The following is a 57,530-nucleotide window of genomic DNA, read 5'->3' on the forward strand; positions in this document are numbered from 1 at the left end:
ATTCCTCTGTAGTTCAGTCGGTAGAACGGCGGACTGTTAATCCGTATGTCACTGGTTCGAGTCCAGTCAGAGGAGCCATATTAGAGAAGCCCGCTCAGGGAAACCTGAGCGGGCTTTTTGCTTTTTGGCGTTTTTGACCGACGGTTATGGGCGAGGGGTGGACCTCAAAAGATTGAAATACGCCAGGCAAAGTCGCTACTTTTAGACGCATCAATAATTCAGGATTTCCTTTTGCCCTATCCCTGACATCTGAACTTAGCCTTACACCAGAACCCAGTAATTAGCCCAGCACACTCATACTGGTCAAACGCGCCTCATGGCTTCATAACGATGCGGCCAAGCGGTTTCGCTGTCTCGGCGAATTCGTGGGCCGCAGCAGCGTTGGCCAGGGGGAAGATGCGGTCAATGACAACCCTGATGCGCCCTGCCGCCACAGCCTGCAACATGTCGTCCACACTTGCCCGAACTCCAGGCCTTTCAAAAAGGGGCCCCATAAATACCCCCATGAGTGTCTGGTTAGACTGCATTGGCGGCCACAAGTCGACAGTCAGGCTACCACCGCCGGCATTACCGACGAAGACGAGACGTCCTTCCGGAGCGAGTGCAGAAAGCGAAGCAGGCAACGTCGTCCCCACCGGATCGATGACGAGGTCAACACCGGTGCCATCGGTGTACTGTCGGACACTGTCCACGACGTTATTCTCTGCACGATCCACGACATGATCGGCACCCAGTTCAAGCAACCGGCCTCTTCGCTGCGTTCCGCTTGCCACGGCGATGACCGTCGCGCCTGCTTGTGAGGCAAGCTGAACGGCTGCGAGCCCCACACCACCCGCTGCTGCCTGAATAAGGACGGTTTCTCCCTGCCGGAGCATGCCTCGTGTGAAAAGACAATGATGCGCGGTTCCAAAAGAAATCGGCAACACAGCCGCTTCTGCCATATCCACCCCATCGGGTATAAGCCAGGTTCGTTCCGCGGGCACAGCCCAACGTTCCGCATGTGATCCCTGCATGTTAAAAGCGGCGACTCTGTCCCCAACCGCACGGCTACGGACTTTCGATCCGACCGCAATAACTGTGCCCGCAGCCGCATAGCCGACGATCCATGAAGGAAGAGGCGGCGGAGTTGAACGGCGGTTGATCAGATCTCCACCCTCAATCGAGATAGCCTCGACAGAAATCAGGATGTCGTCAGGCCCTGTGACCGGATCTGGGATATCGACATATTTCAGGACGCCGGGAGCGCCTTCCACGTCATAAACCGCTGCTTTCATAAATTTTCCTTTGTCTCATCAGTCAATCCAGACCCGTCCGGCAAACCATCCCGATCCGGCATATAGCACGTCAGAAATCTCTCTGATGCCTCTACAGGCAGCGCGGGCTGCCCTGTTGAATTTTCGACGGGCGGAAAGACCCGTAACGCTTAGGGCAGCCTGGCAATCACCTTAATCTCAAACTTGAACCCGTAAAGCCACGTCACGCCGATCCCGGTCAACGTAGGGTAAGGCGCTTCCCCCCAATATTCTGGCAGGATACTCCAGATAGCATCGAGGTTTGACTCGGGATCGACGACAAAGAGGGTAACGTCAACCACGTCACCGAACGTGCAGCCCGCAGCCGTGAGAACAGCATTAAGGTTATCGAATGCCAGCCTGACCTGCGCTTTTAGATCGTGCTCAGGCGAACCATCCTCGCGGCTACCCACCTGCCCCGAAACGAACAAGAAACCGTTGGATTTGATCGCCGGTGAATAGCGATTGCGCTCATAGAGCGCCTGCCGACCGATAGGAAAAACTGCTTCGCGTGCTGTCATGTTTGTACCTTTGCAATGGGGCGAAATCTACCCGGTGAACATCAAGACACTTTACAGGTGCCAGATCGGGTGGATAAACAAGCGACTTTGTTCATCATTGTTTGTAAAATCCAAACAATCGGTGAAAAGAGAGGATAAGGAATGGATCGTTTCGATGCGATGCGCGCCTTTGCTCGCGTGGTGGAGGCCGGTAGCTTCACAAAGGCTGCCCAAACGCTTCATATAAGCAAAACTACGGTGACGCAACTCATTCAGCAATTGGAAGCGCGCCTGCGTGTCAAGTTGCTCCATCGCACCACCCGCAAGCTCGGTGTGACTCCCGATGGCGCGGTCTACTACGAACGCGTCATCCGCCTGCTGGCGGACATGGAAGATGCTGAAAACAGCCTGTCCAGTGCGGCGATTACGCCCAGGGGACGGCTACGGGTGGATGTGCCCAGTCCGCTGGCCCGCCTCATCCTGGTGCCGGCGCTACCGGCTTTCCACGCACGCTACCCTGATATCCAGTTCGACATGGGCGTGAGTGACCGGGTGGTGGATCTGATCGGCGACAACGTGGATTGCGTCCTGCGCGGTGGCGAAATCAACGACCTGTCCCTAATCGCACGCCATGTCGGCGATTTGCAAATCGGTGTCTACGTCGCCCCCAGTTATGTGGAACGCCTTGGAGCCCCTGCGCACCCGCGCGAGCTGGAAAACACCGACCATCGCATCGTGGGTTTTTTGTCCTCACGTACCGGCAAGGTTGATCCTCTGGTGCTGCGTAGTGAAAGTGAACATATTGAAATCACGGGCAACTATGTACTTGCCGTGGATGATGGCAATGCTTACCTCGAAGCTGGGTTAGCCGGGTTAGGCGTGATTGCGCTGCCAGTCTATATGGCGACAGCACATCAGGCTTGTGGCTCCTTGATTCCGCTATTTGAACATTGGCGTATTAATCCAATGCCCCTGTACCTGGCATTTCCGCCGAACCGCCATGTCAACGCCAAACTGCGAGTTTTTATTGATTGGATCGTTGAATTGATGCAGCAGCATGTCCCCCATTCCAACAATAAGTAACGACGTCCCGGCCATTCGCTCATCAGCGTCGATTGGTGGTCATTCTGGTGGTCTTGACAGCAAGGGAATTCAGATTCAGCTTACTTATTCGCCAGTTACTGGCAAAGGCGATCCCAGTCAGAGAAGCCATATTAGAGAAGCCCGCTTAGGAAACTAAGCGGACTTTTTGCTTTTTGGCGTTTTTGACCGACGGTTATGAGCGAGGAGCGGACATTGGCGAAGAACAGAATGGGAGAAGGGTATCACCCAGCAGTATCGTCTAAGACTTCATAGAAAAGCCACTTACGTGGCTTTGAGTTGAGTTCCTGGTTCTGGCTCCTTTATCTTGGAGGGCGCAAGCCTATCATTCGCTACCAGCATGAGCCGATTAAGATACTTGTCTATACAGTCGGGATGGTGCCGCCATCTATCACATATTCAGTGCCGGTGATGGTGGCTGCATAAGATGACGCGAGGAAGGCAATGAGATTCGCCACCTCAATGGGCTTTGACGGACGCCCCAGTGGAATGCCACCGAGGGCATTCATGATGATCTGCTTACCGCCTTCGTAATCCGTTCCCGCCTGCTGCGCCAGCCGTTCCGCCAGTGCCACCGAAGCTTCGGTTTCGATCCAGCCGGGCGCAACGCGCACCACCCGAACCCCCTTCGGCGATACCTCTTTCGACAGGCTTTTGCTGTACGCTGACAGCGCCGCTTTAGCTGCCGCATAGCCGGTGGTCGATTCCGGTAGCGGCAGTTCACGCTGGATAGAGGTGACGTGAATGATCACCCCGCTCCCCTGCGCCAGCATCCCTGGCAACAGCGCACGATCCAGGCGTACCGCAGGCAACAGATTGAGATTGAGTTCCTGTTGCCACTCCTCTTCGCCCAACGCCGCAAAGCCACCGCCGGGTGCGGTAGAACCGCCCGCCACATGGACGATGACGTCGACTCCTCCCAGATGCGCCTGAACGGCTTCCGCTACTGAGGTACAGCCTTTGACCGTGGTCAGGTCCGCCGCCACGAAGACGTCCGCAATACATTCCGTGGGCGCGTGGCGCGCAGTGGTTAACACCCTGGCGCCCTGCTGTTTTAACAGCCCGACGACCGCCTTACCGACGCCTTTGGTGCCTGCGGTAACCAGCACGCGTTTACCCTGGAAATCAAGATCCAATGGCATCAGAGAATCTCCAGGGTGTTGATCTTGTCGCCGACCAGGCCGAAAGCATGCTTAAGCTCTACCGGGCTGCCGGGAAAGTTACCGACGACATTCGAGGCGACCGTCACCCGCTCGCCTTCGGCAAGAACCTGAATCGGCTCAACGCTGTAGTCAAACGTGGCCTGCGCGGCACGTTGCCATGCTTCGATCGCCGCATGCCCCTGATGGGTTTTACCTTCGTCGATCACGACGGCATTGGCGGTAAAACACTGCTTAACGTTGGCGATATCGGCACCATTGCTGATCGAGAAGTAGGTAGAGATAGCGTACGGTAGTGATAATGACATGGCTCTGTACTCCCGTTATTTACAGTACGGATATCTTCAACATAGACTTTGAAATTGACAAGTACGCACGAAAAAGTGAGTTACTGCATTATGAGTAAGTTATATAGCCCGGAATCGGCCGCAAGCGGCGTGGAGCAGGTCCTGCGGCTGCTGGAAGGCCGCTGGAAATTAATCATTCTTTTTCATCTTTTCGACGGGAAAGTACAGCGCTATTCCGATTTTGAAAAACTGATCCCCGGCATTTCGCAGAAGATGCTGGCGCAGCAACTGCGACAGCTGGAAGCCGACGGGATCGTGTCGCGGACGGTGTACCCCCAGGTGCCGCCGAAAGTGGAATATCGACTCACTGAATGGGGGCAAGCGCTGTGCCCTGCTCTCGATGCAATGCTGAAATGGGCGGAAAAACGCGAGGTTTAACCGGCCCAAAGCTTAGTCGATTGAGACGTTACCTGATTGCGTTGATTCTCGGGACACAGAAATTGCCGAAGTAGCAAGAGTGGCCGGTTCCGGTTTACTGCTGCACCATAGACCTTATCGACGTCCGCTCCCGGCACCAAGCCGTTGGCCGGACCTGTACCGGCCGGCTCTGAGTGAGGAGCCGACTGAGGGGGCCATAGGGTAAATAGCCCAGTGAACAGGCAAAAGGTGGAATAATAAATTTAATGCCAGAGGGTTCACCTAAAACGCTCGGCAAGACAGGCATAGCACCCCTGTTTTGCATTATGTATCTGGATATAACTGATCGCCGGGTCATTGAAAAAACGGCCTATCAGATTTTCTGCAGACTTTCCTTCACAGAGATCCGCTTGTCTTAGAAAATGGTTTTCGTCGTAAGCCCGCAATGAAAGGATCCGACTTGTCATAACTTCAGGTAACTCATTGATGTAGATACCCTGCTCAGTACATCCCTCCCAGATGTATATTGCATGAGAGCCGAAATAAGGGGTATCGGCCGGTTGGTATATATGGTTAATCAGAAGCGCGTTTTCTCCAGCAGGGATATCACGCAACGAAATTCTGTCAGGGTAGCCAGGATAGCTATCCACTGTATTTCTTACTGCACCCTGTCTTTTTAGATAGGACTCGCTCTGCCCGAAAAGATGGGTAAACTGCCCGGCTTGCAGGCCTGAAATTTTGTATCCCATAACTTTCTCCCGCTGTTGTCATAAATACAGTAGCTTTCATTCTCGGGAGGTGCTCGCTGTTTTAGGACATGTAAACAGCGGTGATGCAGCTGTATAAAAGCGGACTCTATACAATTGAAAGTGATGCTTTTAAGAGGCGCTCCCCTCCTACTTACCCTAATGAAAGATACTGTAAGCTGTGCAGGGCGTACGCGAATATAGTGCATGTTCGACTGCCCATTTTGATGAGCCCCAAAGCCAGCAGTTCAAAAAACTGAGTATCGAAGACCAGGTAAAAGAGAGTGCCGGACAGAAATACTGGATTTTTATCTGTTCAGAACACTGAATGAAGCTCGGGAAATCACAGAGCGCTGGCTGGCAGAATATAACAGCGAACGGCCTCATGAATCCCTGAATAACCTGACGCCGGAAAGTACCGACTGATAGCTGAAAGCCCGGAAATCTCAAAAAGTGCATGGAATTAAAGCTGGGATACTTACACAACCATTGGCGGTCCTTCTGGTGGTCTTGACCGGAAGAGAGTTCAGGTTCGGTTTGTTTATCAGCCAATTACTGGCAAAAGCGATCCCAGTCAGAGGAGCCAAATTAGAAAAGCCCGCTCAGGTTTGCCTGAGCGGGCTTTTTGCTTTTCCGTTTGGGGGAAAAGTGACATGTTTTTCAGCTTAGCGTTTCGGCTCGAAAGCCTGATGACAGGCGCCCCATCGTCACTTTCACGTTGTTCGTTCTGCGCGTGACAGGGCACGCTTGCCGTCTTGCTCATTGCTTACCGGCGGGAAACATGCACCCGCCATTGCGAACCAGCGCCTTCACCTCTTCGCTCACTTCCACGGGGTTTCGGCTTAGTCGATCAACCCACTCCTTGCGGTGCAGCACGTACGACTTCGAATCGTGCTTCGCGCTCCAAAGGACGATGTTAAGCATGACAGGAATGAGGTCGAGGCCTTTCTCGGTCAGAGTGTATAAATCCTTGCGCCCGTCGTCGGGGCTGGGTGCCCTTGCAAGAATCCCCTGCTGCTCAAGAAAGGCAAGCCGGGAAGCCAGGACATTGGTCGCAATGCCCTCTTCCGATTTCATAAACTCGCCATAGGTCTTCTTGCCGGTAAAAACGATGTCGCGAATGATCAAGAGCGACCACCGGTCGCCGAAGATCTCCACGCCGTAATTTACCGCGCAATGGGACCGAATTTCTTTATTCGTCGTTTTCATGGCGAGATCTTACATCGCTTGTCTATCGCAAGCAAACCCCTCTCTTTTTCTCACTTGTTTTTTACAAGTTATTTTACTTGTTTATTGCAAGTGACAAGACTAGCATGACCTGTACGTTGAGTCCGGTTGCGGGATCGCCCCTGCAATCCATGAATGATTAACCCCCTATCCGTAAGGAAATTGCACATGAGCACTATCAGCATCATCGGCTCCGGCGGCATGGCGGCGGCGATCGGCGGTCTTGCCGCCAGGGTCGGACACCTCGTCGAGGTAATGAGTCGCGATGCGGCCAAGGCGCGGGCACTGGCCGAAAAGATCGGAACCGGTGCAACGACAGGAACCTTCGGCGCCACCCCGGCCGGGGACATCGTCATCCTGGCGGTTCCCTACTCCGCCGTTCTCGACGTGCTGAAGCAGTACGGCGAAAAGCTGGCGGGCAAGCTTCTTATCGACATCACCAACCCCATCAAACCCGACTTCTCGGGCTTCCTGACACCTGAAGACAGTTTCGGCGCGCTGGAGATCGCCAAGGCCGCCCCTGCCGATGCGGATATCGTCAAGGCATTCAACACCCAGTTTTCCCACGTGCTGGCCGTGGGTTCAGTCAAAGGTCAGCTGCTGGACGTGTTCATCGCCGGGGATAACGCGCAGGCGAAGGCACACGTCTCGGCGTTCATCGAAAGCCTCGGGCTGCGCCCGCTGGATACCGGGCCACTGTTCATGGCGCGGACGCTGGAGCACGCCTGCATGCTGTGTCTGGGCCTCATGACCCACTCCGTCAGGCACACCAACTTCTCGATCGGCGTCAGCCTTCTCGGTTGAGCGCACGACACCACTCATATCGCACCTAAAAGGAAAATATCATGCACGTTTTAGTCACTGGCGGGACCGGCCATATCGGCTCGTACATCATCCCCGAGCTTATCGCCGCCGGCCACGAGGTCACCGGCCTGGCCAGGTCGGATAAGTCCGCCGCTGTGGTGTCCGCACTCGGCGCCAAAGTGCGTCGCGGGGATATTTCCGATCTGGATGGGCTCAAGGCGGCTGCGGCTGCGTCCGATGGCGTCATCCACGTCGCGCACAGGCAAGACCTGCTTCCCGTCGGCGGTATTGACGCCGTGGCCGCAGCGGAACTCCAGATCATGCTCGCGTACGGCGAGGCATTGGCCGGAACCGGAAAACCGCTGGTCGTTTCGGGGAGCATTGGCTCGCCCACGAACCTGGGCTGGACGGCGCCCGGGGCCAGCTTCCTCGACCGACCGGCGACCGAAGAAGACCCGGCCCTTCCCGGTGGCGATACGTACAAGGGCTCCCTGCGGGTTCGTAACGTCGTGGAACTCGCGGTAATCGGCCTTGCGGAGCGCGGCGTGCGATCCTCGATCGTGCGGATCCCGACTATCGCGCACAGCATGACCGACAATACCGGGTTCCTCCCGCTGCTGATTGGCCTCGCCAAGGAGAAGGGTGTCATCGGCTACCCTGGAGACGGCGCAAACCTGTGGCCGGCGGTGCATGCCCGCGACCTCGCCGCGCTGTTCCGCCTGGCGCTGGAGAAGGGGCCGGCCGGCAAAACCTGGCATGGGCTCGAGAGCGAGGGCATCCCATTCCGCGAGATCGCCGAGGCCATTGGCAGCCGTCTGGGCCTGCCTGCGGTGAGCATTCCCACCGACGAACTAATGCTACCGGGATACTTTGGGTTCCTCGCGAATCTGGTCACGCTGAACCTCCCGGCGTCCAACCTCATCACCCGCCAGACGCTCGGCTGGGAAACCGCCCAACCCGGGCTGCTCGCCGATTTGGATAACGGTCATTACTTCCCTGCCAATTGAGCTGGAACAGGGATTCGGGTCGCAACGAGCCTGGCAGACGGCAATACCCTGCCCCGGCCGGGCAAAGACTTTGTCGACCCGACGATGGCATCAGGGATGACGCGAGAGGCTCGACGCACACGACATATCAACCGGGAATGCCCGTTTAGCGATTACGGGCAATACCCCAACTCACGAGGAATCTGCATATGAGCACTATCAGCATCATAGGATCAGGCGGCATGGCCACGGCTATCGCCAAGCGTACCGCCAAGGCTGGACATACCACCCTTGAGGTGATCGGCCGCGACACTGCCAAGGCTCAGGCGCTGGCCGACCAGCTGGCAGCCGGCGTGACCCTAGGGACGTACGGCGCCACGCCGGCGGGCGACATCGTCATTCTCGCTGTGCCTTACAGCAGCGTTGCGGCGGTGGTAGCCGACTTTGGCGAAGCGCTCGACAACAAGGTGATCATCGACATCACGAACCCGGTTGCCCCCGACCTCTCGGGCCTCGTCACTCCCCACGGCAGTTCCGCGGCACAGGAGATCGCCAAGCTCCTCCCCGCCGACGCGCATGTCGTGAAGGCGTTCAATACCCTCTTCGGCCACGTACTGGCCAAGGGCGGACGCCTAGACGCATTCATCGCAGCCGACGATGCGCAGGCGAAGGCACGCGTCTCGACCTTTCTCGAAAGCCTCGGGTTGCGTCCGTTCGATGTCGGCGGCCTGCAAATGGCCCAGACGCTGGAGTCGCTCGGCCTGATGATGATCGGCCTGGCCAAGAATGGCGCCGGTAGCTGGGACATCGCCATGAAAGTCGATATCGGCTGAATCAGACACCACAGCTTCACCGGCACCGGCACCGGCGCGGGCCGCCGAGAAAGCCGCAAGCGCCAGTCCAGGCGGAGCCTAACGTCGCTGCAGGACCAATGGCGGCCATTTGGGTGATCTTGACAGGCGGGATGTTTTTATTAGTTATCAGACAATTAGTGGCAATGGCGTTCCCGGTCAGAGGAGCCCTATTAGATAAGCCCGCTTAGGGAAACTTAAGTGGGCTTTTCGGTTTTTGGCGTTTTTGACCGGCGGTTATGAGCGAGAAGCGGACCTATCATTATGGTGTGTTTATCAACGGGGAGTAGCTTTGCTTGAATACTTCAGTCGGCACCACGGGCAAGCTCATCTATTGTTTGACCAAAAACTCGATGGTAGTTAACGCTCTTGATAACCTGGGCACCGAGAGACTCATAAAACTTCTGTGCCAATGAATCTGCTGCCACCGATAACCAATCGAGTTGAAAGCACCCCCGCTCTTGAGCACGGCTTGCTATAAAACCCATCAGCTTTCTGCCAACTCCTGCCCTTCTGAAAGGTGCAGAAACAAAAAGCTCTTTGATAAACATTTGCCCACTGAAACGTGGTGAGGGGTACATCACTGAAACACATGAAAACGCAGCTATGACGCCATCACAAACCACTTTGTGAACTTCAGTACTCGAGTTGGCTGCAAAGACCTTATCCTTCAGATAAGCGGACATGTCACTCCTGGACAGGCAAAGTTTTTGGTTATAGTAGGTTTCCATTTCGATAAAAATATCAGCCAAATCATCATATTCGTATGGTTTGCAGATGGTGATATCCATGTATGCCCCCTAAGAAAAATGTAATGATTTATCATGGCTTAACGACAAGTCAAAGTGGTGGAGCTATCACCAAAGATCTCTACAGCGCATCTTTAAAACCGCCTAGAGCGCTAATGTTTGCTATTAGCATTTAGCTGCTGGCAGCAGCTTTGAGCGAAATGCAGACCTGCAATTACTGTCTGCGTTTCCACTCATCGACTACATCACCTAAAGTTTTTGGAATATCATTACGTATCCAGGCCATAAATTCTCGATTAAATCGAAAGTCATCCCCACACTCTTTAATCATGAAACGACGGAGATTTTGAGTGTTTTTGTAGTTTTTATCAACATTCGTAGCGCGTGTAAGCAATGAGTTATGCCAATCTATTTTCAATTTACAATCCCACTGTAATGATTCATTTTTTAGCGTTCGTTTCGTACCCGAAATTGTCTAAATGTTGAATTCATCGCCTGTTAAGAGCGATAAGCCGAAGTCACTGCATATGCGACGAGGAGCGCCATTCTATTTTCTTAAGCAATATTAGCCTCATATAAACGCTCCCTACCGTCATGGACGGTGAGTGAAGATATCATCTAAATATTACAGCACTCATCCTGTCCGTTTTTTTAGTAGATAATGGGCTTAAGGACATATTTAAGTGAAAGAATAAGCTTGTTTTGAAATTAATTGCTATCAACTCAGTATTTCTGCCACTCTTTGACCGAAGGTTGTGGGATCTTGCAACATCATGAGATGACCCGTTGAAGGCATGACAGTAACACTTTTCGCGTGCTGAGTTGCCCAGTCGGGAACATCCCAGCCACTCGCTGAATATTCACCTGCCAGTAAATGCACAGGGACCGAAGTAAACACGGTTTTGACCAGAGTTTGATAGCCAAGGTCCCCGGTGACCTCGACAACCGACCGGGCCATGGCATGCGGCATTGAAACTGGCTGATGTTTACGCGATATGTATTCTGTCAGCCCGCGGATCGATTCCGGAACCCTCCAACCAGATTTCTGGTGAATCTTGCATCTCCGCCAACATGGATTCGACTTGCGTTAACGTCATTTTCGCGATGGTGGATGTCCAGAACGCATCTTTAAGAGAGAAAGCAAGCGCAAAAAATTCCTCTCGTTGGGCAACGATAGAGCGCCAAATCATCAGTTGATTCCGTAGTGCTGACGACCGGCCTCATGCTTCAGACTGCTCTCTTACATGATTGATATAATCCATGTTAAATAATTTCCGAGATTTAATAACGCCGAAACACCAGTGGATCAGTTTCCTCATTAAGGCGCCTTAAGTTCAATAAAGCTAAAACGTACGTTAATGACGTAACTGAATGACCTATAAAAAATAATAGGCATAGGCGAGTACCCTAAAATGGTGTTTTTTAATCGAAAATGGTGTTTGACAGGCACCATTATCTACTAATCGACATTTAAAACGTCAATTTCCCTCATATCGTACACCTTCGTACGGTTGGCCATCAAACCCCAATAATTCATTGACTCTAACCAATTAGCTATCAAAAAAACCTTTCACCAAGAATTCCTTCTTCCTAACTGTAGGCTCAGATCGGTGAGTATGAATTTCAATGCTAATTATTTGCAGATTATGTTTTTCTTTTTTAACAGTTAAATTAATATTTTGTTAAAAATGTTTTTTTAGTTATTTATTCTGAAATCATACAATTAGTAAAAATTTAAAAAGTAATTTAACCGAAAAAATAAAAAAAAGTGGAATGGTTGAAAAAAAAAGCTAGATTTAAATTTATGTATGAACCTCACAAGCACATTCTTCGATAATTAATGAAGCACGAATATGGGTTATTATTTTATAAAAATTGCACAATAACACCTTAATGTATAAACATATATATTAAGTGGATGCGCTCAACAACTAAATGGTGTGTTGCGATAATTATTTGATAAATATAAGTTTAAACCAGTAAAAATCCTACTTCATAGAATGCGATATTGATTGCATCCTGAAATGGTGTGCCAAAATTCACAAAAATAAGTTTCGACCAGTTCGGTGTGATTTGAAGCCAAAGACAATAAGGCAGAATCAAAACCTGTTGATGATCACTCCTACAGGACGTGGCTTTCAATTAGTAATTTTGATTATTTATTTTATAAAAATCAAGGGGAGGGGGGGGGGGTAAAAATGAAAAGTATTTTATTTTGTATGTGCACATTATTTTTAACAGCGTGCTCTGATCTTTCAGTTGTACGTGACACATCAGCACGACTCACCAAGGCAAACAATACCTGGAGCGCTGTCGGTGCTGAATTACCATCATCTTGCCAACGTGAAGCTAGGCTCAATGTAAATGTTTTGAATTGTGACGATGCAACCTCTACCGCTGAAGGGATTGATGCGGCAAACAAGATATTGGGTGAATATTTTAGAGCACTAATGGATGTTGCCACCGAGTCAAACTTTACTATACAGCCAGGGCTTGATAAAGCAACAAAATCCGTTTCACAAATACCAGGAATTAAAAAAGAAAGAGTCATAGCAGTTTCTGGATTGGTTGGTTTAATTACACAACTGACTCTAAATGGAGTACGAGAGCATACCCTTTATCAACTTATACATGATGGGGCACCATATGCGAAAAGTGTCATAAGCGGGTTAAGTGAAGTGTTAGTTACACGACTTACTAACCGATTGGATAATGAAAAAATACAGGTTATTGGTTTTTATAGCGGAAAATTGGCTTATCAAAGAGATGAAATCATACTTAACTCATTTGAAACATGTAATGGTGCAAAACCTGCAAATTTAAGTGCCACTGGTTTTTTACTAGTACAAGATTATTGTACACGGATTGAAGTCATTGAAGCCCGTAAAAAAGCAATTTTAACTTATCAAGCCTCACTCCAAGATGCAAGTGAGGCTCTGACTGAGCTTCAGTCCGCAGGAACAAAGCTCGATACTCGTGAGCTTGCCAAAAAGCTCTACAAAATAGGTGTTGATTTAGACACTAAAATTGACACTCTTAATAAAGCTTTTAATTAAGCGAGGATAACATGTCAGTTTCAGATGATATTTATAAAGTGGCTTTGCTATGTACCAACAGTGCACAAAACGTTCTTTTCGCTCAACTAAATCTTGGGGTAAGACCATACGATGAAAATGAATCACTATTATGGGAACAGAAGTTTACACGCCTACAGGGGCAATTAAACAGCCTTACAGCACTTAACATCAAGTTAATATCAGCCTCAATTTCTGCTGCCCTTTCTTCTTATACTGAAGAACTCAAAAAAATTGGAAATATAGCAGAGGATGCTGAAATTAAAATAAATAGCATAAAGGATGTTGCGACTCTATTGACTAAAGTATCTGCAGTTCTAGATTTAGGTCTGGCAATACTAGCAGCAGCTGCTGCGCCATCGCCAGCAACAATTGGCTTAGTTTTGTCGGCCGGAGAGACAGTAGCTGGACTATGAAACAAGATCCTATATGTTGAAACTTTAAAGGCCGCTGAGGAAAGTACTCCTCATCGGCCTCTTCATTATGCTAACTATAGTAGCGTACAGATTTTGGCTATCTTAATATGAGGTGCGACATGTCCGCTCCTGTCACTTGCCTGACCTTGGTAGCTAGAAGCGGAAGTTAGAACTGAAAAATACATTCCTGGCATCAGCGAGTCGGGCATTTCAGAATCGCACCTGGAGACTTAGTCAATCCAGGCTGGGTGAAATTTTTATTTCAGTGATGGGCAACGTTGTCGCACAAGAGCAATACGGGCAGTATGGGAGGCGCGGGATGCTACCTGAAACAATAATAAATAAGGGATTTTAATGTTCCGAAAATCGACTCTGATAACTTTACCTCTGCTGATGACGTCGGTATTCCTGCTGACTGGATGCCCCCCAGCACCGGATCTAACTCAGTGGCAGCGTCCTGATACGGATATCGATGGCGTACGCCTCGCGATGGGTAAATGCGGCGTACAACTCCCCGGCTCCGATATCCCCAAAACGGATAATGAGTCCGTTCTGTATTACCAATGCATGGAAAACATGGGGTTTACCCGTAAAGACGGATTCAAAATTTGCAGCGTTCGCGTTTACCAAGATACACCAGCCTGCCTCCAGCAAGAACAAGGGCATCCCTTGAGTCAGAGTCAGCTAGAAGCGCTGCCTTTTGTCGCAGACCGAGGGTTTCATCCGATTAAGCCGTATTCCGGCGTGAGCGAGTTTTCCTTGATTACCTGGCGTAAAATGGGAGCTTCACTGCATTTTTCTCATGAAGTTGAAAACGACAAACAAGCACTGGCAGTGATGTATCAATGCGGTTATCCGCAACCTTTGGGCTCGACGCCTTACGTGCCTACGCTGCGCAAAGCCGCTGATGTTCAGCGATGCATGCTGGATAAAGGTTTCGAGCCGAAAAACAAACTCAATCTGGTATGTCGCAATTACCCGCAGGTCACTGGCTGCCCAAAAACATAACTCTCCCCCATAGATGATATCTGAGGAAATTTTTTGGCCGATGATGGGATTTTTTCCAAGGCGACATAGTCATAATCAAACCTCCTACGGTGTGGGAGATTTGATTATGGTTGCCTCTAATGAGCGGAAAGCGAACGTCATGCAGTTCATTCACGCCAGGTCTGATAAAGCGGGAGCAGAGTTAAAGGACATATCGCTTCACAAATGAGTTTTGGCGCGCAATGGGCGGGACAAGGTACAGCGCTTGTCCGTGAGATGCCGGCGGCTGAATTGGTGCAAACGCTTGTTCGAGAGTGGCAGGCTGCCTGAGCAATAATTCGCCTTTTCAAGGTGAACAGTGATGAATCCCTTATTTCATGTTCACAAATGCACTTGTCATTTGGCTCTTTTGCGTGCGAGAAATGACCTGACCAAAACCTTTCAACTTGAGGATGACCTGTATCTAGCCTTTGAAAAACTCAATATTTTCCTGAAGCCAATCTGACAATGAGCGCGGAGGCGATCCCGTTAATGCTTCGACCGTCAAAGTTCGCTCGATCAGAACCGAATGGTTGAAAACTCGATCAAGTCCAACAAGCAGTTCAACGACAAATGATGAAAGACCGCCCGCAAGTAATGCAGCGCGCTGTTCATCCGGTGAGCGGTCAATATAGGTGACCGTATGGCCTAAAAGAGGGGACAATTTTTCTGCAACCTCATGCATTGTCCAATTGCGCGGCCCCGTCAGGTGATAAGCGCGCTGAGAGTTATCTGCAACTTTTTCAAGCAGCGCAACACGCGCCGCATCGGCTACATCCCGGGTGTCAATCAGATTGACACGCCCATGGCCTGCCGCACCAGCCCAGGTTCCAGCAGCGATCTGGCTTCCGGCACGCTTGAGCACATCCATGAACGTAGTCGGTCTCAATAGGGTTGAAGCCACGGGCTGTTGGGCCAGATGAGCCTCTATTTTTGCATGCCATGCAAAAGGATTAATGGGTGTCGCCGGCCCCATCACCGAAAGTTTGACGATATGGCGCACGCCCGTTTTTACAGCAGCGTCAATGAGTGCTATCTCATTAGCAACCTGTTGGGGGGACGTCCCCTGGGCAATAAAAAGCTTATCGATACCTGCAAGCCCCATTTCTAACGTCGAGGGCTTATCAAAATCCACAACAACAGATGATACCTTGTCGGAAATATTTTCAACTGCCTTCTGCCGCGTGAGTGAAATCACCTCCACTGGGTCTGCCGCAAGCGTATTGACCAAGTGTGAGCCAACCCGGCCTGTCGCCCCCGCTACAGCGATGCGAAGTTTAGGCACTTGAGTATTCGATTGATTAAGCATGATGAACCCTTATTATATACTGGAACGATCAGTCCAACCATCCTGATACGATCGTTCCAGATTGTCAACGGAGGATTTATGAGCGGTAAACCGCAATACGACGAAAGCGCCGTGCTGAATGCAGCGATAGGTGTTTTCTGGGGGCATGGTTATGCAAACGCGTCCATCAGCGATCTCACTGAAGCAACAGGCCTGTCCCGGTCCAGCCTTTATCAGCGATTTGGGGATAAGGACAGGTTATTCAATGAGTGCCTCAAGCTGTATACGGACCGCGTCCTGACGCGTATGAATTCGATTCAATCGGAGTCCTCCAGAGCCGGCGTGGATGCATTGCTACGTGAATTTCTTCCGGATAGCGCCGTAACAGATCGCCCCAAGGGTTGCCTGCTGTCTCGCAGCCTCACCGAGCAAGCAGACCTTACAGCCGCAGGGAAAATGACGATGAACGCGGGGATTTGCCAACAGCGGCAGGTATTGTCAAACCTTCTGGCGAAGGGGCAACAGAGGGGTGAAATCGGGCCGAATGCCGATCTGGACCTGTTGGCCTGGCATTACTTCGGAATACTGCAGTCTGTGGTGAATCTCCCCTCTGCCGGAGCAAGCCGACAAACGCTTTCACAGCTCATTGATATTGCAATGTCGGCATGGCCAAAAAACGAGATTGCCCATCCAGGTTCTGATGGAACAACCTGAATAGGCAGCATCAATGATACCGGGGCTCTTACTTCCCGTCGTTCAGGCGCGGGAGTGGGTAGCGCCGGCGTTTCACTTAAACAAAAAATTCCGATTACCCGCCCTTTTTCACTTCATTCCGGCTACCTGATCAAACTGCAGTCTGGCGGCTTCGACTTCAGGCAATTTATCGAGCGTCCATTGATGCAGTTCACGAAAGGGTTTCTGCAAGGTTCGGCCCAGTTGCGTAATTTCGTATTGCACGGCCACCGGCGAGAAAGAGATAACCTGTCGCGAGATCAGCCCATTACGCTCCAGCCGCCGCAAGCATTGCGTCAGAGCCTTCTGTGAAACCCCCTCAAGACGGCGTCTGATGGCGTTGAAGCGCTGTGGTTCTTCATCAACTACAGCCAGAACCATCATCGACCATTTGTCTGCGATTTGATCGAACAATGCCCGGCTTGGGCAATCCGACGAGAAGCACTGTGGGTGTAAAGTCAGCATGCGGGGTTTCCTTTGGTATACCTAGGCTACTCAAGGTGCCTAATTGACATCAGGTATATAAAATATACCTAATAGAGCTCCCAACACAATGGAGTTAATTTGTATGTCTCAAAATACATCCAGTATTCTTTTCAGTCCTTTTTCCGTGCGTTCTCTTCAAGTGAAAAACCGGATCGTCATGGCGCCCATGACGCGACTTTTTGCCGCGGACGGTATACCGGGAGAAGCCAATGCGGCCTACTACCGGCGTCGCGCAGAGGGCGGCGTAGGTCTGATCCTTTCGGAGGGCACCGTCGTTGATCGCCCGGCGTCACGAAACGATTCCGGCATCCCTTTTTTCCACGGAGAAGCGGCACTGGCGGGCTGGAAAAACGTGATTGACGCCGTACATCATGCGGGTGGCCGCATGGCACCGCAAATCTGGCATACAGGCGCAGCGCGTTATATCAACGGCTGGGAACCGGATGCCCCGGTGGAAAGCCCGTCAGGTTTTGATGCGCCCGGAGACCCGCGCGGCGTGGCAATGAATGAAGAAGATATCGCGGATACCGTTTCGGCGTTCGTAAAGGCGGCGGCAGATGCCAAACGTCTGGGCTTCGACACGGTCGAAATCCATGGCGCTCATGGGTTTTTGATCGACCAGTTCTTCTGGGCCGGCACTAATCTGCGTACCGATCGCTACGGTGGCCCCACCATCAAAGAGCGTTCGCGCTTTGCCAGTGAGATTGTCTCTGCTGTACGTCATGCCGTTGGTCCTGATTTTCCGATTATCATGCGTGTTAGCCAATGGAAGCAACAGGACTACGGGGTACGAATTGCCGAAACCCCGGCGGCGATGGAAGCATGGTTATTGCCGCTGGTTGAGGCCGGCGTCGACATCCTGCACTGTTCGCAACGCCGCTTCTGGGAGCCGGAATTCCCTGAGATTGACGGTGAAAATGGCTTGAATTGCGCGGGTTGGGCGAAAAAGGTGACCGGAGCCGCGACGATTAGCGTAGGTTCGGTTGGCCTGGATAACGATGTTACCCATGCTTTCGCCGGGAAGGGATCGGCTCCTGCGAGCCTGGAGCGGCTCATCGAGCGTATGGAGCGTGAAGAGTTTGATCTCATCGCTGTGGGCCGCGCCCTGCTGAGCGATCCGGATTGGGTAACGAAAGTGGAAGATGACAATTACACGGCGTTGAACGGGTTTAATCCGGCATCGCTGGCTGCATTGGTTTAAGGCTGCACGGCGAGCGTTTCAAGCCTATGCATAAGGCGGCCCTGTACATCGGGGCCGCCTGGAGAATGGCAATATCCGTTTGTCAGCACAGCCGTTTTTCGTTCCGGGCACTGTTTTGAGGTTGCCGGGTTTTCAGCCACCAGCCGGCACTCTTCCGGCGGAAGGTTATTCAGGGATTATCCGCCGTAAGGCTGTTGGCGCGCTTTCTCAAGCTCAAGCTTTACTGCCTTCAATGTCCTTTTCCGAATCCAGCCGCTTCCCACTCGGATTGCCAGCCAGTATCCGGCCATTTTTAACTGTGTCGCTCTGTCCGGGCAATGTATGAAGGTTTCTGTACAGAGTGCATATTCGTCGACGGCGAGTTGCTGTACCTGATATCGCAGCAGCAGCTTTGCGTTGCCTGGCCGTAGCGCGGCGCAATAGGCACTGATATCGGGCACCTCCTCAAGGCCAAAATCGGATCGCCAGAATTGCCCTCTCAAACCATAGCAAAGTTCGGTTGGCGAGTTTTCTAACAACGTGAAACTCTGTAGCCCAAACTGATCAATGGCACTTTCAGATTGATGGCGTCGTAATTTTTGCGGCAGTTTCCGCACCGCCATTAACGTTTTAATCACGATATCCTGCTGGATATCATAACCCGCAATTGCCGGTAAGATTTTTTCGGGGTAAGCCGTGGTTATGGTAGTGCTGTGCCGCTCATGGAACTGAAAGTTCGGCAAATAGACAGGCACATTCTGCCAGTCAGCCAGCGCGTTCTTCGTAACAAATCCGAGTGCCATCCCGTTATTACTCCCTCAAGAACCCTAATCCTGCCGCGATTGTGAAGCAAGGCTAAGGTTCTATCAATTTTTGCCTCTGGAGCGCCACCTGTTTTATAAACACTTTCGGCAAAAAATGGCCCATACAGTCAGTAATGAGCGAAAAGCAGGCACCCCGCCGCATTTTGCAGGCGGACATTATCCAGCCATGTTACTGGGCGGGATATCTCGCTCAAACCTGCGGCGCTTCAGGGTGCCGTTGTCCTGCAAATACCCCGGCAGTTAACGGCCTCAACCCGGTCCCTCACTCCCTGCCGCCAGCAGCGGCACCAGCACGTCGCTGATCGGCGTCGGAATCCCCTGCAAGCGACCATAACGCTGTACCACGCCGTTGCGGATATCCCACTCCAGTGGGCGGTTGGCCTGGCGGTCGGCGAGAATGGAGGTCCCCAAATCCGCAGGGGCATGATGAAAACCCTCGACGATCTCCTGCGGAACCTTATCGCTCAGTACGGCACCTTGCGCACGCGCCACCGTCAAACACTCGCGCAAATACGCCAGTGCCAGTTCAGTGATATCCCCGCGTGAGAACATTCCGGCACGACGATTAGCGAGGACCATCAGACCCGCGGCCGCATTCTGCAGCAGTTTGCGCCAGGCGATGGAGAGAAAATCGGATGACAACTCAACCGCGCAGCCTGTGCCTTTGAGCACATCGGCGACCCGTTTCGCCTGCGGCACATCCGGCAGCGTAAGGCGCGGTTTGGCTCGCAGCCAGACGGAGGCATCCGGCTCGCGCTGGGCCGGGAACCACACGACCGAAGGCAGCACCTTTGCGCCGTTGACGTAGGGTTTCAACTGGGTTTCCTGCTCGACGCCATTTTGCAGGGCACATACCAGGGTGTTTTCATCGCACAATGCGGCCAGCCAGTTGGCGCTGTCAGCGATCTGAGTGGTTTTCACCGCGACAAACACCAGGTCGAACGGATGGCTGATAGCCGCCGGATTGATCAATACCGGCCCCGGCACCATAACTTCGCCGCCATCGTGCCGCAGAATTAACTGCGGATACGCGGTACGCCCGCACAGGACTGGCGTTCGGCCAACGTCATGCAGGACAGCGGCGATGGTGGTACCGATAGCACCCGGACCAATAAGAGCAATTGTGGGATAGTCAGACATCTTGCGTTCTCCTGATTCGATTAGCCCATCATCAGCGTGCCGGCGGCAATCGCCGCACACGACGGCATTTTATCAGTGTTAACCTCTCGCCAAGGAAAAGATAACCCAGTGCTGATGCTAACCAGCACATGCCCGAATGGAAAGTGAAGCCTCGTCATCCATGGATAAGCAAATGCCCATACATTGAAAGCCCCCCCCACACACACCTTTTAGCCTTGCCATAAAGCGGTTCAATCAGCCGCTTCTGGCCCGGGAAGCCCTGCTGTAAATCTGGTGTGCCAGGGTTTCTGCAACACCACCAGCCCCAGCCGTATTCCTGATCATGAAGATGACTCATGTTGTAATGAAATTAAGTCGCTTTCACTCATCCCATGGCTCTGGCATAAAAGATGCATTGTTAACTTATTGACAACATGAAGACTGGCGAAAGAACAAACCAGTGATTGCTGGGAAATCAAGAAATAAATTCAGTTTTCATGTCAGAACTTAGGATGCAGAACACTATGAATAAAAATTTTACATTTACTCTTAAGAGCAGCGTTTTCGATGAAAACTATAACCCTTCCGAAAATACGCGTATCACGACCAACTTTGCCAATTTGGCCAGAGGAAAGAACCGCCAGGAGAACCTGCACAACACGTTAGTGATGATTGACAATCGTTTCAATACACTTGCGCATTGGGACAACCCCAAAGGCGATCGTTATTCTGTCGAACTTGAAATCATTTCTGTTGAGATGAGTATTGAAGGCAATGGCAATACCTTCCCGGTGATTGAAATATTAAAAACGAACATTGTTGATAAAAAAACCAATGAACGTATCGAAGGTATTGTAGGGAACAACTTTTCTTCTTACGTGCGGGATTATGACTTTAGCGTATTGCTGTCGGCGCACAACAAGAATCAACCTCAATTCAGCATTCCGGCTAATTTTGGTGATTTACACGGCAACATATTTAAATATTTCATCAATTCAGAGGCGTACAGAGATAACTTTAATAAAAACCCGGTTATATGCCTAAGTGTTTCAAGCAAAAACACCTATTATCGCACGGGTAATGAGCACCCTGTATTGGGCGTGGAATATCAGCAAGACGAACCTTCATTGACCGATGCATATTTCAACAAAATGGGGTTACAGGCTCGCTACTTTATGCCTAAAAATAGCGTTGCACCTTTGGCTTTTTATTTTAGTGGCGACTTGCTCAGCGATTACACTGATCTTGAACTTATTAGCACCATCAGTACGATGGAGACTTTCCAAAAAATTTATCGGCCTGAGATTTACAACGCTAATTCTGCAGCAGGGCAATACTATCAGCCAAGCTTGAGCCAACAGGATTATTCTTTAACTCGAATCGTTTATGACCGAGAAGAACGTAGCCAGTTGGCTATTGAGCAGGGAAAGTTTACTGAAGAGAACTTTATTAAACCATACCAAACTATTCTTGAACAATGGTCTGCTAACTACGCTGCTTGATTAACCAAAAAACAGGGTCATCTATTATGAAAAAGTTATTACCGACGTCAACTGCCGGCAGTTTGCCTAAGCCCTCTTGGCTGGCACAACCTGAGACACTTTGGTCACCCTGGAAATTGCAAGACCAGGAATTAATCGACGGCAAACAAGATGCTCTGCGTTTGTGCCTGGAAGATCAACAGCAGGCCGGTATTGACATTGTCAGCGACGGCGAGCAAACGCGCCAACATTTCGTCACGACCTTTATTGAGCACCTCAACGGCGTTGATTTTGAGAAACGCGAGATCGTTAAAATCCGTAATCGCTATGAGGCGAGCGTACCGACAGTCGTGGGCCCGGTGAGTCGCCAAAAATCTGTTTTTGTCGAAGATGCCAAGTTTTTACGCCAGCAAACCGACCAACCCATTAAATGGGCCCTGCCAGGGCCCATGACCATGATAGATACGCTGTACGATAACCACTATAAAAGCCGCGAAAAGCTAGCCTGGGAATTCGCTAAAATTCTCAATGAAGAAGCCAAAGAATTAGAAGCTGCCGGTGTCGATATCATCCAATTTGATGAGCCCGCCTTTAATGTCTTCTTTGATGAGGTGAACGATTGGGGCATTGCCACGCTAGAAAGAGCCATTGAAGGGCTTAAGTGTGAAACGGCTGTACACATTTGCTACGGTTATGGCATCAAAGCCAATACCGATTGGAAAAAGACGCTGGGAACAGAGTGGCGGCAATATGAAGAGATTTTTCCAAAACTGCAAAAATCCAATATCGATATCATCTCACTGGAATGTCAGAACTCCCATGTTCCCATGGAGCTGATGGAGCTCATTCGAGGTAAAAAGGTAATGGTTGGGGCCATTGACGTGGCAAGCAATACCATTGAGACGCCAGAGGAAGTCGCCGCTACGCTTCGCAAAGCGCTTCAGTTTGTAGACGCCGACAAGCTCTATCCTTGCACCAACTGCGGCATGATCCCTTTACCTCGCGGAGTAGCAAGGGGCAAGCTGGATGCGTTAAGTGCAGGCGCAGAAATCGTCCGCAAAGAACTCTTGGCCAAATAACGCGCCAAATAGTAGATCATTTGTTTGAAGGAAACGCAGCCCGTGTTAGGCGATCTGATCAATCGCCAAATCCCCTAAACCACCAACCGGGCTGAGCTGCTCTTCATTGTTTAACACAATACGACCGCGCCTGGGCCAGACTGAAGGGTCGTCAGGTCTGTTATGAGCTGTGAGTTCAACCGCCCCAACACATCCAGTCAGAATGACAGCTTAAGGAAGTAATTTGACCGGATGAGTAAATCTCAGGATGTACAATGGTCGTATAATCGTGTTTTCCGCCATTGATAAGGCAATAACATGAAATTATACAGCCACAGTTTTAAAGACGGTGAGGCCATCCCAGGCAAGAACAGCTTTGCCGTTTATGATCCAGAAAACCGCATTCGTTTATCTGACAACCTCAACCCACATCTTGCCTGGGAAGATGTGCCGGCAGGCACACAGGCTCTGGTGCTTCTTTGCCACGATCCTGATGTTCCAACCAGCGCAGAAGATGTTAATCAACCGGGGAAAACCGTTCCGGCGTCTCTACCCCGTGCAGATTTCTATCACTGGTCGCTGTTGAACATTCCGGCGGATCAGGGCGAAATTATTGAAGGCACCCAGTCCAGCGGCATTTCTGCCAGAGGCAAGCAGGGTCCTGCCGCACCAGACGGTCTGATCCATGGCATCAATGATTACACCGCGTGGTTTGCCGGTGATGAGTCAATGGCCGGAACCTATTATGGCTATGATGGCCCCTGCCCGCCGTGGAATGATGAATTGGTTCATCATTACATATTCACGTTATATGCTATTCCGATGCCGACATTAAACGTAGAGGGAGAGTTGACTGGCGCTAACGTTCGTCGTGCACTGGAAAACAGCAACGTACTGGCAACGGCCACGCTGACAGGGATCTATACCCTGAATCCGGACGTGAAGGTTTAACTCACCACGAGCCATCAACAGGTAAATAATGACCAGAGAAAGTCGGTTAGTTGTCCCGGATGAACAAGACGCCATGAGCAATGAATCTCTTTCCTGGTCAGACTATGATGGCAGCAGTCTCAGCCGCGATAATCTGGTTTCGGTGGCTTATCCGCAGCTCAAAGTGAGACAAAGCACCCCCGCATTTTGCTTCTTCGAACCGACGGTGCTCATCGTACTGGCGGGGCGAATTGAATTTCTGACCTCGGGAGAAAGTCATACCCTGGCTGATACGGCCGCCGTGGGCTTTATAGATCAGGGCGTCATTGCTGATTATACCAAGTTTCCTCCGGATAACGGCTCCCCGTTCCGATCGCTGTTCCTGACTTTCAGCGCCGATGTGCTGGAATCTTTTTATCAGTTCTCGCAAAGCCATTTATCTCTCTCAGGTGACAGAAAGAAGCCGAAATTTACCGCGACGGCGCTTAACGGCGCGCTGCGAGAGTCGTTGCAAACGCTGCTGAAAAACCTGGCGCAACCGAATCTCAGTGATGCAAGAATACGTTTGAGAATATTCGACTTGCTGCTGGTCCTGGCAGAACAAAACATTCATTTTGCTCTGCCCCGGCGGCAGGGTGTTTTACCGCGCTTAAGCCATCTGCTGCGTGCTTCACCAGAAACCGACTGGACCGCGCGCTCTGCCGGCGAAGCGCTGGCGATGAGTGAATCCACCCTGCGCAGACGCTTACGCGAGGAAGGGGGCAGCTTTGAGAAGCTGCTCGTGGATATACGCATGCACCACGGCCTGATGCTGATACAAACTACCCGCTGGAACATGGCGCAGGTGGCTGATGCCTGCGGCTACAAATCGGTTTCGCGTTTTTCCGAGCGATTCACTCAGCGCTTTGGCCTGCCTCCTTCACGGCTGCGCTAGCCTTTTCATCAGGGCCCGGTTTGCGATCAGCGCAAGCTTTGTTGAGGCCGATTAAGGGGTTGCGGCGGATTCGTTGAGGTTGTCAGATCAAAAGCGAGCCAAACGCCACGTCACAAAAACCCCGCAGCGGACGATCATCTTTTTTTTGCGTAAGGAAGAAGCTCAATTCCGGGGAAATCGGCGAAAAACCCAAACACCCCCTTTTGCCCCCCGCTCGGCATTTTTCTGCCCTTTCGCCTTGTATGAACCTTGTCACAAAACGCGCATGAAGTTTTTAGCCTGTAATGAACAAGGCTGCACGGGGCAAACTTGTTAATGGCCCGTTGCAGCTTATCGCGGCCAATTGTTAACAATAATTCATGCACCAAACGCATCAGTCCATGAGTTTATTGCGCTTATTTACTTTATTTTCATGGTCCAGTCTGCAGAAACAGGCGCGGCAAAAGCGCTAAAGCAAACTGGAGATAAAGATGCATTCACCTAACGCACCAATGACAACTCGGGCAAGGATCAGCGCGATACTGCGCGTGACCTCTGGCAACTTTCTGGAGCAGTTTGATTTTTTCCTGTTCGGGTTTTATGCCACCTACATCGCCCATACCTTTTTCCCGGCCAGCAGTGAATTCGCCTCGTTGATGATGACCTTCGCGGTCTTTGGCGCGGGCTTCCTGATGCGCCCTATCGGCGCAATCGTGCTGGGCGCGTACATCGATAAAGTCGGCAGACGCAAGGGGCTGATCGTTACCCTGTCGATCATGGCCGCAGGGACCTTCCTGATCGTGCTTATCCCGTCCTATCAGACGATCGGGCTCTGGGCGCCGCTGCTGGTGCTGGTTGGCCGTTTATTGCAAGGTTTCTCTGCAGGTGCTGAGCTGGGCGGCGTATCCGTTTATTTGGCCGAGATTGCCACGCCAGGCCGCAAAGGCTTTTACACCAGTTGGCAGTCCGGCAGCCAGCAAGTGGCCATTATGGTGGCCGCGGCGATGGGCTTTGCACTGAATGCCTTCATGGAAGAAAGCGCCATTCGCGAGTGGGGCTGGCGTCTGCCGTTCCTGTTCGGCTGCCTGATTGTGCCTTTCATCTTCTTCCTGCGCCGCAAACTGGAAGAGACCCAGGAGTTCGCCGCCCGCCGCAACCACCTGGCGATGCGCGACGTGTTCAAAACCCTCCTGGCGAACTGGCAAGTGGTTATCGCCGGCATGCTGATGGTCGCCATGACCACCACCGCGTTTTATCTGATCACCGTCTATGCGCCGACCTTCGGTAAAAAAGTGCTGATGCTCAGCGCTTCCGACAGCCTGTTGGTGACCTTGCTGGTCGCGATCTCCAACTTCCTTTGGCTGCCGGTCGGCGGTGCCCTGTCGGACCGTTTTGGCCGCAAGCCGGTTTTGGTGACCATGGCGCTGCTGGCGCTGATCACTGCCTATCCGGCACTTAGCCTGCTTGCCGAAGCCCCCAGCTTTTCGATGATGCTGACGGTACTGTTGTGGTTGTCCTTCCTCTACGGCCTCTACAACGGCGCCATGATCCCGGCGTTAACGGAGATCATGCCGACGGAAGTCCGGGTTGCCGGTTTCTCGCTGGCCTACAGCCTGGCGACCGCGATCTTTGGCGGATTTACGCCGGTTATTTCTACCGCACTGATTGAGTACACCGGCGATAAGGCCTCACCCGGCTACTGGATGAGTTTTGCTGCCGTATGCGCATTGCTGGCGACGCTTTATCTGTACCGTCGTAGCGCGTTAACACTACACACCGCACGTTAAATCAGGGATTACGTCATGCAAAAAATTTATCGTTCACTCCTCGCCACGCTGGTGCTTTCCTCTGTCAGCACGGGTGTTCTGGCCAAAGACGTGACCGTCATGATCTCAGGCGGCTTTAAAGCCGCACTGGAAAAACTGGCCCCGCAATATGAAGCCAAGAGCGGCGACCACATCATTTTGGTGTCCGGCCCTTCTATGGGTAAAACGCCCCAGGCGATCCCCGCGCGCCTGGCTCGCGGAGAAAAGGCCGATGTGGTGATTATGGTGGGTGATGCGTTGAAAAATCTGGAAAAAGACAACTGGATCCAGCCGGGTTCGCGTGTGGAGCTGGCCGACTCGCCGATTGGCATGGTGGTCAAACAAGGCGACCCTAAACCCACTATCCAAAAGGATGCCGATCTGCGCACTACCCTGCTGCATGCCCAATCCATTGCCTATTCGGACAGTGCCAGCGGCCGCTATGTCAGCAGCCAGCTGTTCAAAAAACTGGGGATCGAAGACCAGGTGAAAGAGAAAGCGCACATGATTGAGCGCATTCCGGTGGCATCCGAGGTGGCGAAAGGGAAATATGCGATAGGTTTCCAGCAAGTGAGCGAACTGCTGCCGGTGCCGGGCGTCACCTTTATCGGCGAACTGCCTGAGGATGTGCAGTACATTACCCGCTTTGCCGGCGCGGTCACCGCCAAAGCGGAACACCGCCAGGAAGGCAAAGCGCTGCTGGATTTCCTGTCTTCCGCCGAGGCACAAAACACCATTCGCGCCACCGGGATGAGAACCGTGAAAGCTGAACAGCCGGTTAAACAGCCTGATACTGTTCAGTGATCAACTTTTCCAGCTCGGCGGCAACGTAGGACTGCATGCGCCCGCTGCGCCGGATCAGGCCAACCGTGCGCTTCACCACCGGGTCGGTCAGCGGCAGGTGAGTCAGCACCGAATGCTCTGACGCCGGCATCGACATCGCGGGTACGGCGGCAATGCCGACACCCGCTTCAACCATACCCAGCATGGTCGTCACATGGCGGGTTTCGCAGATGCTGGGGCGTTCAGGGATGATGTGCTCCAGCCTCTGATCGAGCAGATTGCGGTTACCGGACGTCTTATCCAGCCCCACATAATCCTGCTGATAAAACTCGCGCCAGGTCAGGCTTTTTTTACTGGCAATGGGATGATCGCGCCGGCAGGCAGCCACGTAGACATCCCCCACCAGCGGCAAAAATTCGATATTGGGTTGCAGGTTTGTCGCGAAACAGATGCCGAAATCCGCCTGGCCGCTGGCGACCGCTTCGATGACGTTACCTGCACTGCTATCGATAAGCTTGACGCGTACTCGTGGGTAGCGGGCCTGGAAACGGCGGATCACGTCGGGCATGAAATAGTAGGCCGCCGAAGGCACCGTGGCGACGGTGACCAGCCCCACGCGATCCTGGCTAACCTTATTGATATCCGCCAATACCGACTCGACATTCGCCAGTAGCAGGTCTGAACGCTCGGCAAAGGTCTGCCCATACAGCGTCAGCGTGACGCGCCGGGTGGTTCTGTCGAACAACTTGATGCCCAGCGCGGATTCCAGCTTCTCTATTCTGCGGCTCAATGCGGACTGCGAAAGGCAGATGGACTCTGCGGCAAGGCGAAAATTACCGTATTCAACCAGCGCTCGGAAGGCATAAAGATCGTTGAGATCAAAATTCACGGGCATAGCGGCAGACAATCCTTTCAGAGGCGGCAAGGGCGTAAAGAAGAGATGATAGCCGCTTATTGGGCAACGGCAACCTTTTAGACACGGATCGGCAGCCTCCTCTGACCTCATGCTCTGATTGCATTTGAAGGCTAAGACGCTGACAAACATGCCATTCAAAATGCCGTTCGTCGGCAATAAAGCCCCCACCGCTTGAATGCACGCGTTTAACGGGGGCCAATAGTGAAATCCGCTATTTAAAGCGGATTGAAATTCACTGCCATGCAGAAATAGCGAATGTCCCTTCGGGTTTAACCGGCAGATACTTCGCATAGTAATCCAGGTAATTTTTTACCGGATCCACATCTTTAAACTGCTCCGGGTAAAGTGATTTGGCGATAAACTGAATCATGGCGAAATCGGAAAGCGTTCTGGATGCACCTTGATAGACACCGAAGAGCTGTTTGTTTTTTATCGCCGGCAGCGAGGCCCAGCCATTACGCGCAGAGAAACCGATAAGCTGCTGAGTGGCCATGTTTTTATCAACGCCAACCCCCATGGACAGTGCCGACGAAACCTTGTTGTTTTCTCTTCCCGAGATAAAAATCGCATCTGGCATCGCAACCAGAACCTGCTCTGGATTAATGACACCCCACCACTCAAAAAGTGATGCAGCTATATTATCCGCGCCGGCGAGTTTCAGCATCGCACCCCACATGTTCTCGCCATAGGTAAATGAATATTCACCAGGCCCTTTGTTCCCAAACTCAATATAAACCTTGGGCTTTTTCAGACCTGAACTCTTCACTCTGCGCTGCACATCTGCAATGTTATTGGCGTAAAGATCCGAGAGTTCCTGCGCCCGTTTTTCTTGCCCCGTCAGTATTCCAAATATTTTGGTAGAGCTAACATGTTTTTCTACCGTTTGAGCATTGTAGTCGATCACAACCACCGGGATTTTCAACGCTTCAAGGCGAGACACTTCATATTTTAAAGCGACATATTGCCACTGAGCCAAAATAACCACGTCAGGTTTTAACGAGATGATATTTTCAAGCGAGATATTATGGAGATCGACCTCGCCAATATCGGCGATGCGGGCAAGGGACGGCATTTGTTTAACGTACATATTCCAATTGGCGGGTACTTTTCCTCGCCATGCTTCACGCGAAATGCCTATGACGTGATCGAATGCGGCTTCCCCGCCCACAGCCATGTAATCTTCGAAGTTAAATCCTAAGATAGCCCGCTTTACCGGCGTATCAACAGTAACCTGCCGCCCCATAACATCTGTTAAGGTCGTGGTGGCTGCATTAGCGATGCTGGCCCCAGTCAAAAAAACAATGAACATCAAAAAGGTGATTAAATTACGAACGCCCATAAAATGAAAATCCTCGGGATTTGGGTTCAATCTTAGAATAATTTATTCTATTTTCTTGAAATCAAGATGCAAATGATAATAATTTCTATTAAAATTAACGGCAACTCTAATCGTTTCACCCTTTGAATTTTGTATAAAAAAACCAGTCACAGCATAAAACCCAGCATCAACAACCATTCATAAAAACAAAGCCAGCATAGAAAACCGCAGTAAAACAAAAAACCGAGATACCCATTTAGCATCGGCAAGGGATCGCATTTACGCCGTTACATTGTTTTTAAATGGCCATGGCGAAAATATCACCATGACCAGATGCTGCCTCGCCTGGTTAACTGAGCGCTTTCTTTTCAGCCATTCGCGCAATGGCAGAATGCCCCTGATAACCTTTCAATCGACGCGGGCCTTAGGCCGGCACGGGGTCGAGAAACACGTAAAGTTTGGTGATCTTGCCGTCGAGGATCTCGACAATATCGAGCCCGGTTAACGCCGGTGGCCCTTCTTGCGGCCCGAAATGCCAGCGCAGGCGGCCGACGCCGTGATGCCCGACCGCCGGCCCGAAGGTGCCGAACACAAAGCCCGGGGGTGCCTGCGATAACACCTCGTTGACGACCTGTTCGATACCTTCATACCCGCTCGCTTCGACGCCTGGTTCGTAGATCTGGACGTTTTCGGCATAGATCTCTCGGATCGCCGCGCGGCGCTTCTGCGTATCTGGCTCGGCGAATACGCGATGGATAGGCGCCTGCATCACGGCGTCGTAATCGATATACGTTTCCCTGGATATGCTCATGATTTACCTTTTGGTTAAGTGAGTACTGCGCTTGAAAGTTCAGGGTTGGGGTCGATTCAGTTCGGATTGATGCGCGCCCCGGGCGGCATGCGCGTTGGGGTGGGTCTTCACGCTCATGAGGACCAGGGCCGGACGGGTTAAATGCTTTGGCTGCAATGACTGCCTCTTTGCGTTTAACGTTAAGGTTCTTCAGAACCGGCCCTGCATCTGCTCCGAATGGCCAGGGGCCAGCCCTTCTGGCTCCCGGAGAGGTGACTATGCGTCATTCTATTTTTGTCATAAAGTATGCCAATCTAAACCCATAGTTATCGCGAAACGACACAATGCAAGATCTCGACTCTTTGGCCATTTTTGTACGTATCGCGGAAATGGCGAGCTTCACCCATGCGGCGGAAAGCCTCGGCATTCAAAAAGGCCGGGCCTCGAACGTGGTGCGCCGCATCGAAGCGGCCATGGGCGTGCGGCTGCTGCACCGCTCGACGCGTACCGTGCAATTGACCGAAGATGGGCGCGCTTTTTACAACCGCGCACGCGCGTTGCTGGCGGATGCCGAAGAATTAAATAGCATGTTCGCAAGCAGCAAAACGCCGCTGCGCGGGCGGCTGCGCATCGATCTGCCCACCGAACTGGCCCGCACTCCCATAGTGCCCGCGCTCCCTTCGTTTATGGCCACATATCCTGAAATTCAGTTAGAGATATCCAGTACCGACCGGCGTGTGGACCTGATTCAGGAAGGCATAGATTGCGCGCTGCGCATCGGAGAGATTGTCGACGAAACCCTCGTAGCGCAGAAGATGGGCGCTTTAAGCATGGTGAACGTGGCAAGCCCCGCTTACCTGAAAAACCACGGCATGCCCCATACGCTTGAGGATTTATTGGCGCAGGAACACCGCATGATCCACTACGCGCCAATCTTGGGGAGCCGGCCGTTTGGATGGGAATACCCGAAGGGTGACGGCTACGCCACGCTGACGCTGGCAGGCTCTATCAGCGTCAATAGCGTGCAGACCTACCATGCCGCAGGGCTGGCCGGTTTGGGGCTGATCCAGGCGGGACGCTCAAGCCTGATCGAATACATTGAGAAAGGCGAGCTCGTAGAGATACTGCCGGATTTGCGCCCCGAGCCCTTGACCGTGTCATTCGTCGTCGCACATCGACAAAACTTATCGCGCCGCGTACGCAGTTTCATGGCGTGGTCGCAGCAGGTATTGGCGCCATATTTGGATAAGTAGCGGGTCGCGGGTAAGTATATCGTTCCGCGAATTCACTACATTGCATCCACATTACTGACTCAATTCACGCAGCAGCCTGGTGTTGATATACAGTTTTTCACGACCCACTGTCGTCTCTTCCAGCACTCCAATATCCACTAACTGTTTGAGATATGCTGATGCCGTTTGGCGTTTGGCCACACCCCGTTCAACAAGGTTATCGATCCGGCAATACGGCTGCGCAAAAATCGCTTGGATAAGTTCATGGGTGTAGATTTTCGGCAGTTTCTCGCGCACATAGGCTGTAGTTTCTTCCATCAATTTCCGGACAACCGATATCTTATCGATCGTCCAGCGGGACGTGTTCTCCACTGCCTCTAACATAAACAAAATCCACGATTCCCAATCCCCTTCTTCTGTTACCTTGCGCAGTAACAGGTAGTAATCATCACTCCTTTCCAGGATGAAACGGGACAAATACAGGATAGGCAGAGAAAGCAATCCCGTCTGAATCAGGTACAGGATATTCAGGATACGGCCAGTTCGCCCGTTCCCGTCATGAAACGGGTGGATGCACTCAAACTGATAGTGCGCAATAGCCATTTTCACCAGCGGATCTAAATCATCATCACCGTGTATAAACCGTTCCCAGTTCGCCAGTAAGTTACGAATGGCATCCTCACCCACCGGCGGTGTGTATATCACGTTATTATTCTGATCACGCAATACCGTACCCGGCGTTTTCCTGATATCGGTTTGCACTGCGCGTAATTTGGTGCAGATAGTGACTGCTGTGTTTGTGCAGAGTGGGTAGTCCGCAAGGTGGATATAACCGTCATAAAGCGCTGTACGATAGCGCAGTGCCTCTTTGGTGGCCGGATCTGCACCATCTGCGCGGTCAGCATACTGAAACAGCTGATCGCTGGTCGTTACGATATTCTCAATACGCGAAGAGTCTTTCGCTTCCAGCATCGGAAGGAGGTTTATCAGCAACGCCTGATCGGGAATCAACTCCCCGGCAGTTTTCAACACTGCGATTGCTGCGCGCGCACTTATGCATGCTTTGAGTATGAGGCGCGTTTCAACGCGCTCCAGATCAGGCGGCAATTTCGGCAACGCATTGTAGGGGATTTCTGGATTCCAATTCATATGGCTATAAAAACCGTTTTTATCGACATATAGCCAGAATATGTCGATGCTATGAACATGTCACGCCATCATATTTAAAAAATCGGGTTTTATCGACATAGGGTCGAAACGCGTTGATACCGTAAATATGTTCGGGGCATATGGGCTGCGTGGCAACACTAAAGAGCAAAGCCCGGCAGTGCTAGGAACACTAACCGGGCTTCTGACCACAACATTATGAGGACTAATGCTATGGCTGACACCGACAGTAACACGCTCTCGTCTTATCAATCACTGCCGGATTGCGCCAGCCTTTATTCCGCCATGAATGCCGCGCTGGCTCATTTGGACTTTTCAAACATCGACGAGAGCGAACGCTCGCAGGTAGCGGAGTATTGCGCCGAAACCCGTGCCGAACTTTGCCATTGTCTGAATTTCATTGGCGATGCACTGATTACCTTTGCCGATAATGACGTATGCGAATCTACGCCAGAAAGCCTGTGCCAACTGGGGCATGGGCTAACCGCGATAAGTTTGCTCATCCCCATGCTTACCGATATGCAAAAGCGCGCACTCGCACTAACCGCCAGATAACCCGCATGCCTGATTAAAGCCCTGCCGTTAGTGACTAACGGTCAGGGCTTTTTTGCTATCGAGGGCCCATGTGTCAGCTATCAGCGGGAGCGGAAGTTGGCAACGGTTTTGTAATGTTCGGACTAAATTTTTCTGACAATGAGTGGCTAGTCCATGAATGACCTTAAGGTCTCTGTTAAACCCATAGCGATTCAGATTCTAATATAATCACCGACTGTCCTGTCGGGTATTACAGTCCACTTAGAACGAACGACGGATTACCACCAAATGAATCGGTAAACCGGTACTGGAAAAACTCTAAAGTTGTGGCCAATTTTAATTGGCCACAACAGTCGGATAGTTACGCTAGTATGGGAAACTACTGGCGAGATATATCCATCCCATCAACTTCTACCACAAACTGAACTTTCGAACTGAAGGTTTGGACGTTACCAAGAGCCACATGTAGAACATTGTAAGCATAGGTTGTGAATGTCGCGATCAATTCGCTTTCTCTATGTCCTTGCTCTGTCATCTGTGGCTGCTCCAGCAACCAGTAGATTTGCTGGATGGTCTTCTTAACGTCTTCGTCATCAACTCCTTTGCGGGACAGAATGATGCTCATCCGATTAGCGAGACTATGCGCTCGTGGTTCCATGTCATGTTTGAGTAAAATAGATTCAAGAGCAGATAAACAACTCCTCAGACGATCCTTCGGTGCCAGTAAAGTTGCGCCTTTACTGTAGATCAAGATGCTTGTTCGTACCGCTAAGGCGAATTCGCTCAACCCCTCTGACACTACAAGTGATCCTGCGGCTTCCAGCAGATCGGAATTGAGTACTGAAATTTGCTGCGCGGATAGACGCCAGCGACCCACGTGCTTCGGCAAAATGCTTTCACTATGGCAAAAGCCACCTTCGTACAGCATGATTAGTTTCGATGTTGGAATGTACTCTGCACCTGCGAGTGCTACCGGGCTAAAAAGGTATGAACTAGGGGCCGCAGGAGAGAAGAAGGTCAGTAAACCCACAGCATCTTGAGCAATCTGAAACGCTCGTTCCACAGCAAATTCCGGCTCGGCTTCAATGGACACAATTGCGACAGCATATCCTTGAATCTCATCCCTCAATTTTTCGAAGAATTGACTTACCTCCTGCTCTTGCCCTATCCAAGGTGAGGGTACTCTGCTGCGCAGATTCTCCATTACGACAGCAGTGATCGATTCAATGCGAATCGGGCCAAAGTCGAATCCCTGTTCGACTTCCATGTTAGCGATTGGAGCCCAGACTTCAACATTCGTGACCTTTTCTCGAGCCACATCGCTCAGCCCATCTGAGAATGAGGTCTGGGCAGTTGGAAATTGTTGTCTTGCCCAATCAAAGAAAGCTGTTTCAACAAACTTACGGCTTAAGCTAATACGAGCCCAAGCTGCTTCCATAACAGCGTCTATTAAGCTATCGAGGCATTTGTAATCTTTCTCCAAAAAACCATATGGCTTGCCATCATGTTGAAGGAACATGAGAGCTGCGCCTCCGTTCATCTCCTGCCCCCAAAATGTAATGGGCCCAATCAGCTCTCTATCGGTAATTGGAGTCGCTGGTATTTCAGACGGAAATTCCTGGGTAGTCTGCTTGAAATGAAGCTCTTGAATCTTCTCCATAAACTCAAGGGAGATCTGATCAAGTTCAGCAGCATGAACCGACGTAAATTTAAACGGTTCGATGGTGAGGGAGTCAGGCGGCTTAGCTGGCACAATCGGCTCTTTTGTTAGGCTAATTTCCCGGAGTTGAACTTGAAACTGATTGAGTTCTTGGAGGTCTGAATGATGGTGCATTGCGAGGGTAGCGTCCAACCACTCATGGAATTGGTTGACGAGCGTCAGATACTCTTGTGTAAATTCGTGAACGTCTAGATGCTCTCCGGCCTGCTCGATGTAAGTGCGAGCCACAGGTTTCCAGTCTTTCCAATCCAAAAGCGAGGTAGTGCTATATCGCACACCAGTTTCCATCGTACCGGAACCATCCATTGCGCCGGGACTAGTCACGAATTTCATAAACATGCTGGAATTTGGCAGCCCTTTATGAAGCATGTAGTTCCGAAGACCTTGGACAAATTGAGCTACAGGTGATTTAGCGAAAGTCGCGATCACTTGCATTTCGTAGGTCTCGAAAAGTTTAGTACCCGCGTAATGCTTCCTCATGAATACCCGCGTATGCTCCACGAGGGTCAAGGAAGATGAAACGAAGTTGTGAACATGGCGGTTAAGTTCGCGATGGGCCTGGAGTCCAGCCTCGCGGTTCTTCTCCATCATCAAGAGCATGCCTTGATCAGGATCCTTGACCCTTTGAGCTGCCTCAATAAGTTCTACCGCATTCATTTGGAAGACATTGAGCGAGAAACTGCGTTGATGGGCACGATCGAGGTATCTCGTACCCTCTGATTCTCTAATCTGCCGGGAAAGATCAGCTGCATTAATGGGTCTATTCATCGTGATACCTTGGCATCGGCCAGTTTTCTTCAAAGAACTAAGATTATGTGATGATTCGCATAATCGAGGCACGATCGTTCGACACGATTCTTAATCAGATGACACATCGCTACAAATGTTGCTAACGGAAACTGCCTAATTCGCAAATGGTCGGAGTGGGCCAAAGTGCTTGCATATACCATCGGGCAGGTTACGAAGTAAAACATTAGATCTAATGACTGATCGGCCGAATTCCCGAAGATCGGCTCTTGGCACAGGGCTGCCCTTAACGGTTCAGGACTGCTATGAGTTGCCAATACATAGCCGGCCATGTGTGCCAACCGCGGAACTGACAAGTTGCTGATAGAACTTGCTTACCTAGTAATACATGTGGTGCCTTAACCCGATGCTTGTGCTCAGCAACAACCACGGCTGCTTCATAGCACGATAGAAAAGTTATGTGGAATTCAAGAAAAAGAAGCATTTTTTGATATGAATCCCATTTTCACCCAGACTTTAACCTTAAACTTTTTCAGTAAATGATTAATAGGATGTTCTCAGAAACTTATCTTTATACCAACACATGGAAATATAAATGAGACTACACACACTGAAAATTAATGGTTTTAAAAGAATTCACAATGCACAGGTTAAATTTGGTGATGCGACCTTTCTCATTGGTTCTAACAATGCAGGAAAAAGCTCAGTTTTGAAGGCCATCGAATGGCTACTATCTGATAAAAAAAGAATGGTATCAGACTGTTATTGCTCAGAAGTTGATGCAGAAACAGGTGAGAATAAAATATCATGTAAAGAAGTAATACTCGAAGCTGAGTTTAGAAATATCCCAGACGAAGCGAAAAACTGGAGGGGATTTAAAGGAAGAATATTTACATATGATCCAACTGATAGTGGAGAAACCGGGAATAGTATTTTTTATAAAAAGAGTTACTCGCTTGGTGAAGATGTTGTCATAGAATTAAAATCATTCAAGAGAGAGTTAAGAAAAGAATTTGAAGCTCTAAAAAAGCCATCTGAATTTATTGATCTTGGTATAGACGTTGGAATCATAACCGAACTGTTCCCTGCTTTAGAAAAAAACATAAGTGCCAGTGAAAAGTCAAAGCTTGAACTTATCGATGAGATTTGGGACATAACTAAGGAAGAAGTTTGGGACAAGAATCCCGGAGGGATTGGCGGGGTAGTCCTTTCAAAGCTACCAAGTTTCTTATTAATTCCTGCTGAATCGGGAGCAACTGAGATCGAAGACAAAACAGGAGTACTCCAAAAAACACTAAACGAATTATTTAAAGATGTTAGGGGAAGCTCCGCTAATTATCAACGTGCTCAGGAATGTCTAAATGAACTTGCTAAAGAATTAAACCCCTCTGACGAGAAGTCAGAATTTGGGATAATGATGGGGGAATTAAATAAAGTTCTTTGTGGTGTTTTTCCTGAATCCAAGATCTATGCTTCTGCTGACCTTTCAAATCCCGATACTGCATTATCTCCGAGTTTTGCTATTGAAATGTCAAGTAACATACGAACTACTGTATCTAATCAAGGAACAGGTATGGTAAGGGCTGCCGTTTTTGGCCTTCTGAGATTCAGGCAAGCATGGTTAAAGAAAAGAGGGACTGATGAGAGAAGTCTTATCATCGGTTTTGAGGAACCTGAAATTTATCTTCATCCAAGTGCTGCAAATCAAATGAGAGATATAATTTATGAGTTATCAGGAGTATCATCGCAGATTATTGCCACAACTCACTCCCCATATCTTATTGATTTATCCAGAAAACCAAGGCAGATTCTGAATAGATTTCATTATGAATCCACTCATACGTCCATCAATCCATTTTCTGTGACAGAAAAATATAAACAACTATCAGAAGATGATAAAGACTATGTAAAAATGATAATGAAACTAGATGATCACATGTCTCGTATTTTCTTTACTAAAAAAGTTATAGTTGTTGAGGGAGATACTGAGGAAATTGTTTTCAAAGAAGCACTCAGAAGGATTCCAGTAAGCGCTAGAAATAAAATATTAACTAACACTGAATTAGTTAAATCACGAGGTAAAGCAGCTATAATAGGATTAATAAAATATCTTTCAGCATTGGATGTTGATTTTATCGTTATTCATGATCGGGATAAAGGAGTTAAGGGTGCGGAGGTATTTAATCCACATATACTAGCAGCAGCAGGCAGCCAGGAAAAAGTAATAGTTGTCGAGGAATGCATAGAAGACATCCTTGGATACCCAGCCCCTACATCCGAGAAGCCATTTAACGCCTATCAGCAAACTTTAAAATGGGGAGGTGATTTTGAAGATATTCCTGAAAAATTAAAGTCCATCATGCAAAGAGTCTATCACCCTTGGTTATAACTGAACTAAAGCATGCTGCTTAGCAACTATAATCATGGGTTTGACTGTCAAACTCATGATTTATTATCAGACCTTGGTGCATATTTGGATATTCAATTAGTTTATATAGCATCTGACCTGTTTCCCATTGATTTGACCTTCTCCCCAGTAATCGCTTGGCCGCGATACTAGCAACATCCGCTTCTGGCACTAACCCGACTACCAACCCCCCGGTTAATCCCGCCGAGCTTGTTGCCCCACCCAGCAACATACCCCTGCAAGCCAACCATACCCCCATCAAAAACTCCCCCCTCATCCCCCAACTCATCCCAAAATCCCCCCAAAGCCCCCACCCCAACTCACCAAGCGCCCCCCTACTTCCCCGCCCCTTTAAGCCCGCGATTTAAATCCTGAATGCGTTTCATGGTTTTCATCGTGCGTGCAGAGGTGGCCGAGGCGACGGAAAGAATCAGCATTTCCAGGCACACCAATACGGTGCCGTGCAGCGGTAAGCGGCCATTCTCGCCGCCCCGGGGAACGTTGATCACGACATGCGCTTCCCCGGCAAAAAATGAGTCGCTGGCGTTGGTCAGCAAAATAATCGGGATGCCGAGGCGCTTCGCTTCGCGAAGGGTCGTCCTCCCTTCCCTGTGCGCCGATTTCTGCGCCATCATGATCAACACGTCGCCGCGCTGGAGGCTGATCAACTGTTCGGCGAGGGCAATCCCGGAGCGATTAAGCGATACCGCAGGAATGCCGATGCGATTAAACAGCCGGGCGCTGTAGTCGGCCAAAATCCCGGAGGCATTAATGCCGAATAGCGCCACCTGGCGTGCCTCAATCAGCAAGCTCACCGCTTGCGAGATGGCCTGGCGGTTGTGCGGTTCAGATAACACGTCGCAGGCGCGCTTATGCCCGCCCAACACGAAATCGATGCCGGAATTGATGTCGCAGGCCAGATCGCTCACGGTAGCGTTCATCTTTTCTTCGGAGTTGACCGCGGTGCCGAACCAGGCTTCCAGCGTGCTTTTCATGTCGCGCAAGCCGGCAAAGCCTAATGCCTGCACCGCCCGCACTACGGTGGCATCCGAGGTGCCCGTCGCTGCGGCAATCTCCATGGCGCTCGCTTCCATTACGGATTCGCGATGCTCATGGATGTAGCGCACCACCGCCTGTAATCGTGGAGAAAGGCCCGCCGCACGCGCGCGGTAACGTTCGCCAAAAACATCGACACGTTTTTTTATTTCATTTCCCGTCATCGCCATAGTCTTTACTCAATCCGTTTGTTTTTCATCGGTTTATTGACCAGGGCCATCCTGCAAATGCCGCCTCGTTCGCGCTAAATGTAGTAGCCGTCAGGCTGTGAAAATAATCACATCGCGGCCAAGCGACGGGAAGCCGTCGCCAACCCGCAACCAAAAATTCAACAAAATCACTTTAAATACATATCATTACATAAAAATAATCACCCACATAAAACGAGGCATTTTTTTGCGCATCGCTGTAGTGGCGGGTTGAATTTTCATATTTACTACTACATTGCCCTATGATTGAATGATTATCAATTACATTGAAACAAACGCATCCCTTACCCTGGCGGTTTCACTTAAAAGCAGCCGGGTTTTTATTGGCAAAAAGAAAATAACAACATCATTAACACCGGGTTTAATTAGATGAATAACAACACATTGTTTTATTTTAAACGCAGCTGCCATCCGGCCATTCTGGCCGCAATCTATGGCGCCGCGTTTTTCACCTCAGGCGCCAGCTATGCTGCATGGAACGACAATACCCTCACGGTTACCGGGCAAGCGGCAGACGAACAGGGTTACAGCGCCAGCAACAGCTCCGTTGCCGGCAAAACGCCAACCTCCAGGCTGAATGAAGCACAGTCCGTCAGCGTAGTCACCCAACAGCAGTTAGAAGATTATCAGGCCGAAAGCCTGGCCGATGCGATGCGTTTTGTCAGCGGTGTAGCCGAAGGCAACACGCTGGCAGGCACCGAAGATGGCTTTGTGCGCCGCGGTTTTGGTTCCAACTCGGACGGCTCCATTTACCGCGACGGCGTGCGCAGCAGCCAGGGGCTGAATTTCGATGCCACCACCGAGCGCGTTGAAGTGCTGAAAGGCTCGGCTTCGCTGTTGTACGGCATCCAAAACCCGGGCGGCGTGATCAACGTCGTCAGCAAAAAACCGCAGTACGACTGGCACACCCGCGTCAGCGGCCGTTACGCCAGCGAAGGCGGCGGTGCAGGCACGGTAGACGTCACCGGCCCGCTCGGCAACGGTTTTGCATTCCGGTTGATTGCCGAGAAGCAAAATCAGGATTATTGGCGCAATTTCGGCAGTGACGAACACACGCTGATCGCCCCGTCGCTGCAATGGTTCGGCGAAAAAGCCAGCTTCCTGATCAGCTACTCAGAATATCGCTACGACATTCCTTACGATCGCGGCACCGCTTTTATTGACGGCAAACCAGTCGACATCGGCTATAAAAACCGCCTGGACGACAAGGCCAACCATGCCTGGGGTCACAACAAAACGCTGAATGCCCAGTATGGCTGGCAGTTCAACGAAGACTGGAGCACCCGCCTGACGCTGGGCTGGAACCAGCGCCGCTACGACAATAACGAAGTTCGGGTGACCGGCGTCAACGCCACCACCGGCGCAGTCACGCGCCGCGCCGATGCCAACCGCGGCTTCAACCATAAAACCAAATACGTCTCCTGGGACCTGCTCGGCTCGCAGAACATCTTCGGCATGACGCACGATATCGTTCTGGGTACCGACTATGAGATGAACCAGACCTACCGTGCGCATCAATACCAGGGCAAAGCCAACAGCAGCTTTAACTTCAACGATCCGCAATACGACATCCTGTCGCCCGTGACGGACAGCAGCACGGAAAATGTCGCCAACAGCAATAACCTGAACCGCATTCACAGCCGTTCGGTGTACGCCAAAGACAGCATTTCGCTGACGCCGGACTGGATCGCCGTGTTGGGCGGGCGCTATCAGCATTACGAGCAGCGCGCCTCCAAAGGCTTCAACCCGGTGGTGGAAACGCTGGATGATGAAGGCAACAAGTTCCTGCCGCAGGCTGGGCTGATTTATAAACTGACGCCGGATGTCTCGCTTTACGGCAGCGTCAGCAAATCCTTTACGCCGTCCACCAACGTCGACGATGACGGTGACGTCGGCAAGCCGGAACAGGGCACCACCTGGGAGATGGGCAGCAAGTGGCAGGTTTCGCCGCGCCTGTTCGCCAGCGTGGCATTGTTCAATATTGACGAGCGCGACATGTCGCTCAGCATCAACGGCGCAACGCGCGCTATCAATAAAGCGCGTTCTCGCGGTGCGGAATTCGAGCTGAATGGCGAGATCTTGCCGGACTGGGAGCTGAGCGCCAATTACAGCTACACCAACGCCAAGATCATTGACGACGGCGTGAACGCCGCGAATAACGGCAATCGTCTGCAGAATGCGCCACGCCATTCAGGCGCGCTCTATCTGAGCCATAATCTGGTGATCGGCGGCATTCCGGGCGACTTCCGCGTCGGTGGCGGCGCGCGCTACGTCGGCACGCGGGCGGGCGATCCGGAGAACAGCTTCACCCTGCCGAATTATGTGGTGGCCGACAGTTTCATCGCGTGGAACAACCGCCTGTTCGGTGAGAAAACGCAGTTGAAGCTGAACCTGAACAACCTGTTTAATGAGCACTACTACACCTCCAGCGGCGGCAATCTGCGCGTGCGCGAAGGGGAAACCCGTAATCTGATGGTGCAGGCAAGCGTGGAGTTCTAAGCCGTTCCTCCCCCTTTAACCTGAAACCTGACCGAAGAAAAAGCCCGCTCGGGGCAAATCTGAGCGGGCTTTTTGTCGGGCCGTTGCCTGTGCTTGCGGCAATGCGTTACGGCGTGGCGGTGTTAGCCTCCGCCGGTGCACGCAGGCCGCGCCCCGTTAGCGTGAAATAGGAAATGACGGTAAAGGTGGTGGTGATCAGGCCGAGGATCAGATAGGCCTGATGGAACCCCACAGAGTCATACATTCTGCCCACCCAGGCGGAAAGCACCACGCCCGAAAGCTGTTTGGACAAATTAAAACCGATCAGGAACAAGGTTGCCGACACCCGGGGATCAAACACCGAAGAGATATATTTAAAGGTGCCCACCAGCAGGAACGGCAGCTCAAACATATGCAGCGTTTTCAGTAAAATCACTTCAATGCCGCTGCTGGCGAAGGACGAACCGATAATCCTCACCGACATGATGGCACCGGCCACCAGCAGCGCATTTTTGGCGCCGATGCGGTTAATGATAAACGGGGCGCAGAACATAATGCAGGCATTCAATAACTCCCCGCCGGTGGTGACGAAACCGAAGATCTCGGTGCCCCTTTGGGGCGATGAAAAGAAGCCTTTGAAAAAGTTGGCGAATTGCTGATCGAACACGTCGTAAATACTGGCGACGCCAATCACGTATAACAAGAAGGCCCAAAAGCGCGGCATTTTTAACAGTTCCAACGCCATAGCCAGCGAGAACTCGCGCTGGTTCGCCCCCAGCTTATCCATCACCTGCGCCGTCTGGTTCGGTTGCGGGCGGGATACAATCAACAAGACGGCCAGCACCACCCCGAACCCGGAGGCGATCCAGAACGTAATGTTAGGGTTAATGCTGAACAGCAGCCCGGTTATCGACGCGCAAATGGCCCAGCCCACGCAGCCGGAAACGCGAACCTTGCCGTATTCAAAACGGTTGGTGCGGCTGACGCGCTCAATATAGGCCTCCACAGCCCCCGCGCCGCCGGAGAACACAAACCCCAGGTAAAGGCCCCCCGCCAGCGCGCCGGCATAAATATTGTATTGCAGCAAAGGCGCCAGCACGTAAATAAAGAACGGCGCGAATAAAATCAAAAGAATGACAATCGCCCAGAGCAGGTGTTTGCGCAGGCCCAGCTTGTCGGAGATTAAACCGAAAGCCACCTGGAAAATAATGGCGAACAAGGCAATAAAAGAAAAAACCATCCCGGTTTCAGTTTTGGTGAGGTGATTGACATCCGAAAGCCATATCGGGAAAAAAGGGAAATACGCCGACATGATGAAATAGTAGAAAAAGAAGAAAAGCATAAAATAAATAAAGTTATGCCGTTCCTGTGCCGAGAGCTGAGTCAATTTCATAGTGTCACCTGGATTATTATTTTGTAATGGGGGAAATATACCCAAAATAATTGGAGTTGCGTCAAGGCGGCAAGGGAGCGCATCCCGATGAGCTTACTGTAGTAAGTGATTCGGGTAAGTGAGCGCAGCCAACACAGAGGCAGCTTCAAGTATGACGGGTATACCCCCCTCCACGCTTACTGATGCTTAACACTGACCTGATAACGCCACTGCGTTTCCTTTAACAACCACTCTTCATGCACGCTCGGCGTCCAGGAGTCATCGCCCCCCACGCCCATGTGCTGCGCGTCCAGGGTGATCCAGATACCGGGTTCGGCGCGCAACAGATGCCAATGGTCGACGTCCATCAACTGTTTGCTGCCGTAAGGCATGATGGAGAAATGGAATAATCCGTCGACGCGCCAGCCTCCCCAATTGAGCTTCTGGGTGTTGCAACGCAAGCCATTCTCCGTGGGGAAGACGTACGGGGTGACCATCTCGCTCAACGGCAAGCGCCAGCGTGAGAAACAAGCACTGGTTTGGCGGTCAGGGTAGTTCTCATACGGCCCCAACCCTAACCACTCCACGTCTGCCGCTGCCGGTGTGGCCTGGAAAACCATGCCGATGCGCGCCAGCGGCGGCAAGTGGCTTGCACGCTCCCCTTCGACGTTGATCTTCAGCGCGCCGTGGCCATCAATCATCATCTGCCAGTGGCTGACGATCAGCACCTCATCGCCATAGCGGTAATGGAAGGTGCTGCGGATCTCCACCCGGTCTTCGTAAGCCGCCGCCGTGCACTGGGTGCAGGCTCTCTGCATGGCATAAAGCCCGGCTTTTTTCCAGCGTTCCACCCAGGCGTTAGGGTCGATTCGTTCGACTTCACTGACCCCAATGTCGTTATCCAGCGGCGCACGAACAAACTGGTCGGTGAACGGGCTCACCAGTTTGTTTTCACCCGCCACCGTCCACTGCGTCAACAAACCGCTCTTGCGGTCGATAAACCATTGCTGTTCGCCATGCCGCACCCGATAACCCTCTTCATCAATCTGCAATTCAGGGCGAACGCCGGGTGTTGGCGCATCCGGCAACGCCAGCGCCGTCGTCAGCCGGAATTGTTGCCATGCGACGCGATGCCCGGCCGATGACCAGGCGGTGGCCTCCGGCTGGATAACTTCAAGGATCAGGGTGACATTGCGGGCATTCGCCGGCAAATCGATACGTTCCGCCAGGGTGACGACGGCATTGCCCTGTGGCGGGATGTCCAACGCCACCTCACCCGACCGCCATTCGCGCCCATCCTGTTCAATGCGCCAGTGCAGCCTTTCATTGTCGGTACGGCGGAACAGGTATTCACTGCCGACGGCCACCTCGAGCGGCGCATGGCCCACCAACGAAAACTGGAAGAACTGCTGCGCCTGTTTGGCTTCATGGAGCGAAGGGTGCGGCGTGCGGTCGGCAAACACCAGGCCGTTCAGGCAGAACTGCCGGTCATTGGGCGTGTCGTTGAAGTCGCCGCCATAGGCCGGTGCAAGCAAGCCATTCCCATCGTCTTTAAGCAGCGATTGGTCGGCCCAGTCCCAGACAAACCCGCCCTGTAGCCGCGGATACTGACGAAACGCCCGCCAGTACTTATCAAAATCCCCCAGGCTGTTGCCCATCGCGTGGGCGTATTCGCACAGTATCAGCGGGCGGTTTTCGCCCGGCATGCCGACCCATTTTTTTATCGACCATTTTGGCACCCCAGGGATGAGTTGATCTTCATCCACTCGGGCATACATCGGGCAAAGGATATCCGTGGCCGCGCTGTTGGCCCCGCCGCCTTCGTACTGAACCGGCCGTGTGGGATCGCTGCTTTTGATCCAGCGATAAAGCGCATCATGCAAACTGCCATGCCCGGACTCATTGCCCAACGACCAGATGATGATGGAAGGATGGTTGCGGTTGCACTGCACCATGCGGGTCACGCGGGCGCTGTAAGCCGGGAACCAGCTCGGATCGTCACTCAGCCGCGCCATCGGCACCATACCGTGAGTTTCGATATTGGCCTCATCCACCACGTAAAGACCGTAGCGGTCACAGAGCTCGTACCAACGGGGATTGTTGGGGTAATGCGAACAGCGCACGGCATTAAAGTTGTTCTGCTTCATCAGCAGAATATCCTGAATCATGTCCTCTTCATTGATCGCCTGGCCGCGTTGCGGGTGGTGCTCATGCCGGTTGACACCACGGATCAGCAGCGGCTTGCCGTTCACTTTCAGCAGCCCGTCCGTTATCTCTACGCGGCGAAAACCGGTGTCCGCCGCCTCGGCCTCAATCAGCTCCCCATCGGCGCCATAAAGCGCAATGACGGCGCGATAACAATGGGGTAACTCGGCACTCCATAAATCCGGAGCCTGCACCGGCAACGCAAAGGTCACCCGATCGGCATAAGCCCCCCGCTCGTCAATCGCCTCCGTGCCCAGCGGCTTGCGTTGGCCGGCGATTTTTTCGTCGCCTCGCCACAGGGATAACTCCACCTGCAGCCCCGCCGGCTGGGCTTTCCCCGCCGCGACATGCACCGAGGCCTGCAAGGTGCCGTGCCGATACTCCGTATCCAGCCCGGCGGCCAGTTGAAAATCGGTAAGATGGGTGTCCGGCTTGTGCAGCAATGACACCGAGCGGTAAATGCCGCTCATGCGCCACATGTCCTGATCCTCAAGCCAGGTCCCCGAACTCCAGCGCATCACCATCGCGCAGATACGGTTCCCACCGGCATGCAGCGCGTCGGTTAAATCGAACTCGGCCGGTAAACGGCTGTCCTGCGAATAGCCAATCCACACCCCATTGCAAAAAAGGTGGAACGCCGAGTTTACCCCGTTGAAGATGATTCGGGTTTTGCCAGCCTTCAGCCAGGCTTCAGGGATGTCAATTTCGCGCGAATAGCACCCCGTCGGGTTCTCCTGCGGCACAAAAGGCGGCTCGGTCGAGATCGGGTAGCGGACGTTGGTGTAGATAGGCGCATCATAGCCGTCCATCTGCCAGTTGGAAGGTACAGTTACCGGCCGGCTATCCGGGCCATCCGCCACTAACCAGTGCGGGTCCGCCGCCTCGGGGCGGTTCAGATAAACAAACTGCCATTCGCCATCCAGCGAAATGCGCCGATCGGAACGCCGGTTATCCCTGGCCTCTTCAAGCGCGCGCCAGCTGCGAAATTGCGGGTGGGCGGGCAATCTGTTGAGGTGGGTGACGGCCGGGTTCTGCCAGTCCTGCCGGGCCAGCACCTGAGGGAGAACGCTGTCCGGCGGGTTATCGTTTACCGAATAAAAAGGCTGCTTCATAACAATCCTTACCTGCTGTCATAGGGATGTATAGCGCTATACATTTTAAAGCGAGTAAATACGATACACGCCCTGGCGGGCAATAAATTTGGTGGGTATATTTGAGGTCAATCACGCTATTTGTCGATTGTTTCCTATAATGTATTGCGCATGACATAAAATGTTTTTTTAATACATTTTCAGACAAAAGGGCACATTGCGGGCTAAATAACTGCGTTTAATACCGCGACACCCAAACTTGAGACGGGTGGGAGCATGCAGGTTAGCCGACCGTTGGCGCATGGACGCGCGATACGAGCCTCGATGGGCGGATTCACGGCGTGTCGGCGCTCTGCATGTTCCTCACCGGTAGCACTATTTAACGCCGCGCGTTATTGCGAGATTGAATTGATGAATAAACGGCAGGCAACGTTGGAAGACGTGGCAAAAGAGGCGGGAGTTTCCCAGCAAACCGTGTCGCGGGTGTTGAACAACCCGGATGTCGTCTCCGAGCGCACGCGCAATAAGGTGCTGGGCGCGATGAATACGCTCAATTACGTGCCTAACCGCTCCGCACAGATCCTGGCCGGCAAAACCTTGCCGACGTTTGGCCTGATCACCACCTCCCTTGCGCTGCACGCCCCTTCGCAAATCGCCTCATCGTTCAAGCACCATGCGGAATTGGTGGGGTATCAGGTGGCGATATCGATGTTGAAAACCGGGCAGTTGAACGTCCTGCAGTCGGCGCTGAATGAATTTCGGGCGCAGAAGATCAACAGCGTGGTCATGAGCCTGCCGCTGGAAAAAGCGGATGCGGAAACCCTGGCGCGGGATAACCCGGACATACAGCAACTGTTTCTGGACGTGCCGCCCGCCGCAGAGGTCTGCCACCTTGGCTTTCTTCACAGCGACGGCACCGCCAGCAGCGTCGACCTGCTTCTGGAACTGGGGCACCGGAAATTCGGTTTGCTGGCCGGGCCGGAAAGCTCCATTTCGGCACGGCTGCGCCTGGCCTGTTGGCGCGACACCCTGTATCAGGCGGGCATTGCGGAGACGGATACCGAGTACGGCGACTGGAGCGCCAACAGCGGCTGGGTAAAAACCATGGAATTATTCGGCAGGCACCCGGATATCACGGCGATGCTGGTCGCCAGCGACCAGATGGCGTTAGGGGTCATCAGCGCGTTGCGGCAACTCAACAAGCGCATACCGCAAGACGTGTCCGTGATTGGCTATGACGATACCCCCGACAGCCAGTATTTCCACCCGGCTCTGACCACGGTGAGGCAGGACTTTGATCTGATAGGTAAACGTGCGGTCACCCATTTGTTGAGTATGGCGAATCAGCCGCAAGAGGCGTTTAACGATCTGTTGCCGACCACCCTGGTTATCCGGCAATCCACCGGCAAACCTGAGGCTGCGGGTTCGGAAAACGCGCTTATCAGGCAACTGAAAGCGCTGGTGCAACAACTTTAACAAAAGAACAAAAACCGGATGCAGGTTTTTTTGCATTGCATCACGGTCCCCCGTGCGGATACCTTTGTTTATAAATTGTGATATTATTATAAATATTTCGTTAGCTTTCAGGGGATATTATGACAACTAAAAAACAAATAATAATGAATGTCGCGGCGGAGTTATTTAATAAAGAAGGTTATCAAGCGGTGGGTATTGACAAGATAATTACCGAGGCGGGTATTTCCAAGCTGACGCTGTACCGCAACTTCGCTTCAAAAGATCAGTTAATCATTGAGGTATTAACCCAGCGCAAAGACGATTTCATAAAAAATATCACGGAGGTGATTGAAAACAATCTCACGCCGAAAGATAAACTCTTTTCATTATTCAATTTTTATCACACCTGGTTTAAAGACAAAAGCTTTCGCGGTTGTATGTTTACCAACTCATTGCTTGAGTTTGGCAACAAATCAAAAGAAATCTCCAGTATCAATAAAGAGATGAAAGACGCCCTGGTGGCGTTAATCACCGGCATTCTGTTTTCGCTGGTTAAAAAAGAACGAGCGCAACGCATCGCTTTCACCTTTGTCATACTGCTGGACGGCGCAATCATCTCGGAACTGACCTACGCCGACCACAGTGAATACTCGCCGGCACTGATCGCCTGGGCAACGGCCAAAACCATCCTCGAAGCCGAAAACATCGTACTTTAACCTCCGCAACCTCCGCGCCCCCAATTTCGCACCTATGCCGCAGCAATGCGGCATTTTTATTGCCAGCCAATCCTACCGCCCCATTAATAAATTAATAATAATTAATGTGTACCGATCTGTTTCATTTTACAGAAAATGTGATTTAAATCACACGAAAAAACAAAGAAAGAAAAATAAAATTACATATAAATCAATGCAGTAAACAAAAATGAAACATTTTTGAAATATTAAATTTGAAAAACCAACCTGTTTACATTAGCTTTTATATCAGCAAATTTTATGGGGGTAAATGATGGATAGTTTAGATTTGGTAACCACTGAATTGACGCAAAGCCAACTGCTGTCCACCAGCCTGGATGAGTTCGTGGCAAGTCTGTTGCGAATGGAGGATTTGGATGCATTTTTTTGCCGTCATCCCACCCTGCCGGCAATACTCCTGGCCACCACAGAGACTGAACTGATCTCGGCCTATCACAGCACGGACATTGAGCACAGCCGCAAAGCCGTGCAAAAAACCTTATTTTGGTTGTACCAGACATTTTTAGCCGACCCGTTAACCGCAGAAAGCAAAAACCAACACCACCCTGTGATGGTCACTATCAAACGAATGATAGAAAAGAAATGGTTGGCGCATGAGACGGAGCATTTCGCCGCATTGCCCAGTGCGACGAGCCCACAACTGTTTACGGAAAGCCTGCGGAAACTCTGGTCACACCATCGCTCAGCGACGCACCCGCTCTACGAATTTTTGCAGCATGACGCGTCAAAAGCGCAAATGAACGCATTCTTCAAAAGCGATAGCGCATTGAATTTGCTGTTTTTTGATTTAATCGCCATGGCGATGGTGGGCGCACGTCTCGAGGTCCGAGGTGAGCTCAGCCGCAATATGTGGGATGAGTGCGGCGAAGGCAGCGACCACCATACTCATGTCAATTTGTACAAAGATTTGCTGATGCGCAATCACCTTGAGTTGCCGGAAGACAATTTTGCCGACACCCTGGACTGGCAAGGATTGAGCGGTTACAACCTGTTTATGTTGGGGGGCACCAACCGAGAACATTATTTCAAGCTCATCGGTGCCCTGGCCATTACGGAATTGCTGGATCCCAGCCAATACGAAAAACTGGTTTTGGGCAGTAAACGACTTGGTTTTACCGAGCGGGATCTGCGCTACTACACCGAGCATATCGGGATTGATGTGATCCATGCGGAAGGCTGGTTGCAACAAGTGATCACGCCAATTGTAGAGAAATCGCCGGCGGCAATGGCGGAAATATGGATTGGCGCGAATATGCGTCTTAACACGGTGGATAATTATTATAATCACCTGTTAAACAGCCTCATTAATTTAAAGTAAATCATTACAAAACAATAAAACGGACTCGCCTTCCTCAGTACAAAGGCAAAAATGATTACTCAGCGATTGCAGGTGCCTTTAACTATTCTCGTCATCCTTCACTATGACAAGCGCAGTCATTGGGTCTTATGCTTGCTTTGATTATTCTGATTAGTACCTGACATTTTCACTATGAAGAGCCATTGAACCATCACTGTATATCAATGTTAATTGAGGTAATGCTATGAGAAAAACATCGGCTTTAAAGAATATACTGCAAAAGAAAGAACTCTCTTTCCTGATGGAGGCCCATAATGCCATGAGCGCTAAAATAGCCGAAGAAAGCGGCTTTGAGGCATTATGGGCTTCCGGGCTATCTATTTCCGCCTCTATGGGGCTTAGCGACAGAAATGAAGCGTCCTGGACTCAGGTGATGGACGTTGTCGATTTTATGGTGGATAACACCGCCATCCCTATTTTATTAGATGGGGACACTGGCTTTGGCAACTTTAATAATGTCCGCCGCTTGGTTAAAAAACTGTCTCAGCGAGGCGTCGCCGGCGTGTGTCTGGAAGACAAATTATTCCCTAAAATAAACTCTTTTATTGGCGCAGGGCAGGATCTGGCTTCCATCAGTGAATTTTGCGGCAAAATACAAGCGGCGAAAGACAGCCAGTTGGACAGCGATTTTTGCGTGGTTGCCCGTGTGGAAGCGCTTATCAGCGGCTGCCCCATGGAAGAAGCGTTGAAACGCGCCGACGCCTACGCCAGTGCGGGAGCCGATGCAGTATTAATTCACTCCAAACAATCTGACGGTGCGGAGATCATGGACTTTTGCCGCCAATGGCAAAATGATTGCCCGATCGTTATCGTACCGACGAAATACTATAACACCGCTACCGATGCGTTCCGTGAAGTCGGTGTATCCACGGTTATCTGGGCTAATCATAGCCTGCGTGCTTCCATCGCCGCCATGCGCGCTATTACCCGAAATATTCGCCAACATAATAGCGTTGCACAGATTGAACGTGAAATTGCCTCTTTGGACGATGTGTTCAAACTCACCAACGAATATGAAGTACAACTGGCCGAACAAAAATACTTAACCCTTTAACGCGACAGTCAGCCGGTTTTTCTATTCATTCGTGAGGAAATGGTTAGATGATTAACGTCCGCGATTTTGTTAATGCATTGATTGAGCAAGGTACACACTATTTTACCGGTGTCCCCTGCTCTTATTTAACCCCGCTGATCAATGAAGTTATTGCTCGCGATGAAACCCACTACGTACTGGCCTCAAACGAGGGTGAGGCGCTGTCTCTGGCCTCCGGACTTTGGCTTGCCAATAAAACGGCCGTTGTCCTGTGTCAGAATTCCGGGTTGGGTAATCTGATAAACCCACTGACATCGCTTAACGAGCCTTTCTCGATTCCGGTCTTGTTGTTGGTGACCTGGCGTGGCCAGCCCGGTACCAAAGATGAACCGCAACACAGGTTGATGGGCGAGATCACGCCCGAATTGCTGAGTCTGGCTGGGGTCGAGTGGGCCGTACTGCCCGACGACGAAACCGGAGCCTTGGCCAGCCTGCAGCACGCCTGCAATTATATTCAGGCAGAGCAGCGCCCTTATGCATTGGTTCTGACCGGCAATCAGTTTTGCGCCGCGCAATCTCCAATGCCTGAGCCGCAAACGGCGTATCCGCGCCGTGAAGAGGCGTTGGAGACGTTGCTGGCTCACGTTAATCCCGATGGCGTGATCATCGCTACGACCGGCAAAACCGGCCGAGAACTGTTTACGTTATCTGACCGCCCTGAACATTTTTATTGCGTCGGGTCGATGGGCTACGCCAGCGCAATCGCTCACGGCATTGCCTTGGGCTGCGCCAGCTTGCCGGTCTACGTGATCGACGGGGATGGCGCTGCGCTGATGCATCTGGGAAATTTTGCCGGCATCGGCGCCAGCAAGCCCGACAACCTGATACATATTATTTTGGATAACGGCAGCTATGACTCGACGGGAGCCCAACCCACCGCGTCCCCTGGCGTGGATTTTGTCGCCATGGCCTATGCGGCCGGCTATGCCCACGCACAGCATTGCAACGATTCGGACAGCTTCGCCAAAGCACTGCGTCAAACGGATATTGCCGGCCCCCGGCTGTTGCATGTTCCGATCGGCATCGGGTCGATGGCGCAGTTGGGCCGCCCGACGCTGTCGCCTTATAACGTCGCGCGCCGTCTGCAATCCCATCTGAAAACGATAGACCCCGCTTCACCGTTCGAAAAAACCATGGCAAATACCGTGCAGCTTCCCGAGGGGGGCCGCATTTCTCACTCAATCCCTACAACCGAGAACGGACTCATGAACATTCATGATACTACCCAACCGAACGCCCTCAATGCTGTTCTGACGGGCATGGATATTTATGCCTCAAAAGCCATTTCGCTGAAAGCGAAGGCCGATCCCTCCATTGCAAACCTGAGTTTTGGCGAGCCGGTTTTCGGTCCTCCAGAGCATCTGCTGAAGGCGATAGAACAGGAGGATTTGTCATTGTCGGCGTTTATGGACGCCTCAAAACGCTACGAGGATCCCCGAGGGAGCCTGGCTCTGCGTCAGGCAATTGCCGCCTGGTATCGCGATCGCTACGGCCTGCATTTCGATCCTGAGCGTGAAATCATGGTGACGCACGGTGGCGTGGAAGCCATCACGCTGGCTCTGCTTGTCACGACGTCGGCACAGGATAAAGTCGCCATCAGCGATCCCTCCTATATGCTCTATGCCCGCACGCTGAAGACGCTGGAACGCACTCCGCTGCGGATAACGCGCCCTGCCGGCAACCATGAGTATGCGGAAATGCTGGCGCAGGACGGCGCGCTGGAAGGGGTGAAGGCGATGATTGTCAACTCCCCGGAAAACCCGACCGGCTATGTCGCCAGCCCACAGGATTGGGCGGTGATTGGGGCACGCGCCGAGCGCAGCGGTTGCTGGATCATTCATGACGAAGTGTACGATGCCATGCACTTTGAACGCCCGCACCAGCCGGCGCGCGCCATCGCCTCCCTGGCCAACAACTCCATTATTATCAACAGTTTTTCAAAAAAATTCGGTCTACCTGGCCTGCGTATCGGCTGGATGATAGCCCCGCCGCAGGTTATCGAACAGGCTGCCAAAGCGCATGATTACCTCTATCTGGGCGTCAATATCCAATACGAGCGCATCGCACAGCGTTTGCTTAACGATGACGGCAAATTTGCCTGGCTGGAGGAAATGTCCTCCAACATCGCTCAGCGCTGTCATACCGCGCTGAATACTCTGACGGAAGAACGCGGGTATCGCTGGCCACGTAAACCGCTCGGTGCCATGTTCCTGTTCCCGGAAGTGAGCGGCGTCTACCAACGGATGCCTGAAAAATACCGACAACCGGGCCAGCATATCGGCGACGCCGTAGCGAATTACCTTTTGGAAGAACGCGGTGTTGCCGTTGTCCCCGGCTCGGTTTATGGCCCGCAGGGCAATAACCACATCCGGCTGGTGCTCTGCATGCCGGACGACGTTTTCAACCTGGCCATGAAACGCATGGTGTAACCCTGGATACACGGCGGCCGCCGCTGAGTGGCCGCCAAACGGATAAGGAGAAAGTGATGAACGCCTCACGTAACCATTTTCAACAGCAGGGTTTTGTCCATCTGGAAAAATCGCGGGCCAACCTCAATCTGAGCCGTATCGAATCCGCGCTGGCCGAAATCAGCCAACGCGCGCTATCGGCCTCAACCGACAACGTGCCGGGCCTGGTGGTGGTCACCGAAGCCGGCAATGCCGAACAACTGTGCCGTATCGAGTACCTTGCCGGCAGTTCGCCTTATTACGCGCAAGAACTGGTGCCCTGTCTGGCGCAATTGATAGAGCAGCACCTTGGCCAACCCGTCAACCTGTTCAAAGACAAATGCAATTTTAAACATCCCGGCGGTGGCGCGTTCACGCCCCATCAGGATATTACGGCCTATCGTCATTTCGCCTCAAATTACCAGGTGACCGCTGCCGTGCTGCTCGATGCCGCCGTGGAAGAAAACGGAGCGTTGGAAATCGCCACCCACTGGGACCTGACGCCAAAGGGCGCGCAACTGGTGAATACACCCCGAGGGATCCTGCCCCAGTTACCCAGCTATCAGGGGGGGCCGCGCAACGGGGATATCGACGACAGTCTCTGCGCAACCATGCGCTGGCAAAGGATCGATGCCGCCCCCGGCGACGTGATCTTGTTCGACTCCTATATTCCCCATCGCTCCAGCGAAAACCGCTCGTCCTCGACCCGGCGCATCCTGTTCTTTACTTTCAATCTGGCTAGCGAGGGGGATTTTTACCACCACTACTACCGGAGTAAATGGGCCACGCCGGACAATCCCATCTTTCACGTTTCCACCCCGACCTTGCATAGCGCCCGGCAAACCAACGCCGGCACAGTGCCTCAATCCCGTTGAACGGTGACAACGATGCAATCACAGGAATTTCGTTTATTCACTCCCGGCCCGCTGAATACCTCGGCGCAAGTGCGCCAGGCCGCCGGCAGAGATTTAGGGTCGCGCAGCCCGGTCGCCATCCACTTGAGCGCCCGGTTGCGTGAGGACATCGTGGATATCGCGGGATGCGACGCGAGTTGGAGCGCAGTACCCTTATCAGGCAGCGGCACTTTTGCCGTCGAAGCGATGCTTTGTTCTCTGCCGGCGGCAGATGACCACTTGCTGATTATCGAAAATGGCGTCTACAGCGCCCGTATGGTGGACATTTGCCGCATCCACGCGATCCCGCATTCGGTGCTGACGTTGCCGCCACATCAGGGTTTTGACCTGGCGCAGGTTGAACTGGCCCTGAAGCAAACGCCTTTGGTTACCCACATCGCCGCCGTTCATTTCGAAACGGCGCTCGGCGTGATCAATGATATTGATGGCCTGACGCAGTTGGCGAACAGGTACGGCTGCCAGTTGCTGATCGACGCCATCAGTACCTTTGGCGTACTGCCGTTGGACTACAGCGCGCCATCGCTTTCCGCCGTCGCGCTTTCGGCCAATAAGTGCCTGCATGGGCTACCCGGCATCGCCTTCGTTTTAGTGCGAAAGGCCGTGCTGGCAACCCACGTCGCCCCACGCACGCTGAGCCTGGATCTCAGGGCGCAGGCCAACGCGTTGGATGGCAATGGGCAGTGGCGTTTCACGCCGCCGCTGCAAATTATGCTGGCCCTGAAACAAGCTATTGACGAGTACCGTCAACAGGGCGGCAGGCGCGCGCGTCACCGTGCGTATTCTCAACGTATGGCGCATCTGCTCGACGGTATGGCGCGTTTGGGTTTCACCCCGATAATTCAACCGCAGTTCTGCGCCCCGTTGATTGTCACGCTGGCGCCGAACCCGGGAATCCAGTGCGAAATCGACAAGCTGAACGACTTTTTATTCCAGCGCGGATTGGTGATTTACCCCACCAAACACTGGGCAGTAAATTCATTCCGCATTGGGGTTATGGGGGAACTCGACATCCAGGATATCGATGATTTGCTGGCGGCGTTCGCTGAATTTACCGCACAGGCCGCCCCCGGAACCCTGCAACCAAATCCACTTTCGCTAAGGCCCGCACTATGAGTTATCACCTGTCTTGCCATCATCACTTCGCGGAAATCAACGCCCAGGCCTATGCCGACTTGTGGATGGACTGCAGGCAACCGGCCTTTTATCACCCTGATCTGCTGACGGCGGCAGAACGTCACCCCATGTTGCCGACGCTAGCCACGCATTACCTGGCGGCATGGCGAGGAGAGCGGCTTGACGCGTTGTTGGTGGTCTACCAGCAATCGCAACCCGATCCCTTCGGTACGTTGGCAAAAAGTACCGGTTTTCATTTTGCCGCCCCCGTCGGCGGGCTCTTGGGGCATATAGCCCATTGCTACGACACGCAAATCCTGCATCGGCCGGGTTCGGAAGACGCGGCGCAACGCTTGATGACCGAGCTCATTGCGCTAGCCGACCGGCAGGGCATTCCGGGCTGCGGCCTGCTCAATCTCAGCGCAGGGCCTTCATTGAGCGCCGCAGAGCGGGCGGGTTATCGCTGCAATTTCATGCATGACCGTTTCTTTATCGATCTGATGCCCTTTGGCCGATTCGACGATTATCTGGCAGCCCTCCCGCGCGATGGCCGACAGGAGATGAAGCGCCAGTTGCGGAAATTCGACAGCGATCGCGGCAGCTACCGCGTGCTTTCGGGCCGAGACGCCGATCTTGCCGCCGCGGTCAAACTTTGCCACGCCACCAGCTCCCGAAACGGTACGCCGCACTATTATCCGATAACGACGTTTCTCCATTTTCTGGAAACTTGCGGCGAGCTGATTACCGTGGTCCAGGTTGAACATGAAGGCCAGTTGGTGGCCGCCGTCATCTGCCTGAACGACCCGCAATGCCTGCACCTTTGGGCCGGGGGCGTCGACTATCGGCTTTCGAGCTTCAGCCCTTACACCGTCATGATCGCAGCCAGCGTGCAGTATGCGTTCTCGCAAGGTATCCGCCGGATTGAGGCAGGCAGGACCAATGCCCGGATTAAAGCGCGTTTGGGTTGCCAATCTCAGCCGCTGTATTCGGCCCTCTACCCATTGGAGGTGGCCTGACATGCCTGTGACCTCGGCCTCCCCGCCCCATCAGAAGCCCTCGGCGCAGCTGGCGCGCGGGCAATTGCTGACCTTGCTGTATATTGCCCTCACGTCCGCCTCACAGGTATTTTTAAGCCATGTCGGCGGCGGCATACCGATCGAGATCAGCCTGTTCTATATGGCTCTGGCGGCCTGCGTGGTGTTTAACCTGTGGGAGTTCCGTCGCCTGCGGCACAATCACCGCGCGCTGCGCCGCCATTGGCGCATGTGGCTCATGCTTTCCGTCGCCTTTGTGCTGAACTGGATATTCTCTTATTACAGCGTGACGCACGCCTCAGCCGATTTTTTCATCGGCGTATTTTTCCTTTCTTCGGCACTGTGCAGTTGCCTGCGAGAAAAGCGCTGGTTGAAGTCACTGTTCATCCTGATGGCAATCCTGTGCATTCATGCGCTCTCGGCCTTCCCGTTGCGGGTGCTTTGCACCTCAATGTTAGCGGGGGCCATGATGTATCTTTACTACGTCAGCTCGCTGCGTTTCAGCCGGCAGAGCGGGCTTGGCCCGGTCTCGGTCGTTTCTTTGCGCTGCTATATGCTGCTGGCCTGCAGCGCCGCTTACCTGTTCGCGCATCACGAGTTCGGCGCGTTGTGGGTAGCCCCGGAAACCTTGCGCAACCTGTTGATCCTTATCGTCGCCAATATGGTTTTACCTTCTTTTTTGTCGCAGACCTGCCTGCAGTGGGTCGGCGTCACCCTGTTTACCTTTATGAATTCGTTGATACCGGTGCTGGCCTTCGTGATGCAGTCGCTGGTCAGCGGCCAATGGCAAACCGGTATGTTGATCGCCGTAACCCTCACTACGCTGATGCTCAATTACGATCGCTTGATTTTGCTGGCGCGTAGCCTTATCGCAGTAAACCCTCA

The 57,530-nt window shown here is 52.0% G+C and carries 51 protein-coding genes, 1 tRNA gene and 1 pseudogene (1 of these 53 running past the window's edge); 32 read left to right on the plus strand and 21 right to left on the minus strand.

The genetic code is table 11. The annotated features are described in order from the left end of the window. Positions 1-2: 2 nt before the first annotated feature. Positions 3-78, plus strand: a tRNA-Asn gene (locus tag ACUTQW_RS23380). 236 nt (positions 79-314) lie between these two features. Here the strand turns inward: ACUTQW_RS23380 and ACUTQW_RS23385 are convergent. Together ACUTQW_RS23385 and ACUTQW_RS23390 are read right to left on the minus strand one after the other, a co-directional pair. Beyond that, entirely contained in the window at positions 315-1,274 is a 960-nt protein-coding gene (locus ACUTQW_RS23385; RefSeq protein WP_198640536.1) for a quinone oxidoreductase family protein, read from the minus strand. A 149-nt stretch (positions 1,275-1,423) separates the two neighbouring features. Next, entirely contained in the window at positions 1,424-1,813 is a 390-nt protein-coding gene (locus ACUTQW_RS23390; protein WP_198640537.1) for a RidA family protein, read from the minus strand. Positions 1,814-1,954: 141 nt separating this feature from the next. On the opposite strand from ACUTQW_RS23390, the gene ACUTQW_RS23395 reads away from it, so the two are divergent. Next, complete coding sequence (locus ACUTQW_RS23395; protein ID WP_198640538.1) at positions 1,955-2,875, plus strand: LysR family transcriptional regulator; 921 nt, start codon at positions 1,955-1,957, stop codon at positions 2,873-2,875. A gap of 380 nt (positions 2,876-3,255) precedes the next feature. Here ACUTQW_RS23395 and ACUTQW_RS23400 read toward each other — a convergent pair whose 3' ends face one another. After that, entirely contained in the window at positions 3,256-4,035 is a 780-nt protein-coding gene (locus ACUTQW_RS23400) for an SDR family oxidoreductase (RefSeq protein WP_122290159.1), read from the minus strand. Then, positions 4,035-4,361, minus strand: coding sequence for a nuclear transport factor 2 family protein (locus tag ACUTQW_RS23405; protein WP_235195893.1), 327 nt, complete (start codon positions 4,359-4,361; stop codon positions 4,035-4,037). Before ACUTQW_RS23405 ends, ACUTQW_RS23400 begins: the two co-directional genes overlap by 1 nt. Positions 4,362-4,451: 90 nt before the next feature. Between ACUTQW_RS23405 and ACUTQW_RS23410 the strand changes: the two genes are divergently transcribed. Next, positions 4,452-4,778 carry a winged helix-turn-helix transcriptional regulator gene (locus tag ACUTQW_RS23410; RefSeq protein ID WP_122290186.1) on the plus strand — a complete coding sequence of 109 codons (327 nt, stop codon included), beginning with the start codon at positions 4,452-4,454 and terminating at the stop codon, positions 4,776-4,778. A 257-nt stretch (positions 4,779-5,035) separates the two neighbouring features. On the opposite strand, the gene ACUTQW_RS23415 is transcribed toward ACUTQW_RS23410, so the two are convergent. After that, positions 5,036-5,506, minus strand: coding sequence for a DUF1203 domain-containing protein (locus tag ACUTQW_RS23415; RefSeq protein WP_020453886.1), 471 nt, complete (start codon positions 5,504-5,506; stop codon positions 5,036-5,038). Positions 5,507-5,761: 255 nt separating this feature from the next. Here ACUTQW_RS23415 and ACUTQW_RS23420 point away from each other — a divergent pair. Continuing rightward, positions 5,762-5,970 (plus strand): annotated as a pseudogene (locus tag ACUTQW_RS23420) (integrase core domain-containing protein); the annotation flags it as partial. Further along, positions 5,957-6,172 carry a hypothetical protein gene (locus tag ACUTQW_RS23425; RefSeq protein ID WP_100220759.1) on the plus strand — a complete coding sequence of 72 codons (216 nt, stop codon included), beginning with the start codon at positions 5,957-5,959 and terminating at the stop codon, positions 6,170-6,172. The pseudogene ACUTQW_RS23420 and the gene ACUTQW_RS23425, both read left to right, overlap by 14 nt. A gap of 90 nt (positions 6,173-6,262) precedes the next feature. On the opposite strand, the gene ACUTQW_RS23430 is transcribed toward ACUTQW_RS23425, so the two are convergent. Next, positions 6,263-6,712, minus strand: coding sequence for a winged helix-turn-helix transcriptional regulator (locus ACUTQW_RS23430; protein WP_037431214.1), 450 nt, complete (start codon positions 6,710-6,712; stop codon positions 6,263-6,265). A gap of 186 nt (positions 6,713-6,898) precedes the next feature. Here ACUTQW_RS23430 and ACUTQW_RS23435 point away from each other — a divergent pair, with 186 nt between their 5' ends. From ACUTQW_RS23435 to ACUTQW_RS23445, 3 genes are all read left to right on the plus strand, one after another. Then, positions 6,899-7,534: an NADPH-dependent F420 reductase gene (locus tag ACUTQW_RS23435; RefSeq protein ID WP_006326389.1), complete on the plus strand. Its 636-nt coding sequence runs from the start codon at positions 6,899-6,901 to the stop codon at positions 7,532-7,534. Between the two features lie 41 nt (positions 7,535-7,575). Beyond that, positions 7,576-8,541 carry an SDR family oxidoreductase gene (locus ACUTQW_RS23440; protein ID WP_006326391.1) on the plus strand — a complete coding sequence of 322 codons (966 nt, stop codon included), beginning with the start codon at positions 7,576-7,578 and terminating at the stop codon, positions 8,539-8,541. A 182-nt stretch (positions 8,542-8,723) separates the two neighbouring features. After that, positions 8,724-9,353: an NADPH-dependent F420 reductase gene (locus tag ACUTQW_RS23445; protein ID WP_269812611.1), complete on the plus strand. Its 630-nt coding sequence runs from the start codon at positions 8,724-8,726 to the stop codon at positions 9,351-9,353. Positions 9,354-9,676: 323 nt separating this feature from the next. Here the strand turns inward: ACUTQW_RS23445 and ACUTQW_RS23450 are convergent, their stop codons facing one another. The 3 genes from ACUTQW_RS23450 to ACUTQW_RS23460 all read right to left on the minus strand — a co-directional run bounded on the left by ACUTQW_RS23450 (position 9,677) and on the right by ACUTQW_RS23460 (position 11,310). Beyond that, positions 9,677-10,162: a GNAT family N-acetyltransferase gene (locus ACUTQW_RS23450; RefSeq protein ID WP_052028169.1), complete on the minus strand. Its 486-nt coding sequence runs from the start codon at positions 10,160-10,162 to the stop codon at positions 9,677-9,679. A gap of 172 nt (positions 10,163-10,334) precedes the next feature. Beyond that, positions 10,335-10,538, minus strand: a complete 204-nt coding sequence (locus ACUTQW_RS23455) for a DUF6434 domain-containing protein (RefSeq protein WP_071531458.1) — start codon at positions 10,536-10,538, stop codon at positions 10,335-10,337. A gap of 568 nt (positions 10,539-11,106) precedes the next feature. Beyond that, positions 11,107-11,310, minus strand: a complete 204-nt coding sequence (locus tag ACUTQW_RS23460) for a hypothetical protein (protein WP_006326394.1) — start codon at positions 11,308-11,310, stop codon at positions 11,107-11,109. A gap of 1,008 nt (positions 11,311-12,318) precedes the next feature. Here ACUTQW_RS23460 and ACUTQW_RS23465 point away from each other — a divergent pair. From ACUTQW_RS23465 to ACUTQW_RS23475, 3 genes are all read left to right on the plus strand, one after another. Beyond that, positions 12,319-13,176, plus strand: a complete 858-nt coding sequence (locus ACUTQW_RS23465) for a hypothetical protein (protein ID WP_006326396.1) — start codon at positions 12,319-12,321, stop codon at positions 13,174-13,176. Between the two features lie 11 nt (positions 13,177-13,187). Further along, positions 13,188-13,610, plus strand: coding sequence for a hypothetical protein (locus ACUTQW_RS23470; RefSeq protein WP_145917156.1), 423 nt, complete (start codon positions 13,188-13,190; stop codon positions 13,608-13,610). 354 nt (positions 13,611-13,964) lie between these two features. Then, positions 13,965-14,618, plus strand: coding sequence for a hypothetical protein (locus ACUTQW_RS23475; RefSeq protein WP_006326398.1), 654 nt, complete (start codon positions 13,965-13,967; stop codon positions 14,616-14,618). Between the two features lie 442 nt (positions 14,619-15,060). Here the strand turns inward: ACUTQW_RS23475 and ACUTQW_RS23480 are convergent, their stop codons facing one another. After that, positions 15,061-15,945, minus strand: a complete 885-nt coding sequence (locus tag ACUTQW_RS23480) for an NAD(P)H-binding protein (RefSeq protein WP_037431221.1) — start codon at positions 15,943-15,945, stop codon at positions 15,061-15,063. Positions 15,946-16,023: 78 nt separating this feature from the next. Between ACUTQW_RS23480 and ACUTQW_RS23485 the strand changes: the two genes are divergently transcribed. Further along, on the plus strand, positions 16,024-16,638 hold the full coding sequence (locus ACUTQW_RS23485; protein WP_037431223.1) for a TetR/AcrR family transcriptional regulator: 615 nt from the start codon (positions 16,024-16,026) through the stop codon (positions 16,636-16,638). A 108-nt stretch (positions 16,639-16,746) separates the two neighbouring features. Here the strand turns inward: ACUTQW_RS23485 and ACUTQW_RS23490 are convergent, their stop codons facing one another. Continuing rightward, the gene (locus tag ACUTQW_RS23490; RefSeq protein ID WP_006326411.1) at positions 16,747-17,121 is read right to left on the minus strand and encodes a winged helix-turn-helix transcriptional regulator; all 375 of its coding nucleotides are present in this window, start codon (positions 17,119-17,121) and stop codon (positions 16,747-16,749) included. Positions 17,122-17,224: 103 nt separating this feature from the next. On the opposite strand from ACUTQW_RS23490, the gene ACUTQW_RS23495 reads away from it, so the two are divergent. Then, entirely contained in the window at positions 17,225-18,343 is a 1,119-nt protein-coding gene (locus tag ACUTQW_RS23495) for an NADH:flavin oxidoreductase (RefSeq protein WP_037431224.1), read from the plus strand. Between the two features lie 176 nt (positions 18,344-18,519). On the opposite strand, the gene ACUTQW_RS23500 is transcribed toward ACUTQW_RS23495, so the two are convergent. Beyond that, positions 18,520-19,125 (minus strand): hypothetical protein, encoded by a 606-nt coding sequence (locus ACUTQW_RS23500; protein WP_020439359.1) that lies wholly within the window; start codon positions 19,123-19,125, stop codon positions 18,520-18,522. Positions 19,126-19,395: 270 nt separating this feature from the next. Continuing rightward, positions 19,396-20,286: an oxidoreductase gene (locus ACUTQW_RS23505; RefSeq protein ID WP_006326416.1), complete on the minus strand. Its 891-nt coding sequence runs from the start codon at positions 20,284-20,286 to the stop codon at positions 19,396-19,398. 503 nt (positions 20,287-20,789) lie between these two features. Between ACUTQW_RS23505 and ACUTQW_RS23510 the strand changes: the two genes are divergently transcribed. The 6 genes from ACUTQW_RS23510 to ACUTQW_RS23535 all read left to right on the plus strand — a co-directional run bounded on the left by ACUTQW_RS23510 (position 20,790) and on the right by ACUTQW_RS23535 (position 27,256). Continuing rightward, positions 20,790-21,767 carry a DUF1852 domain-containing protein gene (locus ACUTQW_RS23510; RefSeq protein WP_004946615.1) on the plus strand — a complete coding sequence of 326 codons (978 nt, stop codon included), beginning with the start codon at positions 20,790-20,792 and terminating at the stop codon, positions 21,765-21,767. A gap of 26 nt (positions 21,768-21,793) precedes the next feature. Beyond that, the gene (locus ACUTQW_RS23515) at positions 21,794-22,825 is read left to right on the plus strand and encodes a methionine synthase (RefSeq protein ID WP_004946619.1); all 1,032 of its coding nucleotides are present in this window, start codon (positions 21,794-21,796) and stop codon (positions 22,823-22,825) included. A gap of 297 nt (positions 22,826-23,122) precedes the next feature. Further along, positions 23,123-23,755, plus strand: a complete 633-nt coding sequence (locus tag ACUTQW_RS23520; RefSeq protein ID WP_037433167.1) for a YbhB/YbcL family Raf kinase inhibitor-like protein — start codon at positions 23,123-23,125, stop codon at positions 23,753-23,755. Between the two features lie 28 nt (positions 23,756-23,783). Beyond that, a complete protein-coding gene (locus ACUTQW_RS23525; protein WP_037433168.1) occupies positions 23,784-24,668 on the plus strand; it encodes an AraC family transcriptional regulator in 885 nt (294 codons plus the stop codon). A 470-nt stretch (positions 24,669-25,138) separates the two neighbouring features. Beyond that, complete coding sequence (locus tag ACUTQW_RS23530) at positions 25,139-26,434, plus strand: MFS transporter (RefSeq protein ID WP_004946629.1); 1,296 nt, start codon at positions 25,139-25,141, stop codon at positions 26,432-26,434. A gap of 15 nt (positions 26,435-26,449) precedes the next feature. After that, positions 26,450-27,256: a substrate-binding domain-containing protein gene (locus ACUTQW_RS23535; protein ID WP_122288943.1), complete on the plus strand. Its 807-nt coding sequence runs from the start codon at positions 26,450-26,452 to the stop codon at positions 27,254-27,256. Here ACUTQW_RS23535 and ACUTQW_RS23540 read toward each other — a convergent pair. The 3 genes from ACUTQW_RS23540 to ACUTQW_RS23550 all read right to left on the minus strand — a co-directional run bounded on the left by ACUTQW_RS23540 (position 27,231) and on the right by ACUTQW_RS23550 (position 30,280). Continuing rightward, entirely contained in the window at positions 27,231-28,130 is a 900-nt protein-coding gene (locus ACUTQW_RS23540) for a LysR family transcriptional regulator (protein ID WP_004946633.1), read from the minus strand. The genes ACUTQW_RS23535 and ACUTQW_RS23540 overlap by 26 nt on opposite strands. Before the next feature lie 253 nt (positions 28,131-28,383). Next, positions 28,384-29,490 (minus strand): ABC transporter substrate-binding protein, encoded by a 1,107-nt coding sequence (locus tag ACUTQW_RS23545; protein WP_330763147.1) that lies wholly within the window; start codon positions 29,488-29,490, stop codon positions 28,384-28,386. A 403-nt stretch (positions 29,491-29,893) separates the two neighbouring features. Further along, entirely contained in the window at positions 29,894-30,280 is a 387-nt protein-coding gene (locus tag ACUTQW_RS23550) for a nuclear transport factor 2 family protein (RefSeq protein WP_445654972.1), read from the minus strand. A 323-nt stretch (positions 30,281-30,603) separates the two neighbouring features. Between ACUTQW_RS23550 and ACUTQW_RS23555 the strand changes: the two genes are divergently transcribed. Then, positions 30,604-31,512: a LysR family transcriptional regulator gene (locus tag ACUTQW_RS23555; protein WP_445654973.1), complete on the plus strand. Its 909-nt coding sequence runs from the start codon at positions 30,604-30,606 to the stop codon at positions 31,510-31,512. 51 nt (positions 31,513-31,563) lie between these two features. On the opposite strand, the gene fic is transcribed toward ACUTQW_RS23555, so the two are convergent. Then, complete coding sequence (gene fic, locus ACUTQW_RS23560) at positions 31,564-32,640, minus strand: protein adenylyltransferase Fic (RefSeq protein ID WP_445654974.1); 1,077 nt, start codon at positions 32,638-32,640, stop codon at positions 31,564-31,566. Positions 32,641-32,871: 231 nt separating this feature from the next. Between fic and ACUTQW_RS23565 the strand changes: the two genes are divergently transcribed. Further along, positions 32,872-33,213, plus strand: coding sequence for a hypothetical protein (locus ACUTQW_RS23565; protein ID WP_445654975.1), 342 nt, complete (start codon positions 32,872-32,874; stop codon positions 33,211-33,213). Between the two features lie 358 nt (positions 33,214-33,571). Here ACUTQW_RS23565 and ACUTQW_RS23570 read toward each other — a convergent pair whose 3' ends face one another. Then, positions 33,572-35,680 (minus strand): hypothetical protein, encoded by a 2,109-nt coding sequence (locus ACUTQW_RS23570; RefSeq protein WP_445654976.1) that lies wholly within the window; start codon positions 35,678-35,680, stop codon positions 33,572-33,574. A gap of 574 nt (positions 35,681-36,254) precedes the next feature. On the opposite strand from ACUTQW_RS23570, the gene ACUTQW_RS23575 reads away from it, so the two are divergent. Continuing rightward, positions 36,255-38,048, plus strand: coding sequence for an ATP-dependent nuclease (locus ACUTQW_RS23575; RefSeq protein ID WP_445654977.1), 1,794 nt, complete (start codon positions 36,255-36,257; stop codon positions 38,046-38,048). A gap of 353 nt (positions 38,049-38,401) precedes the next feature. Here ACUTQW_RS23575 and ACUTQW_RS23580 read toward each other — a convergent pair whose 3' ends face one another. Next, on the minus strand, positions 38,402-39,286 hold the full coding sequence (locus tag ACUTQW_RS23580) for a MurR/RpiR family transcriptional regulator (RefSeq protein WP_445654978.1): 885 nt from the start codon (positions 39,284-39,286) through the stop codon (positions 38,402-38,404). A 414-nt stretch (positions 39,287-39,700) separates the two neighbouring features. Between ACUTQW_RS23580 and ACUTQW_RS23585 the strand changes: the two genes are divergently transcribed. After that, on the plus strand, positions 39,701-41,830 hold the full coding sequence (locus tag ACUTQW_RS23585) for a TonB-dependent siderophore receptor (protein WP_445654979.1): 2,130 nt from the start codon (positions 39,701-39,703) through the stop codon (positions 41,828-41,830). 106 nt (positions 41,831-41,936) lie between these two features. On the opposite strand, the gene ACUTQW_RS23590 is transcribed toward ACUTQW_RS23585, so the two are convergent. Next, the gene (locus ACUTQW_RS23590; protein WP_004946661.1) at positions 41,937-43,202 is read right to left on the minus strand and encodes an MFS transporter; all 1,266 of its coding nucleotides are present in this window, start codon (positions 43,200-43,202) and stop codon (positions 41,937-41,939) included. A 176-nt stretch (positions 43,203-43,378) separates the two neighbouring features. Then, positions 43,379-46,498: a beta-galactosidase gene (locus ACUTQW_RS23595; protein WP_445654980.1), complete on the minus strand. Its 3,120-nt coding sequence runs from the start codon at positions 46,496-46,498 to the stop codon at positions 43,379-43,381. A 390-nt stretch (positions 46,499-46,888) separates the two neighbouring features. Here ACUTQW_RS23595 and ACUTQW_RS23600 point away from each other — a divergent pair, with 390 nt between their 5' ends. From ACUTQW_RS23600 to ACUTQW_RS23640, 9 genes are all read left to right on the plus strand, one after another. Further along, the gene (locus tag ACUTQW_RS23600) at positions 46,889-47,953 is read left to right on the plus strand and encodes a LacI family DNA-binding transcriptional regulator (protein ID WP_445654981.1); all 1,065 of its coding nucleotides are present in this window, start codon (positions 46,889-46,891) and stop codon (positions 47,951-47,953) included. Positions 47,954-48,072: 119 nt separating this feature from the next. Beyond that, positions 48,073-48,648 carry a TetR/AcrR family transcriptional regulator gene (locus tag ACUTQW_RS23605; protein WP_004946673.1) on the plus strand — a complete coding sequence of 192 codons (576 nt, stop codon included), beginning with the start codon at positions 48,073-48,075 and terminating at the stop codon, positions 48,646-48,648. Between the two features lie 289 nt (positions 48,649-48,937). Further along, a complete protein-coding gene (locus ACUTQW_RS23610; protein ID WP_052329003.1) occupies positions 48,938-50,005 on the plus strand; it encodes an iron-containing redox enzyme family protein in 1,068 nt (355 codons plus the stop codon). A gap of 223 nt (positions 50,006-50,228) precedes the next feature. After that, complete coding sequence (gene aepX / locus ACUTQW_RS23615) at positions 50,229-51,098, plus strand: phosphoenolpyruvate mutase (RefSeq protein WP_004946681.1); 870 nt, start codon at positions 50,229-50,231, stop codon at positions 51,096-51,098. A 47-nt stretch (positions 51,099-51,145) separates the two neighbouring features. Next, positions 51,146-53,566, plus strand: a complete 2,421-nt coding sequence (gene aepY / locus ACUTQW_RS23620; RefSeq protein WP_445654982.1) for a phosphonopyruvate decarboxylase — start codon at positions 51,146-51,148, stop codon at positions 53,564-53,566. 56 nt (positions 53,567-53,622) lie between these two features. Further along, on the plus strand, positions 53,623-54,459 hold the full coding sequence (locus ACUTQW_RS23625; protein ID WP_020439382.1) for a phytanoyl-CoA dioxygenase family protein: 837 nt from the start codon (positions 53,623-53,625) through the stop codon (positions 54,457-54,459). 12 nt (positions 54,460-54,471) lie between these two features. After that, on the plus strand, positions 54,472-55,611 hold the full coding sequence (locus tag ACUTQW_RS23630; protein ID WP_037433198.1) for a 2-aminoethylphosphonate--pyruvate transaminase: 1,140 nt from the start codon (positions 54,472-54,474) through the stop codon (positions 55,609-55,611). Then, positions 55,608-56,627, plus strand: coding sequence for a GNAT family N-acetyltransferase (locus ACUTQW_RS23635; RefSeq protein WP_037433200.1), 1,020 nt, complete (start codon positions 55,608-55,610; stop codon positions 56,625-56,627). Before ACUTQW_RS23630 ends, ACUTQW_RS23635 begins: the two co-directional genes overlap by 4 nt. 1 nt (position 56,628) lies before the next feature. Then, positions 56,629-57,530, plus strand: the 5' portion of a protein-coding gene (locus tag ACUTQW_RS23640) for a DUF3810 domain-containing protein (protein ID WP_166728702.1). The gene runs 19 nt beyond the window's last position; only the first 902 of its 921 coding nucleotides appear in the window; its start codon is at positions 56,629-56,631; the stop codon falls past the right edge of the window.

The sequence above is a fragment of the Serratia sp. TSA_7 genome, assembly GCF_052692135.1.

What these genes read in the sequence shown, in the direction of transcription:
- ACUTQW_RS23470 (WP_145917156.1), top strand. Translation starts at nt 13,188, where the DNA reads ATGTCAGTTTCAGATGATATTTATAAAGTGGCTTTGCTATGTACCAAC.
- ACUTQW_RS23580 (WP_445654978.1), bottom strand. Translation starts at nt 39,286, where the DNA reads ATGACGGGAAATGAAATAAAAAAACGTGTCGATGTTTTTGGCGAACGT.
- ACUTQW_RS23525 (WP_037433168.1), top strand. Translation starts at nt 23,784, where the DNA reads ATGACCAGAGAAAGTCGGTTAGTTGTCCCGGATGAACAAGACGCCATG.
- ACUTQW_RS23530 (WP_004946629.1), top strand. Translation starts at nt 25,139, where the DNA reads ATGCATTCACCTAACGCACCAATGACAACTCGGGCAAGGATCAGCGCG.
- ACUTQW_RS23515 (WP_004946619.1), top strand. Translation starts at nt 21,794, where the DNA reads ATGAAAAAGTTATTACCGACGTCAACTGCCGGCAGTTTGCCTAAGCCC.
- ACUTQW_RS23415 (WP_020453886.1), bottom strand. Translation starts at nt 5,506, where the DNA reads ATGGGATACAAAATTTCAGGCCTGCAAGCCGGGCAGTTTACCCATCTT.
- fic (WP_445654974.1), bottom strand. Translation starts at nt 32,640, where the DNA reads ATGAATTGGAATCCAGAAATCCCCTACAATGCGTTGCCGAAATTGCCG.
- ACUTQW_RS23460 (WP_006326394.1), bottom strand. Translation starts at nt 11,310, where the DNA reads ATGATTTGGCGCTCTATCGTTGCCCAACGAGAGGAATTTTTTGCGCTT.
- ACUTQW_RS23635 (WP_037433200.1), top strand. Translation starts at nt 55,608, where the DNA reads ATGAGTTATCACCTGTCTTGCCATCATCACTTCGCGGAAATCAACGCC.
- ACUTQW_RS23490 (WP_006326411.1), bottom strand. Translation starts at nt 17,121, where the DNA reads ATGCTGACTTTACACCCACAGTGCTTCTCGTCGGATTGCCCAAGCCGG.
- ACUTQW_RS23505 (WP_006326416.1), bottom strand. Translation starts at nt 20,286, where the DNA reads ATGTCTGACTATCCCACAATTGCTCTTATTGGTCCGGGTGCTATCGGT.
- ACUTQW_RS23385 (WP_198640536.1), bottom strand. Translation starts at nt 1,274, where the DNA reads ATGAAAGCAGCGGTTTATGACGTGGAAGGCGCTCCCGGCGTCCTGAAA.
- ACUTQW_RS23405 (WP_235195893.1), bottom strand. Translation starts at nt 4,361, where the DNA reads ATGTCATTATCACTACCGTACGCTATCTCTACCTACTTCTCGATCAGC.
- ACUTQW_RS23545 (WP_330763147.1), bottom strand. Translation starts at nt 29,490, where the DNA reads ATGGGCGTTCGTAATTTAATCACCTTTTTGATGTTCATTGTTTTTTTG.
- ACUTQW_RS23630 (WP_037433198.1), top strand. Translation starts at nt 54,472, where the DNA reads ATGCAATCACAGGAATTTCGTTTATTCACTCCCGGCCCGCTGAATACC.
- ACUTQW_RS23410 (WP_122290186.1), top strand. Translation starts at nt 4,452, where the DNA reads ATGAGTAAGTTATATAGCCCGGAATCGGCCGCAAGCGGCGTGGAGCAG.
- ACUTQW_RS23520 (WP_037433167.1), top strand. Translation starts at nt 23,123, where the DNA reads ATGAAATTATACAGCCACAGTTTTAAAGACGGTGAGGCCATCCCAGGC.
- ACUTQW_RS23495 (WP_037431224.1), top strand. Translation starts at nt 17,225, where the DNA reads ATGTCTCAAAATACATCCAGTATTCTTTTCAGTCCTTTTTCCGTGCGT.
- ACUTQW_RS23435 (WP_006326389.1), top strand. Translation starts at nt 6,899, where the DNA reads ATGAGCACTATCAGCATCATCGGCTCCGGCGGCATGGCGGCGGCGATC.
- ACUTQW_RS23550 (WP_445654972.1), bottom strand. Translation starts at nt 30,280, where the DNA reads ATGAGCATATCCAGGGAAACGTATATCGATTACGACGCCGTGATGCAG.
- ACUTQW_RS23465 (WP_006326396.1), top strand. Translation starts at nt 12,319, where the DNA reads ATGAAAAGTATTTTATTTTGTATGTGCACATTATTTTTAACAGCGTGC.
- ACUTQW_RS23390 (WP_198640537.1), bottom strand. Translation starts at nt 1,813, where the DNA reads ATGACAGCACGCGAAGCAGTTTTTCCTATCGGTCGGCAGGCGCTCTAT.
- ACUTQW_RS23485 (WP_037431223.1), top strand. Translation starts at nt 16,024, where the DNA reads ATGAGCGGTAAACCGCAATACGACGAAAGCGCCGTGCTGAATGCAGCG.
- aepY (WP_445654982.1), top strand. Translation starts at nt 51,146, where the DNA reads ATGATTAACGTCCGCGATTTTGTTAATGCATTGATTGAGCAAGGTACA.
- ACUTQW_RS23575 (WP_445654977.1), top strand. Translation starts at nt 36,255, where the DNA reads ATGAGACTACACACACTGAAAATTAATGGTTTTAAAAGAATTCACAAT.
- ACUTQW_RS23450 (WP_052028169.1), bottom strand. Translation starts at nt 10,162, where the DNA reads ATGGATATCACCATCTGCAAACCATACGAATATGATGATTTGGCTGAT.
- ACUTQW_RS23540 (WP_004946633.1), bottom strand. Translation starts at nt 28,130, where the DNA reads ATGCCCGTGAATTTTGATCTCAACGATCTTTATGCCTTCCGAGCGCTG.
- ACUTQW_RS23595 (WP_445654980.1), bottom strand. Translation starts at nt 46,498, where the DNA reads ATGAAGCAGCCTTTTTATTCGGTAAACGATAACCCGCCGGACAGCGTT.
- ACUTQW_RS23590 (WP_004946661.1), bottom strand. Translation starts at nt 43,202, where the DNA reads ATGAAATTGACTCAGCTCTCGGCACAGGAACGGCATAACTTTATTTAT.
- ACUTQW_RS23430 (WP_037431214.1), bottom strand. Translation starts at nt 6,712, where the DNA reads ATGAAAACGACGAATAAAGAAATTCGGTCCCATTGCGCGGTAAATTAC.
- ACUTQW_RS23555 (WP_445654973.1), top strand. Translation starts at nt 30,604, where the DNA reads ATGCAAGATCTCGACTCTTTGGCCATTTTTGTACGTATCGCGGAAATG.
- ACUTQW_RS23625 (WP_020439382.1), top strand. Translation starts at nt 53,623, where the DNA reads ATGAACGCCTCACGTAACCATTTTCAACAGCAGGGTTTTGTCCATCTG.
- ACUTQW_RS23440 (WP_006326391.1), top strand. Translation starts at nt 7,576, where the DNA reads ATGCACGTTTTAGTCACTGGCGGGACCGGCCATATCGGCTCGTACATC.
- ACUTQW_RS23510 (WP_004946615.1), top strand. Translation starts at nt 20,790, where the DNA reads ATGAATAAAAATTTTACATTTACTCTTAAGAGCAGCGTTTTCGATGAA.
- ACUTQW_RS23570 (WP_445654976.1), bottom strand. Translation starts at nt 35,680, where the DNA reads ATGAATAGACCCATTAATGCAGCTGATCTTTCCCGGCAGATTAGAGAA.
- ACUTQW_RS23605 (WP_004946673.1), top strand. Translation starts at nt 48,073, where the DNA reads ATGACAACTAAAAAACAAATAATAATGAATGTCGCGGCGGAGTTATTT.
- ACUTQW_RS23610 (WP_052329003.1), top strand. Translation starts at nt 48,938, where the DNA reads ATGATGGATAGTTTAGATTTGGTAACCACTGAATTGACGCAAAGCCAA.
- ACUTQW_RS23500 (WP_020439359.1), bottom strand. Translation starts at nt 19,125, where the DNA reads ATGGCACTCGGATTTGTTACGAAGAACGCGCTGGCTGACTGGCAGAAT.
- ACUTQW_RS23585 (WP_445654979.1), top strand. Translation starts at nt 39,701, where the DNA reads ATGAATAACAACACATTGTTTTATTTTAAACGCAGCTGCCATCCGGCC.
- ACUTQW_RS23395 (WP_198640538.1), top strand. Translation starts at nt 1,955, where the DNA reads ATGGATCGTTTCGATGCGATGCGCGCCTTTGCTCGCGTGGTGGAGGCC.
- ACUTQW_RS23475 (WP_006326398.1), top strand. Translation starts at nt 13,965, where the DNA reads ATGTTCCGAAAATCGACTCTGATAACTTTACCTCTGCTGATGACGTCG.
- ACUTQW_RS23565 (WP_445654975.1), top strand. Translation starts at nt 32,872, where the DNA reads ATGGCTGACACCGACAGTAACACGCTCTCGTCTTATCAATCACTGCCG.
- ACUTQW_RS23400 (WP_122290159.1), bottom strand. Translation starts at nt 4,035, where the DNA reads ATGCCATTGGATCTTGATTTCCAGGGTAAACGCGTGCTGGTTACCGCA.
- ACUTQW_RS23535 (WP_122288943.1), top strand. Translation starts at nt 26,450, where the DNA reads ATGCAAAAAATTTATCGTTCACTCCTCGCCACGCTGGTGCTTTCCTCT.
- ACUTQW_RS23480 (WP_037431221.1), bottom strand. Translation starts at nt 15,945, where the DNA reads ATGCTTAATCAATCGAATACTCAAGTGCCTAAACTTCGCATCGCTGTA.
- ACUTQW_RS23600 (WP_445654981.1), top strand. Translation starts at nt 46,889, where the DNA reads ATGAATAAACGGCAGGCAACGTTGGAAGACGTGGCAAAAGAGGCGGGA.
- aepX (WP_004946681.1), top strand. Translation starts at nt 50,229, where the DNA reads ATGAGAAAAACATCGGCTTTAAAGAATATACTGCAAAAGAAAGAACTC.